Origin of the sequence: Paraburkholderia kururiensis JCM 10599 = LMG 19447 (assembly GCF_003986935.1) — a bacterium.
GTDB lineage: Bacteria > Pseudomonadota > Gammaproteobacteria > Burkholderiales > Burkholderiaceae > Paraburkholderia > Paraburkholderia kururiensis.
Window position 1 is genome coordinate 1 of the sequence record NZ_RJZE01000034.1, and the last position, 56881, is coordinate 56881.

The following is a 56881-nucleotide window of genomic DNA, read 5'->3' on the forward strand; positions in this document are numbered from 1 at the left end:
GCCGTTGCCCATACGCTCAATTGCCGGCCCAGAAAATCGCTTGGCTGGAAGACCCCAGCAGAATTCCTGGACGAGTATCTAAAATCTGTTCAACAATCTAGTGTTGCGACGACCGGTTGAATCCGCCCTGCGCGCGTTGATCCGGGTGGAACAGCAAGCCTTGCGGCCGACCACGCTGCTCATGAGCCATCTCCAACACCTGCACGAGCAGATCGGCATCAGGTGTGTCGAGAACGCCCAGTCAACCACCCGACGCGTGAACAGGTCGAATACGACGGCCGGATATAGAAAGAGCGCATCGCATCACGCCCGCGCTGCCACATCCGTCCGCTGCGTCAACTCCGACAGCACCGCTTCGATCGTCGTCGTACCAAAACGCCGTTCGGTCGCTCCGGCTTCGACGTCGATGCGGCCCAGGTTGTGCGCATCGTAGAGGTCGACAATCAACTGGGTGTGGCGAGCGCTGAGCCCGGCTCGCTGCAACACCGCCGCCCATTCTTCGCGCGGCAGGGCGTGCGCTTCGATTGTCCGGTCCAGCACGTCGCCGAGTGCGCTCGCGACATCCCACGCCGAAACGCGCCGCGGCCCCTCGATGCTGACGACTCGCGAGGTCGGTGTGGGCGCTTCGTCCTGTAGCAGCGCCGCGGCCGCCAGCCCGACGTCGCGCGCGGCGACGGTCGGAAAACGCTTCGTGAGCGGATGATGCAGGCTCGGCAGCACGCCGGCTGCGCGCGCCGCCGGCAGTACGCGCGCCCAGTTCTCCATATGCTCGGCCGAACGCAGCAGGATCAGGTTCGACGTGAGCGGCTTGACCTGCTGCTCGAGATAGTGAAACAACCGCGTGATGCCGGTGTTCTCATCGTGTTCCGCGCCGTAGTCCGACAACACCAGCACGCGCGTGGGCGGCCGCGCCCGCAACGCGGCGGCGCTCACGTCGATCATGTCGCGCATGGTGGCTGCGGGGTCGTGGGCGCCGTCCGGAACCGGACACAGCATCTGCACGGCCTGGGCGCCGCGGATGGCGCGCTCCACGGACTCGCGATCGTTCAGGTCTACCGTCATCACCTCGCAGCCCAACGCCTCGAGCGACGGCGCATGACGCCGGTCGCGTACCACGGCGCGCACGCGGCGGCCCGACTCGCGCAACGCGGTGACGGTTGCACGTCCTACATTGCCTGATGCCCCGAAGATGACGAACACGGTCGGCTCCTTGTCTGTACGTTGACGGTAGAGCCGCATGGTAGGGAAACGCGGTGCGCCGCGCGCTCAGGCAAAGAGGTCGATGAGCAGATCTGGATGACAGACTGAGCGATGCGATGGCCGGCATCCGCTGCAGCCTCTTGCGAGGCAACCCTCGAACCGAAGCCAGTCGCTGCAGCCGCCGCCAGGACGCAGCACAATGCAGGAATTCACCGTTTCGGAAGGCCCCCGCGATGAGTGCAATCCCCGCCGTTTTGAAGCAGAATCCCGCGCCGTTGCCAAGCTCGGCCGTGAGCGTGCAATCGAGCGCGGCGCTCGGCTGGCAGGGCTTCGGCGCCGAGCTATTGCAGATTCCGGCGGGCGTGCATCGCATTCCCGCCGCGGATCATCACCGCATTGGCGTGCACGTGGGCGCGGCGGTGAAGGCGAATTGCGTCTGCAACGGGCGGCGCAGGCCGCGCATCCAGGCACACGGCGATGCCGACGTGGTGCCGGCTGGCCTCGACGGCGAATGGGCCGACGAGGCCGACTGCACACTGCTGCGCATCTGGCTCGGCGAGGCGTTCGTGCAGGACGTCGTCGGACGGCTCGACCTGAAACCCTCGCAGGCGCAACTCCAGCCGCAGTTCCAGTTGCGCGACAAGCGTCTCGAGCACCTCGCGTGGGCGCTGAGGGCGGAACTCGACGCCGACGACGCATCGAACGCCCTCTATGCCGAGAGCCTGTGCACGGCCATCGTCGTGCGGCTGATCGAAGCCGTGCCCGTGGCCGGCGCGAAGCGCCGTACGCTTGCCCCGGCCATGGCCGTACGCGTGGCTGACTATATCGAGGCACATCTGGATCAACGCCTCACGCTCGCGGACCTCGCCGCGGTGACGCACCTCAGCGTGCCGCATTTCAAGGTGCTCTTTCGCGAGACCTTTGGGGCGCCGGTTCATCAATACGTGGTGCATCGGCGTGTGGACCGCGCGAAGGGATTGCTGCTGGAAGGCCGGTTGACGGTAGGGCAGATCGCGCTCGAGGTGGGATTCGCGCATCAGAGCCATCTTGCGTCGTGGATGAATCGCCTGTTGGGGGTGTCACCGAGCGAGGTATCGAGGCACACCACACGCTTCGGTAACGCAACGTTGCAGCAGGACGTTTGAACTGGCCGGCGCCCTTAAGGGACGTCGCCGCCAAAGGGCCCACAAAGATCTTGCTAAGGGCCCGTAAAGGCTTCTCCAGACGCACTCTTTTCCCTCTTGCTGGATGTGCAGGCAAACCGGAGCAAGGCCCGGGAAGACCGTGTCCGAACCCAATATCGCCGGCCAGTGCCACGGTTTTTCAATGCTTAACAAACCAGGCCTCAGGATTTGACAATCTCTGACAATGCCGTGACAGATTGCCGTCCACAATGATCACAAGTTTTGCGAATGACGCGGTTTAGCTACGGGGGCTCAGGCTGGTATCGACGGTAGCTGGGGCGACGGGGCAGGGAGAGAAGAAGAGCGAACGCCAGTTCGCCATGACAAGAAAAACAATAGAAAAGAACAACAGCCGGAATGGCGGCGGTCGTAAAAAGGGCGGCGGTAGTGGCAAACGGATGGGCCGTGCAGTTTGCGCTGCCGCCGCCGGTTTTTTCGGAGTGCGCCGAAAGGCGTCGAGGCATGACGAAAGACGAACAAATGAGCGAGGGAGGCCACGATGATCTGCATCAGCAGCAGTTTCGCAAGCGCATCCAGGCATGCGGCAAAGTGGGCGCATCGGTCCGCTGCTGGACGCGTGTACACGAGAGCGATCGCCACCATCCGCTGGAAGCGTCAGACGTTGCGCCGCTTGGCGTGAACGTGGCGACCGCGCGCCGATGCTTCGAACGCGGACGCGGATTGCCGCCGATTTTGACAATCTTTAAATTTTCGGTTTGCTGACTTCTTATACTGTGCGCCCTGTCGCGGATTAATGCGCGCCGCGAGGTGGTCATGGACAAGGCGAACGGGACGACGCCGCAACAGGCCTGCGACGAAGGTCAGAAGGCGGGCCTGATCGCATTAGCAAAACTCCGTTCCGAATGCGCGGGCGCTCTGCGATAAGAGGGTAGGGGTTTTCGATTATCATGAACGCCCCGATCGCAAGCATGAGCAGTCAAGCGTCGAGCGCGCCAATTCAAGGGGTTCACGGCAATGTCATCACGGCATTTCCTCGCCCCTTTTCATGATTGCATGATTGCGCCGCGCGGCCACGAGCGGCTGTGGCCCACGTTTTTAACCGTTAATGGGAGACGGTCGCGGACAAAATCGCGGCCAGAGCGCGAAGGAAGCGCTCAGGAAATGGGCGGATATTCGCCTCGCCATTCACCAACGATGGACAACGAATTTGCGTTGCGGGGTGTTATGAGAATTGCGGTTCTCGATGACGATCAGGCTCAGACAGAATTTGTGTGCCAGACGCTCTCGACGGTTGGACACATCTGCCACTCGTTCTCGGAAGGGCGCGAACTGGTCAAGCAACTGCGCCGGCAGACCTTCGATCTGCTGGTGCTCGACTGGAACGTGCCGGACATGTCCGGCGAAGAGGTGCTGCGCTGGGTGAGGCAAAGTCTCTCGGAACGGCTGCCGGTGCTGTTCATGACGAGCCGCAGCCGTGAGACGGACATCATGTCGATCCTCAACAGCGGGGCCGACGACTACGTGGTGAAGCCGGTCACGGCGGGCATGCTGCTCGCGCGAGTCGGGTCCCTGCTGCGGCGCGCCTATCAGATCAAGCCCATGGCGTTGAAGGAAACCTTCGACGACTTCGAATTCGACTTGAGCGCCAAGCAGGTCAGCGCGAGAGGCAAGGCGGTGTCCCTTACGAACAAGGAATTCGAGCTTGCACTGCTGCTGTTCCAGCACCTGAGCCGGCCGCTCTCTCGCGCGCATATTCTCGACATGATCTGGAAGCAGGACACGGACATTCCGTCACGCACCATGGACACGCACATCTCCATGCTGCGCGCCAAGCTTGGCTTGCGGCCCGAAAACGGCTACCGGCTGACGCCCATTTACGGTTATGGCTATCGGCTGGAGCGCGTAGAAAAGGGGGATGAGTGACGCCGGCCAGCCTCGCGCCGACGATGCCGAAGCATTCGCATACCGTTGGACAGCACGGCAACAGCGTGGTGGAGGGTTTTGCCGCGCAAGGACTGTCTGGTCGCCGTTGCGCGGGGAACTCGCGCGCGGTGATGCCGGGTGCGAGCGTTGCCGCGCTTGTCATGGCATTGAGCCTCGCGTGGGCGCTCCCGACCGAAGCCCGTGAGCCCCGGGCACAGCCCGCCGGGCAACAGACCACCCCTTACGTCACCCGCAAGGGCGACACGCTCTACGACATCGCCGCGCGCTATCTGCGCGACTCCGGCGACTGGCGCACGCTCGCACGCCTGAACCACGTCGGCACGCCGGGGCATCTGCAGCCGGGCGTCACGCTGCGACTGCCCGTCGCGCTGCTGCGCGAGGAGCGCGTCGCGGCGACGGTCGTGGCCACCAGCGGTCCCGTCGAACGGGCCTACGGCAACGGGGGCTACACGCCGCTGGCCATCGGCATGAAGCTTACCGAGGGCGACCGCATCCGCACCGGCCACAACGGCTTCGTCACGCTCGAACTCGAAGACGGCTCGCACGTGAGCGTGCCGCAGGACTCCTCGATCGGCCTCGACCGGTTGCGCCAGACGGTCTTTACAGGCTCCACCGATCGTCTCATCCGGCTCGAGCGTGGCGAGGTCGATAACGAAGTCACGCACGCCACGAAGAAGGACAGCCGCTTCCAGATCCGTTCGCCGTCAGTGGTGGCAGGCGTGCGCGGCACGCGCTTCCGGGTCAATTACGACGCCGGCACGCGGGTGAGCGCGGTGGAAGTGCTCGACGGGGCCGTAGGCGTCGACGCAGCGGGCGCTACGCCACCGCCTGCGGGCGCGCCGCTGGCCGCGTCGGCGCAACTCGTGAAGGCGAAGTTCGGCAGCGTGACGCGGGCGGGGGCGGCAGCGGGCGCGCCCCTGGCGCTGCTGGTCGAGCCGTCGCTGGTGCAGCCGGGCAAGATCCAGGACGCACCGGACGTGGCCTTCGACCTCGTGCCGCTCGACGGCGCGCGCAGCTACCGCGTGCAGGTGGGCCGCGACGCGGGCCTGCTCGACGTGATCCGCGACCAGCGCGTGGACACGCCGCACGCCGCGTTCGGCGATCTGTCCGACGGGACCTACTTCGTGCGCATCAGCGCAATCGATGCGAACGGTCTGGAAGGCCTGCCTCAAACCTATGCCTTCGAACGCCGGCAGTTCAGCCTGACCACCTCGGCCACGGCGCGCGCGGACTCGCACGACTACGTGTTCCGCTGGCTGACGGGCCGCCCGGACGTGGCCACGCGCTATCGCCTGGTGCTGGCGACGACGCCGGACCTGGCGCGGCCGCTGGTCGATCAGACCGACGTCACGGGGGCGGAGGTGGTGATCCAGAACCTGCCGCGCGGCGTCTACTACTGGACGGTGATCGCCGAGCAGTTCGAGCATGGCCGTTTCTACCAGCAGGCAAGCGCGGTGCAATCGTTTACGCTCACGTGGTGAGCCTGTCCGTCGCAAGCACTTTGCTGTGCGAGCGCGGCAGCGCGTGGCGCCCGAGCAGCGTCGCCGAACCCGGCGGCGCACGAATTGCGGGACGCCGGAACCCCTTGATGCGGAAGCCTCGATGAAATTCCCGCCTGTGACGGTCCGCCCATCGCTCATCGCGGCATTTGCGGCGCTCGCGACGGTCAGTCTCGCCGGCTGTGCCGACGTCAACACGCATGTGCGCGCCACCAGCATGCCGCGCCCGCCAGAGGGCGACACGACTTACCGTCTCGCGCGCACGGCTTCGCAGGAAACGAGCGACGTGCGTTTGCAGTACGAAGCGCAGGTACGCAGCGCGCTCGCGAGCTATGGTTTTCGCGACGCCGGCTCGGCGGGCGGCAATCCCCGCTATCTTGTCTCGATCGCTCACGCCACGCGCGCGGCGTCGATCGGCCTCGACGTGCCCGAATGCGGCGACGCGAGCGGTTCGTGCAGCATGCCGCCGTCGTCGGGATTCTGGTTCTTTCTGCGCAGCTACGTTCACGTGCTCACGTTGCGCTTCTTCGACCGCGAGGCTGCGCGCGAGGTCTACAAGGTCGTGGCCGTGAGCCGCGACCACGATGCCGACGCGGCTCACGCCGTGCCGTTCCTCGTGAAGAGCGCGTTCGCCGAGTTCCCCTACGCGGGCGCCGGCGCGTGGCGCGTGAAGCTGCATCCCGCGAAAGACGGCGCGCTGCCCGGCGTGGTGTCGATCAAGTCGCTGGCACGTTGAAGCACGGCGGCCGTGAACGGCCAGCCCGCGCACGGGCGGCCCGCCAGAAAGCCGAACGCTCGAAGCAATTTTCCCCAGGCGTCGCGCCCCGGTACGCCGTATGCTGGCATCGCGTTCGATAGCCAACGAGGAGAAAACGTATGTTCCATCACATCGGTTTGAGGGTGTCGGATCTGGCGCGCAGCGTGCGTTTCTACGAGCAGACGCTCGCGCCGCTCGGTTTCGAGCTATGCATGCATGAAGGCGACCTGGCGGGATTGGGCAAGCCTGGGCATCCGCAGCTGTGGCTGCATGCGACTCACGACGATGCCGCAACGCCGCGCGGTGTCCATCTTGCCTTCGAGGCGGTGAGCCGCGACGCCGTAGCGCGTTTCCACAGCGAAGGCCTGCGCGCGGGCGGCAAGGACAACGGCGGCCCCGGCTTGAGACCCGAGTACAGCCCAACGTACTACGGCGCGTTTCTCATCGATCCGGACGGCAACAACATCGAAGCGGTATGCATGCGCGACGGCGCATGAACCGCGCTCGCGCCGAATATCTGGGGCATTCGTAGCCTTTCACCCAACTGGGTCGCACGCTTCCATGTGTGCGGCCTGGCCGGTCCAGCGTGCGATCAGCCAGCCGTATCGGCGCTATCGCCGCTATCGCCACCATCGTCGTGCCACCGGTTTTCGAACACACAGGTGTCGAGCGCGCGGCGCTCGGCCCAGTGCTCCATTTCCAGCATCGGTTGCGGATAGAACGCTTCGACGTGGCCGAGGCACAGAATCGCCACCGGCTTTGCGCCCGCCGGCATGCGGAGCAGCGCGCGGACCGCATCGACGTCGAACAACGACACCCAGCCCATGCCGAGCCCTTCGACGCGCGCTGCGAGCCACATATTCTCGATCGCGCAGGCCACCGACGCCAGGTCCATCTCCGGCATCGTGCGGCGGCCGAACACGTGCGGCTCGCGCCGGTCCATCAGCGCCATCACGAGCAGTTCGCCGCATTCGAGCATGCCTTCCACTTTCAGCTTCATGAACTCGTCGCGGCGCTTGCCGAGCGCGTCGGCGGTGGCCATGCGTTCGCGCTCCACGATGGCGTGCAGCGCCGTGCGCACCGCGGTGTCGGTGATTCGCACGATGCGCCACGGCTGCATGAAGCCCACGCTCGGCGCGTGGTGCGCCGCGTCCAGCAGACGCGCAAGCACCTCGGGGGCGACCGGTCCGGGCGTGAAGTGGCGCATGTCGCGCCGCTCGTAGATGGCGCGATATACGGCTGCGCGTTCCGCGTCGTCGAAAGGCTGGGCCATGGATCAGGGCGGCAGAAAAGGCGTGTGGAAAGGCCCGTCACCTTATCACGGCAGCCCCGCCTCCGCGCCCTGGGAACTACGCGGGCGCGACGACGGGTTGGCTCAGGATGTGCCTCGGGTTTGTCGCAGGTCAGCTTCGGACCTCAGCGCATGTCGGCGTATGGCGTCAATGCACCTCGGCGTGCGACCCGCCGGCTTCCGTACGCGGCTGCGTGGCGGCGCTCACGAGCGCGAGCACCACGACGTTGAGCGCAAGCGCCAGCAAGCCGATGTTGATGTCCTTGAGCGCATCCGGCAGGAACGGCAGCAGTTGCGCGACGCTGATGTGCATGACGGTGGTGGTCACCACCACGGCCACGCCCGCCACGATGCCGCAGAACACGCCTTGTTTCGTGACGCGGTTGTGCGCGGCGAGGCTGCACACGAGTCCGGGGAACAACTGCGTGACGAAGTTGTAGCCCATCAGCAGCAGCGCCACGATGGTCTCGCCGCCGTGCAGCGTGAACAGCACCGCGACGAGCGCCACGATCGGCACGAAAAGCCGTGCGAGCCGGGCGATAACGCGGTCGTCGGCGCGCTTGTTGAAGAGGCCGCGATAGACGTCGTTGGCAAGCAGCGTGGACGCCGTGGTGAGGATCATCGATCCCGGCACGAGCGCGGTCAGCACACCGGCCGCGCCGATCACGCCGACGAACCACGGGTCGAACGTCATGAGCGAGAGCCTGAAGAGCGACAGGTCGATGTCGCCGCCCTTGAGGCCGGGCACCTTGAGCGACGCCGCGAAGCCGCAGAAGAACACGAACAGCAGGATCAGCTGATACAGCGGCAACACCATCGCGTTGCGCCGGAAGATGCGTTCGTCCTTCGCGGTGTAGACCGAACCGAACGTGTGCGGCCACATGAAGAAGCCGAGTGCCGTGAGCAGCACGGTGGACTGGAACCAGATCACGCTCGACCCCTTGGTCGGGAACGCGAGGAAGCCGGGCTTCGCGGCGTCGATGGCGCGGAACATTTCGCCCAGGCTGCCGTAGTGATGAATCGGCAGATAGATGCCGAGGAACAGCACGACCGCGAGAATCATCAGGTCCTTCACGACGGAGTTCCAGGCCGAGCCGCGCACGCCGGACACCATCACGTAGGCCGTCACGACCGCGGCGCCGATCCAGATGGCCGCCGTCGAAGGAATGGCGCCGTACGACGCCGTGGACACGATGATGCCGAGCCCCTTGAGCTGGAGCACGAGGTACGGCACGAGCGCCGCGACGCCGACTAGCGCGACCAGCACGCCGAGCGCCGGGCTCGCGTACTTGCGCGCGAAGAAATGCGGCTGGGAGACGAGCCGCTCCGCCTTCGCGTAGCGCCATACAGGCGGCAGCAGCCAGTACGAGAGCACGTAGGCGAGCGTTGCATACGCGAGGATGTAGTAGACAGGCGCGCCTTTGCCGTACGCAAAGCCGCTGCCGCCGAGGAACGTGAACGTCGTGTAGATCTCGCCCGCCATCAGCAGGAACACGAACGCGGTGCCGAAGCTGCGGCCACCCACGGTCCATTGTTCGAGATTCATGTCGTGGCCGCGGCGGGCCCGCATGCCAAGGTAGAGCGCAAGCAGCGTGACGGCGGCAATGATGACGAGAGCGCTGCTCATGAACGCACCTCCGGTGCCGTGCTTCGGACATCCGCGCCTTGCGGTTCCCGGTTGGCGGGGTCGAGTCGGTAGACGATCGCCATGATGACCGCCGTGAGCACCACCCACAGCACGATCCACGCGAGCACGAGCGGCATGCCGAGCACGAGCGGCTCGACGCGGTTCACGAACGGCACGCCGAGCAGGATGCCGATGAAGGGCAAGGCAGCAAGCAACCGGAAGGACATGAGCGACTCCTGGAACGGGGTGGATGCGTCGGAGACTGCGTGTTATCCGTTCGACTGTATGCCCGCCGGATCGGCCAGGTAAAGCAGATCAAAAATAGTGAAGGCGCTTTGAAAGGCGTCCGCGCATCGGGACACACAGGTCGTTCGATGCGTCCGGAACGTGTGCGTCGCAGCATGCTTCCGGTGCCCGGGCCGCCCATCCGGGCCTGCCGCGCAGCATCGCTTGCCCGTACCGGCATGCGTGATCCAGGTGCTTGCCGATGCGGTTACACTGCTCGCACTTTTAACCTGCGTTCACCCCGCGTTCAACCCACGTTTTCCGGACTCGACCACAGCATGATAGAAAGCCTGATCTCCGACATCCTGTTCGGCTTCACGGGGCTCATCAGCATCATCAATCCGCTCGGCGTGGCGTTCGTGTTTCTGGACCGCACGGCATCGCTTTCCGACGCGGAGCGGCGCTTCCTCGCGCGGCGCGTCGCGATCAATGCGTTCTTCGTGCTCATCGTCGTGTTCTTCGTCGGCACGCCCATGCTGCATTTCTTCGGTATCTCGATCGAGGCGCTGCGCATTGGCGGCGGCCTCGCCGTTGCGGTGGGCGGCTGGCAGATGCTCAACGCGCCGGACACGCGCGTGCGCATGAACGAGACCGCCTCGGCCTCCGCCGTGCCGCAGGTCGAACCGGAGTCGGCCACGGCGAAGACCTTCTTCCCGCTCACCGTGCCGCTCACCACGGGCCCCGGCACCATGGCGACGGTGATCGCGCTGAACGCGAACCGCACGCACAAGCTCTCCGAGTTCCTGCTGTCGGGCGTGGCGTCGTTCGTGATCTCGGGGCTCGTGATGCTCGTCATCTACTACACGTACAGCCGCGCCTCGGTGCTCGCGCGCTATCTGGGCGCGGAAGGCACGCGCGTCGCGCTGCGCGTGTCGGCGTTCCTGCTGCTGTGCATCGGCGTGCAGATCATCCTGACCGGCTTCGAAGGCTTCCTTGCGCCCATCGTCGATGCCCACATGGCGGCGAAGTAGGGCGAGATTCGCGCTTCACCGCAAAGGTGGCCGCGGCTGCCGCGCTGCCTGTCGTTTTGCCGCCTGCGAGAGCAGTTCGTCGAACAACTGCGGGTCCACGGGTTTTATGAGATGCATGTCGAAGCCGGCTTCGCGCGAGAGCGCGATGTCGCTTTGCTGGCCGAAGCCCGTCATCGCGGCGAAGTACGTGTCGGCCAGTTCGGGCCGCTGGCGTAGCACCCGCAGCGCGGCGTAGCCGTCCATCTTCGGCATCGCGATATCGATCAGCGCAACGTGCGGCACGAAGCGCTCTGCCTGGTCGAGCGCCGCGGCGCCGTCGTAGGCCACGCGCACGTCATGGCCCTTGAGTTCGAGCAGCATGGCGAGGCTGTCGGCGGAATCGCGGTTGTCGTCCACTACCAGCACCCGCAGGTGCGCGTCCGGCACGGCCTGCACGGGCAGCGGCGGCGGTGCCTCGTCGGGCTCGCGGAGCCCGAGCGGCAGCCGCACGATAAAGGTGCTGCCCGTGCCGTGCCCGTGGCTCATGGCCGAGATCGTGCCGCCGTGCAGCTCCACGAGCGAGCGGCACAATGTGAGGCCGATGCCGAGTCCTTCGTCGAGCGCGTCCTGCCCCGTGCGCTCCTGGGTGAAGAGGTCGAAGATCGATTCGAGCGCTTCCCGGCGGATGCCGCGGCCCAGGTCGCGAATGCGGATCTCCACGGTGCGCTCTTCCACCTCGACGTTGATGGCGATGCGGCTGTCGGTGGGTGAAAACTTCGCCGCGTTGTGCAGCAGGTTCTGGAACACCTGCACGAGCCGGGTCATGTCGCCCCTGAGCAGCACGGGGTCCGCAGGCAGGTGGACGTCCACGGTCTGGCCGCGTCGCGCCGTGAACGGCCGGGCGGCCTCGATGGCGTTGCCGATCACGTCGCCCAGATTCACGGACGCCTGGCGCAGCTCGATCTTGCCGGACGTGATGCGGCCCACGTCGAGCAGGTCGTCCACGAGGCGCGAGAGGTGCGCGATCTGCCGGTCGATCAAGTCGCGCGAGCGCGCCACCGCGGCCGGCACGTCGCGCTCGATCTGCATCGAGCTGATGGCGTTGCGCACGGGCGCGAGCGGATTGCGCAGTTCGTGCGCGAGCGTGGCGAGGAAGTCGCGCATGCGCTGGCCCGAGCGTTCCAGTTCGTCGCGGTGCCGGCTCTCGGTCATGTCGCGCGTGATCTTGGCAAAGCCGGTGAGGCGGCGGTCAGCGTCGTACACCGCCGTGAGCGTGACGTTGGCCCAGAACATCGAGCCGTCCTTGCGCATGCGCCAGCCTTCGTCCACGAAGCGGCCGCGCCGCTTCGCCGTTTCCAGATTGCGCCGGGGCTTGTCGGCGGCGATGTCCTCGGGCACGTAGAAGGTCGAGAAATGCCGGCCGATGATCTCCGTGGGCTGATAACCGTGGATGTTGGTCGCGCCTCTGTTCCAGCTCACCACCTGGCCGGTCGGATCCAGCATGAAGATGGCGTGGTCGTTCACGCTTTCGATCAAGAGGCGCAGGCGCTCCTCGCTTTGCCGCAGCGCGTCCATCTGGCGGCGCCGGTCGGTGAGGTCGCGCACGATCTTCGCAAAACCGGTGAGTTCGCCGCGGCGATTGCGGATCGCGGTGATCACCACGTTGGCCCAGAACGTCGTGCCGTCCTGGCGCACGCGCCAGCCTTCGTCTTCGAAACGGCCCGTGAGCGTGGCCTGCTCCAGTTCGTAGGTGGGCCAGTTGCGCGCCACGGCTTCGCGCGTATAGAAACGCGAAAAGTGCTTGCCGATAATGTCTTCTGCCTCGTATCCCTCGATGCGCGCCGCGCCCCGGTTCCAGCTCGTGACGAAGCCGTTGCTGTCGAGCAGGAAGACCGCGTAGTCCTCGATCGAATGGACCACCGCTTCGAAGCGGTCATCGGCATCTCCTCTGGGCGCCGCGCCGGACGATGGGGCGCTGTGGCCCGCGTGCGGGCGAGATGGGTGGTCGGTCATAACGTCCATCTAATGTAATTCTTGCCAGCCAGAGATACACGCCGGCAACCCCCGGCACGTGGGGCAGGCGGCGCCGTCTGGTCGCGTTTTCCACGCACGCGTTGCAGCGCGCCGCCCGCACCACTGCAACCCATTGGGGCATGGGATAAGCAGTTTGCATGCCGGAAAGCGGCATCTTGCGAGCGCAGTGGGCATCGAATGTGCTTGCACGCAAGAATTGCGCGGCCGGCCCGGGGATGCCCGGCGCCGGCCGTTGTCGCCCGATATCGGAGAAACGGGTGCCGGCGGCCCGGACCGCAGCCTGGAGAAGCGCAAATGGACACGCAGGCGGGAAAGACTTTCGCCGATCTTGCGAACTGGCTGGAACGCAAACGATGGCTGATCACACGCCGCTGGTTGCGGCTCGTGCGTTCCGATCCTGCCATCGAAAACACCGGACGGCTCACCAATGCGCAGCTCATCGACTATTTGCCGCAGGTCTTCGACGAAGTCTGCCAGGCGCTGCGCGCGGCCGTGCCGCAGGCGAGCTACGGCCAGGTGGAGCGCGACGCGCGCCAGCACGGCAAGCACCGCTGGCAGCACGGCTATCAGCTCGATGCGCTGTTTCGCGAACTCGACCTGCTGCAGAAATGCACGCAGCAGGCCACGCGCGAGTTTTTCGCGCATCGCGCGCACCGTGACGACACACAGCCGCGGGCGCACCAGCTTATCGAAGACCTGTTCAGCGCGATGATCTACGGCGCCATTCGCCAGTTGCTGGAAGAGCAGAACCAGCGCGTGAACGACTCGCTGCGCGCCCGCGACTTCGCGTTCGCGGCGCAGCAGGACAGCGAAGAGCGGCTGCGCATCGCGGCCGCGGCCGCCGGGCTCGGCATTTTCGAGTGGGACGTGGAGACGGGCGAAGCCGTCTGGGAAAACGCCCGCATGTACGAGATCACCGGGCAGCGTCCCGAAGACGGGCCGATGTCGAGCGAAGAGTTTTTCGGCTGCGTGCATTCCGAAGATCTGGAAGAACTCGTGTCCCAGGTGCGTGCCGACGACGTGCCGGGCCGCCAGGTGAACGCGCTCTTTCGCCTCTTTCGCCGCAACGACGGCGCGCTGCGCTTTCTCGAAATGTGCGGCAGCTTCCGCTATACGCCGGAGGGCGGCGCGAACGCGTTCATCGGCACGCTCGCCGACGTCACGGACCGCAAGAGCGTGGAAGACACGCTGCGCGAAGTGGACCGGCGCAAGGACGCGTTTCTCGCCACGCTTGCGCACGAGTTGCGCAATCCGCTTGCGCCCATCCGCAACGCCGCATGGGTGCTCAAGCGCAGCGAGGCCGAACTGCCGCCGCAGGCGCGCTGGGTGCCGGGCGTGGTGGACCGGCAGATTCGCCACCTTTCGAGCCTGATCGACGACCTGCTCGAAGTCTCGCGCATCACCACGGGCAAGATCACGCTCAAGCGCCGCGTGTTCGATCTGCGCGAAGCCGTGGCGGGCGCGCTCGAAATCAACGCGCCGCACGCGGAGGAACGGCATCACCGCATCGCTGTTTCGATGCCGGACGCGCCGGTGTATGTGGACGCCGACGTCACGCGGATCACGCAGATCGTCTCGAACCTCGTCGACAACGCGCTCAAGTACACGCCCGACGGCGGCGACATTCGCGTCGCCGTGCGCACCGAGGGTCGCGGCGCGGGCGAGCGTGCGCTGATCGAGGTGAGCGATACGGGCATCGGCATTTCGGCGACCGAGCTGCCGCACGTGTTCGAGCTGTTCGTGCAGGCCGAGGACCGGCCGGGCCGCGCGGTGGGCGGTCTCGGCATCGGTCTCTCGGTGGTGCGCACGCTCGCCGAGATGCATGGCGGCGAGGCGATTGCGTCGAGCGCGGGCATCAATCGCGGCAGCCACTTCAGGATCCGCCTGCCCGTGGCGCAGGCTGGCGCGGTGGCCGCCGTCACCGAGCCCGCCGCGCCGCAAGCCAGCGCGCGCCGACCTCTGCGCGTGGTGATCGTGGACGACAACCGCGACGCCGCGGAGTCGCTCGCCATGGTGCTCGACATGCACGAGGTGCGCACGGCCGCCGATGCCGACGAGGCGATCGAGCGGGTGAGCGCGCTCTCGCCGGTGGACGTCGTGCTGCTCGACATCGGCTTGCCGGGCATGGACGGCTACACGCTGGCGCGGCGTCTGCGCGAATTGCCCGGCACGGGCGGGACGGCGTTCGTCGCGCTCACGGGCTCGGGGCGTACCGAGGACATTGCGCGTTCGCGCAGCGAAGGTTTCGCCGAGCATCTCGTGAAGCCGGTTGACCCGCTGCGCGTGATCGAACTGCTCTACTCGCTTGCCGCTGCCACGCGAGAACGCGAGGGCAGCGAGGGCAGCGAGGGGCGGCTCGACGGGAGCCACGCGTAACGTTCGCCCGGGCACGTCAGGACACACTGTCCGCCCACACTTCAAGGCGCGCGCCCGAACGCTTCGCGCAGCTTCTTTTTGGCGCGCTCCAGCGTTGTGCGCCGGGTTTTGGGCAGATGCCTGCCGGCGCGATTGATGTAGAAATTGAGCATCGACATCGCCGACTGAAACGGCGTGCCCTTGCGTCGCTTGCTCGCAAGCGACGAGCGCTTCAGCGACTCGGCAATCTCGTCGGCGCTGCCGCTGCGGAAAACGCCTTTTTCGAGATCGAGCGCATCGCTCTTTTCCATGACTTCATGTGACCAGCGGCGCGTGCTGGTTTTGGCTTTGCCTGCGTCCGGTTGGGTGCGGGCGTGATGTTCCTTCGCCTGCGCGTGCCGCTGCCGGGGCGGACGGCCGCTGCGTGTGCGCGTGGAAGGATGAGCGGAGCGAGTGGTGCTCATGGCGAGGAGTCTCGGGACGATATGGGGGGATCCGGTTAGCGCTTTGATGTGGCCGGGTGAACGCTTGCGCTTTGCAGGCGGCTCATCGGTCAGCATAAAAGCATCGCTAATGCCGTTCAGCAGGCGTTCAGCAAGGGGTGTTCCAGAGACCGCGCAGAAGGGCCGGAGAAGCCGGCGCAGATGGAGCGTGAGCGAACGCGCCGAACGCGCCGAATGCGCCAACGCCATAACGGCGCCACAACATCAACGCGCCGGGTGCTGGTGATGCTCTTCGGCCATCGCGCGTGCGGCGCGTGCTTGTTCGAGGCGCTCGGCATCGAGCACTTTGCGGCGCATCGCGAGCACATTGGGCGGTGCCGGGCGGCGTCGTTTGAGCGCTGCACCGATGCCGGCGATCAACGGCCATGTGTCGCGCCACAACGCATGCTCCCGTGCGAGTACGCCGAAGGCCCGCAACGTGGCGCCCACGGCGCTCGCGAGCGGCAGCCTCTGCCACGCCACCCAGGCCGCATGGCGTGCGGCGATGCGCCGTCGCAGGCTGGCGTCGGGACCGTCGCGGCGATGGTTGGCGCGCCTGCTATTTTCGCCATCGTTGCCGCTGCCGTTTTCACTATCGCCGCCCGGATAGCGGCGCGCCACCACGCCTTCGCCGTAGACGATCGCGTGGCCCTGCGCGAGAAGGTCGAGCGCCACGCGTTCTTCGTCGCCGCTCGCAAAGCGCAGCGGCTCGTCGCCGTTCACGGCGAGCAGGGCTGAGCGCCGGAACACGCATGCGCCTGCCAGGTAGCTCGTGAGCGCGGGGCCGGGCAACCCGTTTCGATCCAGCGGACTCGCGCTCAGGCGCGTGCAGCGCGCATCCGTCTCGCCCTCGTCGCCAACCACCACGCGTGCGCTCAGCACCGCCACGCGCGGCGCGCTATCGAACACACGCACGGCCTCGGTGAGGGCGCCCGGTTCCCACCAGGTGTCGTCGTCGGTGAATGCCACGTAGTCGGTCTGCGCGAGGGCCACCGCGCGGCTGTGCGCCGATGCGCCAAGGTCGCTCAGACACTGGACGATGCGGACCGAAGGAAAGAGCGAACTGATCAGCTTCACGGTAGCGTCGCTGGAACCGTTGTCCGCCACGATCAGGCGCGGCGCGTCCGGCAGCGCGAGCAGGCGCGCCACTGTCTCCAGCACCACCCGCACGCGGTTATGCGTGAGCACGACCACCGTGATGCGCGGCACGGATTCGGGTGCGGCGAATGCGTTGGACGGGTTCATCGCTAGCCTTGCGCGGAATGGGAACAACGCCAAGGGAGAAGGCCGGAAAACAGGCAGCGCGACATGTCGTGATGTCCGCTGTGGTCTGCTGCGGTCCGCTGCCGCTGCCATGGTCACGAGCATACGCCGTTGCCGCACATCGTGTGGAAGGTGCGATGACGGCACTTTCCCTGGGGCGATGCAAGCCGGCGCAAGCGGGGCGGGAGGCATCCGTGTCTGCGTTCGTGGGGCTTACTGCGACCCCTCGCATACGGAGTGCCCAGGCGGCGAGCGGCGCCGCTGGAAGTCGCTCATTCGGGAACGGGGCGTGCTGTTTTCGCAGGGACGCAGCTTGTGCTCGTGGCGCGCGCCGCGTCGGTGCGTTGAAAAAACGCGCATCGGCCGGAGACTGTGCGCACAGACCGACCCGCAGACGGACCAACAGACCAACCACCAGACCGACCAACGCGCGCTACGCCAGCGTGCTGAAATACTTCCGATTCCTCAGGAGACTTCCATGGGTCACTCTGGACAATACGAGCTGCAACTGCACGAGCGGGATGTGCCGATGCTGCGCGCGCTGCCGACGAGCGGCAACGGCACGGAGGGTGCCAGCGGCACGATCGAGCTGACCGAAGCGAAGGCGCGTTCGGGCCGCACCTTCGCGGTGCTGCGCACCGACTCGCTCGCGCGGCTCGCGGAATGGCGCGGCGTGCTGGACGAGCACGAACGCCCGTACCGCGTCGTCAATCGCCGTGCCGGCCACGCGCTCGACGCGAACGCACCGGACTGGTGAGCGCTGCCGTGAGACGCCGCGCAATGGAGGGGTGCGGGTGTCGGGCAGATATCGGGCAGATATCGAGCACCGGGGCGATTCAAGGCCGCGCCGCAACCTCGTCGAGATGGTGCAGCAGATCGGCGGGATCGTCGTAGACGCGCAGCGCGCCTGCGCGCTCCAGTTCTTCCGCCCCGTATCCACCCGAGAGCAACCCAACGCCTAGCGCCCGGCAACGGCGTGCCGCGAGCATGTCCCAGATGCTGTCGCCCACCACGACCGTGTGTTCGATCGGCACGTTGAGCCGCGCGGCGGCTGCGATGAAGAGATCCGGGTCGGGCTTCGCGTATTTCACGTCGTCGCGCGTGACCACGGTGTTGAGTGCGGGATCCACGCCGAGCGCTTCCAGATTCACCGCCGCGGTTTCGAGCCGGCCGCTCGTCGCAATGGCCCAGCGCGTGCCGGCTTCGCTCAACGCATCGAGTAGTGCGCGCGCGCCCGGCAGGGGGCGCACCTGGGCACGCAGACGCTTGTAGGCATCGGCATGCAGTTGCCGCAACCGGTCCACGCGCGCGGGGCTGATGTCGCCACCCGTTTCGCGCAGCAGCTGGTTCGTGAACAGACCGCCGCTCATGCCGATCTTGCGGTGAATGCGCCAGACCGACAGTTCGATGCCTTCCTGGTCCAGCGCCTCTTTCCATGCGAGCACGTGTTGATAGACGCTGTCGACGAGCGTGCCGTCGAGATCGAACAGAAACGCGGTTTCAATGCGCATGAAGGGCTCCGGCGAGAGGCGTGCGGCGCCGCGAGACTACGCCCGGCGAGGCCGCCCGAGGGGAAGGAAAAAGCGAGCAGCCAGTGTACCCGCGTTGCCGCGACCGATGCGTGGCAGCCCGCATGGGCCGCGCAATGGCGATTCGCCTGGAGCGCTTGCATGGTTCGCACGCTCGATGACTTCATCCCGCGCTCGCACATTCAGCTATAACGCGCGCGCCGGGTCACGGCAGATGGGAACACCGCTTGCGGGTCGGTGAGCTCCAGGACTAGCAACAGAAGAGGGGCTCATGAAACCGGCTTTGAAACAGATGCTCGTCGTCTCGTCTATCGCATTGATCGCAATGGGCGGCACCGGCTGCAAGCGCGCCGACAACAGCAGCACCGACACCAACAGTTCCGCGGGCGCGAGCGGCACGGCGGCCGCCGGCGGCATGAACAGCGGCATGGGCGCAGCGCCGGCCTCGGCGGCTTCGGGCCTCGCGCCGGCGTCGGGCGCGAGCCAGTAATGGCGCGGTGGTTGGGCGGTGGGTGGGGCGGTGGGTTAGCCCGTGGGTTGGCCGACAGTTGTCGACGGACGGACGCGCAGCGGTAAGAGCCGATGCGAACGCGAGGCCTCGCGCGATGCCCCGTCCGGCTTCGTTCGCGTCGTCCACTCGGGTCGACCACCTTACCCGCCGCGCACGTGATGGTCGGACGCCATGCGGCATTGATCGATTCACGCCATCGCCGGTTAGGCCGCGCGGTTGCGCGCTTCGTCGTGCAGAGCGAAATTGCCGTCCACGCCAACGACGCCGACGACGCGTTCGCTGCCGTCCGGCGCGGCAATCACGGCCGTAGCGGCATCGCGCCCGTTTGTAGCAGTCGTGACGCCAGGGTGGATCGGGAAGGCACCGTGGCTGACGGTGGTGTGAGTGGAGAGAGTGGGGTGGGCGAGGCGAGCGGGCATTTCGGGTTCCTCCGTGGGTAGGACAACACACGCGGATACACCGTCGTGCTTTTATGCTATTGGCGCGGCAAGACAGAGGCGACCCGGCGGACACAGCATGGCGCGAACAGCGTCTCGCGGCCCCGACTGGGTAGCCCCCACAGGGCAGCACCCACCGTGCAGCACGTGCTGCACGGCCGCGTGCCACACACACCACACAGCACAGCACCACCGATTGCGCCGCCATTCCGCCCACCGGCGATCACCTGAAAGACGGACGGCGGGCAGCACGCAGTGGGGAGGCATCATGGAAGACAGATCATTTTCGGGGCCCGACAGCTGGGACGTTCACGCAACCCGTCTCGCCGACGCAGGCAGTGCACCCGGCGTGCCGAAGAGCGCGCACACGCACTACCAGGCGAACGTGTGCGGCGGCGACTTCAAGCACGTGAAGGAGCGTTTCAACGAGTGGAAGCAGCAACCGCTCGTGTTCCAGCACAACCGCCGCATGTTCGAAGGCAAGGACGAAGTGCGCCGCGTATCCGAGCGCGTATTCGGCAACAGCGAAGCAGCGCAGAGCCTGCTGCGCGAGATGTGCGATCCGCACGCGTCGTACGCGCTCGCGGCGCACGTGCAGACCAGCGAGCGCGACCTGTGGCTCGTCATGGCCGCCTACGACGAGTGAGCGCGAGGCGGCGAGGGCATCAAGGCGTCGAACGATACGACACCGCGACGCCGCGACGCCGCGATGCCTCGACGTTGCCACGTTGCCACGCAAAAGCGCGACGCTCGCCGCTACCGATACAACCGCGCCAGGGGCCGCAACGTGGCCTGCATCGCTTCGACCTCGTCGCGTTCGCCGCACGAAGCCTGGGCGCCATAGCGCGTGAGCGCGAGATGCGCAGCCGCCGCCGCGAAAAGCACGGCATCGAGGGGCCCGCGTTCTTCCGCGAGGGCAACGGCGAGGGCGCCGGCAAAGGCGTCGTCGGCGCCTGAGGTATCCACGATCGAGACCGGCTGCGGCGCGACGAACAGCGTGTTGCCGTCGAACACCGCCACGCAGCCGCCATGCGCCCGCCGCACGCAGGCGAGCGCGACGCCGCGTGCGTGCATCACCTGGGCAGCGCGCGCTGCGCTGTTGTCGTCGCTGACGCTCACGCCGCTCATCCGGCTGGCCGCGGTGTCGTCGGGCATGACGGCCGACACGTGCGCCCATAGCTTGCGCACGGCGCGCGTCGATACGCGGTCGCCCGGTACCGGATCGAGCACCACGCGAAGGCCGCGCCGCGCCGCGGCCTGCAGCGCGCAGGTCACCGCAGCCGCAGAGATGTCGCAGCTCACCACGAGCACGTCGTCGGGCGCGAGCGCGTCGATGGCCGTGCGCGCAGCGGTGAGGTCGTCGTCGCTCCAGGCCGCACTTGCGTTGGGGGCGAAGACCTTGTGCTGGCTGCCGTCGGGCATGACGAGATTGGTGGCCACCGCGGTGGCGTGACCGTGCGCCACCCGCACGTGCGAGACGTCCACGTTCGCGCGGCGCAGCGGGCCCAGCGCCTGGTCGGCCAGGTCGTCGTCGCCCACCATGCCGAGCACCTGCGTGCCGAAGCCGAGCAACTGCGCGGCGCGGGCCACGTTCGGACCCGTGCCGCCCGAGAGTCTCGCGAACTCCCGGCCCATCGCCATTTCGCCGTTGTGCGGCAACGCATCCACGCGCACCTGAAAGTCCGCGTTGATGCTGCCGACGCTCATGATCGTTGCCATTGCACCGCGTCTCTCGAGAATGCCGCAGGGGCGGGCCGCCCTTCATGACATGCGGGCTTGGCACTGCGGCGCCCGTATTGCTTCAAGCAACAGCCATGCCGGACGGCGCTCTCGGGCGCGTTGCATCGCATCGTTTTTCTGTCGTGCAGCGGCCGCGCCGAGACAGGGTTCGGGAATTCCTCGGGCAGGTCGTTCACGGCGATTTTTATTGGGATCATTTGGCGGCCCCGGCGGGCGCCGCCTGCAAGCGGTGCGAGGTCTTCGGCGCCTGCCTCGCCGCCGACGCCGCGGCCGAAACCCCCGACGGTCCTTCGGGCACGTCGGTGGGTCGTGTGTTGCGCGCCACGTCGGGGTAGAGCTTCATGAGCGCGCGCAGCACGCCGTTGGTCCAGCCAAAGCCGTCCTGCAACGGGTATTCGCCGCCGCCCGCCGCGCGGTTCGCCACGTCTACGTCGTACTTTTCCACGAGCTTGCCGGTGCGCTGGTAGTACGCAACGTTCGTACGGATCCAGCGCGTGGCGATCGTGCGTGCCAGTTCCGCTTCGCCATAACGGCGCAGCCCCATCACGGCGAGGTATTGCAGCGGCGCCCAGCCGTTCGGCTCGTCCCACTGCTGGCCGGTGTTCACGCGCGTGGTGGCGAGTCCGCCCGGACGCAGCAGCGCAGTCTTCAGCGTTTCGGCGACGCTACGTGCTTCCTCACGCGTCGCGACGCCGGCACAGAGCGGGTACACGGTCGCCGCGCTGAGCCGGTGCGTGAGCGTGCCGCGCGCGAAGTCGTAGTCGCCGAACGCGCGCAATTGCGGGTCCCAGAGCAGACGCCGGATCGCATCGGCGCGAATGCGTGCGTGCTGCTCCATGTTTTCGGCATGCGTGGCATCGCCCTGCACGCGATACGCCTTCGCGAGCGTGCGTTCGAGCAGGTAGAGCAGGCTGTTCAGATCGACGGGCACGAGCGACGTCACCTCGATGCTGGCAAGCGTCTTGCCGTCCGCGAACCAGCGCGAGCTGAAGTCCCAGCCTGTTTCGCCGCCCGCACGCAGGTCGCGCCACAGCGAAGCGGGCTCGCGCCCCTTCACGGCCTGCGCGGTGAGCACGTCTTCGCGATACGACTCGTCGCGCGGCGTATCGCGTTCGTCCCAGTAGCGGTTCAGCAGCGTACCGTCGGCCAGTCGCACGAGATGTCGCGACGCGTGGCCGGGCGAGAGGTTCGCGCTGCCTTCCATCCAGTACGCGTACTCCGCCTTGAGTTCGGGCAGATAGCGCAGGTAGACCGCGTCGCCGTCGCGCTGCGCGACGAGTTCGACCATCTGCGCGAAGAACGGCGGCTGCGAACGGCTCAGGTAGTAGGTGCGGTTGCCGTTTGGAATGTGGCCATAGCGGTCGATCAAGGCGGCGAAGTTGTCGAGTTCGTCGCGCGTGAGATCGTGGCGCCCGCTCGTTTCAAGGCCCAGCATGATGAAGTACGAGTCCCAGTAGTAGATCTCGTCGAAGCGGTCGCCCGGCACGATGTACGGCTTCGGCAGCGGCAGCAGCGACGACCACGCGTTCTTCACCCTGTCGGGATTGCGGCGCAGTACGTTCCAGAGCGTATCGATGTGGCTCGTCACGTCCTGGTTCGGATCGCTCGTCCAGTTCTTCGCCTGCCGCTCCGGCAGCGTGAAATAGCGCGCGACGAACTGCGCGAGCGGGGACGACGCGCCGTTGCCTTTCGCCGCGCTCGATGCAACGACGGCAGCGGCCGCAGCAGCGGCCCCCGACGCACCGGCTGCTTGCGATGCCGCTTCGTCTGGATGCTGGGCCCGGTATTGCGCGAACGCCGCCATGACCTGCTGCGGCGGCACGCTGGGCTCCATGTCCGCGAAGGTCTTGCTGTCGGGAAACACGCGTGCGAGTTCGACTTCGCGGTAGAGGTCGCCGTACAGCTCGGAGGGCGGCACTGGCACGACCGGCGATGGCTGCGCATGCGGATTCGGCGCCTGACCGGCCTTTCCCGCGGACGCCGCCACGGCGTGGGGCAACGGAACGAAGCCATGCGAGAGCCCGGCCGCGTGCGGCGCAAGCGGCCACAGACACGCGAGGCACACCGCTGCGTGGCGCAGGCCGCGCAAGGCCGTGCGCCATGCAGCGATTGCTCGTGGCCGCCAGGTGCGCGCGACGCACAGCGCGCGGCGACGCATGACGGGGGCCGGAGGCGGCGACACGGTCCGTAGGGGTAGTGGAGCATCGGCTACGTGCGGGGCTGCGGCGCGCGGGCCGGGTGCGGCAGTGTGCAAAGGCATCGGAGGCAAAATCGTGGCTCGCAGGCGGCCAGAAGTGCATGCGTGCCGGGCGAACAAAGGGAAAGCGGTGATGCGCAGCAAGTTTCGGTCCGCGCCGAAATACGCTGGAAAGCCGCCGGACACGCTGCATCGCAGCGAAACGGCCGCTTGCGAAAACACGATTCCTCAGAAGAGTGCGCAACTATTGCAAGCGTGCGGGCAAACATTTCAATCCGCGCACAGCGCTTTACGTCTGACTACACCGCATTCGGACTTGCTGGCGGGATGCTTCGCGTTGAGAGGGCCGCTCCGGGCGTTGCGCCGTGTACGGCGCCGCTCGCAGGAACGCACCATGCAGCGCGACGCCGTTGTCGGGCGGCAAGACGTCGGAGCATAAAAGACGGGAAGCAGGATGAGAAGCAGGACGAGAAGCAAGGCGCCGCCCTTCGTCACCACGGAGCCGCGATGAACATTCACGTACAGGCAGGCGAAATGAGAGAGGTGGCCGAGACGCTGGGCCGCTACTTCGAAGCGCGCGCGATCGGTTTTCATATCGACGAACGCCCGGACCACACGCTGCACATCGGCTTTGAAAACGGAGGGCACCGCGCGTCGGTGACGGTTTCCTTCGACGACGGTGCGTACGAAGACTTCACGCAGCGCGACCTGGAAGGCAAGCGGCATGCGTTGAAGCGCATCTCGAACGAGTTCGGCAGCCTCATGGAACAGCGCAGTCCCGGCGCGCTGGCAGGGGACTTCCGGGTCAATCGGCTCGATGGCGGGCAGTAGCGGCGCCGGGTATCGGACTCAGGACCTCGGGGCTTAGTACCTCAGGACTCGGTACCTCGGGGCTCAGTACCTCGCCGCGTTCACGCGTCCTTCGGTGTTGGCGGTGCCCGTTACGTCGTCCAGATTCTGCGGATACGGGTACGTGAGGCCGAGCAGTTGACGCATGGTGGGGCTCGCGCGTTTCACGAACGCTTCTCCCACCATTGCGCGCAGGTCTTCCATCGGCTTCACGAACTTCGGCAGGTACTGGATCAGGATGGCGCTGCGGTCGCGGCTGCTGCGGTTCGGCATGGCGCAGTGCCAGGTGGCGCCGAAGAACAGGATGGCGTCGCCGGGGTCCGCCTCCATGCGCTCGCAGCGTTCGAAGAACCGGTCGTCGGGGCCGGGGTAACGCAGGTCGCGCTGTGTGCCCGGCACGAACGCCGTGGCGCCGGTTTGCGCCGTGAACGGATCGAGCGGAATGGTCACCTGCGCGTTGAGCGGAAAGCTCGCGTTGATGCCCACGGGAAACGTCTGCGGCGCGTGCAGATCCCAATACGGGTAGTCGATGTGCGGTTCCTGGCCGGGGCCGTCGGGCAGGATGCGGTTTGCGGCAATCGATCCCATCACGAAATCCTCACCGAGAAACGCGCGCATGGCGGCAACGATCAGCGGTTGCTCGGCCATCTGCGAAAACACGTCCCCTTTTGCAAGCAGATTCCACACGCGGCGTTGCAGATGCAGCCGCGCCGCCTGCGCGGCCTCGCCCTGAAAGTGCGTGACGGTTTGTGCGCGGGCATCGGAATGGGCCATTACGACGCTGCGCGCTTCGCTCACTTGAGCTGGACTGAAGAGGCCGCGCACGCGGACTGCGCCCGGCCCGTGGAGCAGGGCGTCCACCACGGCTTCGGGCGTGCATTCGGCGGGACTGAAGCTTTGCATGGCGTGTCTCCTGATCGGCCGGTCTTGTGATCGTGTAATTGGCTGCTGCGGGACGACGCGATGTCGTCCATCCGCACGCATCGCGCGCCGCGCGGGCGCACGTATGACCTCAGCATAGACAAGACCGCATCGATGTACAACGGAAATTGCATCATCCAATGAAATGGAATTTTTGTTCCATTTTCGGAATATGCCTTAAAAAGCGCACCTCAAAAACGCGGCTCAAAAAAAGCCGTGAAACCGCACGACATGAATTTCCAACAGACTCCGCGCGAGCGTTCTTCTACATTGGCAGCCATCCGCAACCCGCCGCGTTTCCAGCGCTTGCCGATCGAGTTGATTGTGCCAATCGTGCCGATCTTCGCGTTCGAGACGCGGCCCACACACTGAAGGACGTTCCGTGAACTTCTCATCTCTCATCAACCGTATCGGTTTAGCAGGCAAGGCGCAGACCTCGAATCCGGCGATACGGACGACGCGCGTCTCGTACCACCTCTCGCGCCAGCTTGCATTCGCGGCGACGGCCGGCGTGCTCGCCATGACGAGCGTCTCGGCATGCGCCGCGACGTGGGTGCTGCGCGGCACCGCCGTGGTGGCCGCGCCTGTCATCGTGGCGCCTCCGCCCGTCGTCTACGCGGCGCCGGCACCGGTGGTCACCTACGTTCCGCCGGCGCCGCTGGTGGTGGCGCCGGCTCCCGCGAAGACTGCCTATGGCGTCGCGCCGACCACCGTCTACGTGGCGCCCGCGGTTCGGCCCGCCGTCTGGGTACCGGGCCACTGGGTGGGCGGCGTGTGGATTCCGCCGCACTGGGCCTGAGCGGTACGCGGTGCGCAACTGGCGGTACGCGCATGCACAGCTTGCAGTACGTGGTGCACAGATAGCGGCACGCGACGAACAACTGGCAGTACGCGATGTACAGCTGGCAGTACGCGATGCACGATTGAACCACCGCGTGGACCACTGCGCGCCTCGCCGGCGTCGCCGTCACGGTAGTCGCACCGGCCTCTCCCTGTCTTTCGCCTTCGACGGGAACAGGCCGGCTATTTCAGCGTGAACGAGGGCAGGTGGAACGAGATGCCGATGTCATTTTCATCAGGATGGGCCGTGCGATGCGCGCGGCGTTGGGCGAGTGCGACGCTCGTGGCCGCGTGTCTCGCGTTCGGCGGCTGCGCCTCGGGCATCAGCGGCGTGCAGGCCTATGCCGCGCCCGCACCCGTGCGGCCCGACGTGATCTACGTCTACCCGTTCGACGACGCCACGGCGACCGTCCAGTTCGACAACAGCCTGAGCCGGCAGTTGAAGGCGTCGTTCAGCGGGACGTCCGCGGTGCAGCAGCAATACAACGAGGCGCTCGCGGTGCGCGGCCAGGTGGCGAGCGAACTCGTGCGGCAGTTGCGGGCGAAGGGGCTCGATGCCGTGCTCGCGCCGGTGCCGCCCTCGACGCTTTCGACGCCGCCCGGCAAGAGCGTGCTCGTGATCGAAGGCAGCCTCGACACGCTCGATGCCGGCCGGCGCAGCCGTCGCATGCTGATCGGCTTTGGCGCCGGCAAGAGCGAGGTGGAGGCGTCGGTGCAACTGCTGTATCAGCCGCGAGGCGGCGTGCTGTCGCCGTTGCAGCGCTTCGATGCCACCGCGGACAGCGGCAAGGCGCCGGGCATGGTCGCCATGGGCGGCGTGGGCGCGGCGGCGGGGAGCCTGGCGACGTCGGTGGCGACGAGCGGCGGGCTGCACGCAGTCTCCGAAGCGAAGCACGACACGTTCGAAGCCGAAGCGAAACGGCTGGCCGATTCGATCGCGAAGCAGGTCGTGGCGGCGGTTGGTGTGAAGGGCAAGAACGCGAATGCGGCGCCGGTGGTGCAGGGCACTCAGGCGCAGCCTGTGGCGCAGGCGGACTGAACGCGGGGCGATGCTCATTCGGTTTAGCGCTCAGCGCTTGGGATCAACCGCCCGCATCGTGACGGTCGCCGATACAGGCGCGGCACGATTCGCCATGCGATCGCGCGGGATATACGGATTGCCGCTCAAGGCTCGGGTTTGGGTTCCCACGGCGCGGCGTTGACCGCCGCATCGTTCGTAACGGCCGCCGGTACAGACGCGGCACGATTCGCCGTCCTGCCCGCGCCAGTCGCGGATGGTGGCCACCCCATTTGCTACGCGCCGGGCGAACCCGAGCGCGCCGGGTTTTGCCCACCGCCCGAACCCGGCGCCGTCGCACGCGCACCTGCCTTGCCCGTTGCACGATTGCCGGCGGCATGACCCGGCCGCGCCGTTGCGCCGCGCACTTCGAAGTGCACGGCGTCGACGCTCGTGCCGTTCGCATCCACGAGTTCCAGCACGTGCCGCCCCGGCCACGGCAACCAGGTTACGCGGTCGTCGTGGCCGAGCGGCTTGCCGTCGAGCCGCCACGCGCTGCGCGAGGACGACCCGCTCTCGCGCTCGAAGACGATGCGCTGGCGCGTGGCGGGAATGTCCGGGTCGAGCGCGAAGAGCGTGCCATCCGTGGGCGAGCCGATGCGCGGCGCGCCCTTTCCTGATTGCGCCGATTGCGCCGATTGCACCGATTGCGCTGCATGCACCCCTCGCGCCGCGCCAGCCGACGACGTTCCACGCGCTCCAGCCGGCGCGCCCGCCGCATCCGCTGCAAGTCCCACTACCGGCGTTTGCGTGCCGCTCAGGAACCACTCGTTGCGCGCGGGCTCCACGTTCTGCTCGAACGCGATGCGCGTCTCCACGACGCCCGCGGGCATGCGCGGCGCGTCGCTCGGCACGTGACGGTGCAGGTAGCCGGCCACGGCGGCCCAGATGGGCGCTGCGCCCGTCACGCCGGAGACGTCCCACATCGGTTCGCCGTCCGCATTGCCTACCCACACGCCGATCGTGTAGCGCGAGGTGAAGCCCACCGTCCAGTTGTCGCGCATGTCCTTGCTCGTGCCCGTTTTCACGGCCGAGAAGAAGCGCGTGGCGAGCGGGCTGTCGAAACCGAAGGTGCGGGTGCGTGCGTTGTTGTCCGCGAGCACCGTGGTCACGATGTAGCTCGCGCCCGCGCTGAACACGCGTCGCGGCGTGGCGGGCGCCGTCGCGTACGGCACAGTGGGATGACGCGGCAGGTCATACGTGGGCGACGCCACGCCGCCGTTGGCCAACGCGCGGTACGCGTTGGCGAGCGAAAGCAGCGTGATGTCCGCGCTGCCGAGCGCGAGCGAATAGCCGTAGTAGTCGCCGCTCTGCGTGAGCGGCAGGCCGAGCGCCGTGAGCGTGGTGGCGAAGCGGTGCGGCGTGACCATCACGAGCGTGCGCACGGCGGGCACGTTCAGCGACGACCCGAGCGCCGTGCGCACGCTCACCCAGCCCTTGAAGTCCTTGTCGTAGTTCTGCGGAATGTAGAGTCCGCCGCCCGCGGCGAGGTCGAGCGGCGCGTCGTCGAGCAGCGAGGCCGTGGTGAGCCGTCGTTCGTCGATGGCTTTGGCATAGAGGAAGGGCTTGAGCGTGGAGCCGGCCTGGCGGCTCGCGAGCACCGCATCCACGTCGCGCGCGCCCGAGAGTCCGCCCGACGAACCCACCCACGCCAGCACGTCGCCCGTCGCGTTGTCGAGCACGACCACGGCGCCGTCGTGCACGTTGCGCCGATGCGCCGGCGCATTGAGTTCGACGAGCGTGCGCGTGAGCGTGTCCGAGGCGAAGCGCTGAAGGCGGGCGTCGAGCGTCGTCGTGATGCGTGCGCCGGCCGCCGGACGCGTTTCGGCCGCGATGCGCCGCGCGAAATGCGGCGCGAGCGTGTCGGCTTCGGGCGAAACCGCGAGCACGGCGGGTGCGGGCCGCGCGAACGCGAGCTGCACGAAGCTCGCCAGATTCGCGCAGCGTTCGGGCGCCTTCATGTCGCGCAGAATCCGGCAGGCCCGCGCGCTCACGCGGGCGTAGGGCGCGTTGGGCGCGCGGATCAAGGCAGCGGCCACGGCGGCCTCGCGCTCGTCGAGGCCCGAGGGCGCCTTGCCGAACAGCGTGAGCGAAAGCGCCGAGAGCCCGATCGTCTCGCCGCGAAACGGCACGAGATTCAGATACGCCTCGAGAATCTGGTCCTTGCGCCAGCTGCGTTCGAGCCACAGCGCGCTCACCGCCTGACCCGCCTTCTGCGCGACGGACCGCTGCCCGGAATGCTGGGGATCGTCGCCGAGCAGGCCCGTGAGCTGCATCGTCACGGTGGACGCGCCGCGCGTGCGCGTGTTCCAGAGATTCGCCCAGGCCGCGGCGGCGGCGCCGTGCCAGTCGACGCCGCTGTGCTCGTAAAAGCGCTTGTCTTCGGAAACGACGATCGCTTCGCGCAGCGCCGGCGAGACGTCCGCGAGCGCGACCCAGTCGCCGCGCCGCTCGGTCTTGTCGATGCGCGTGCGTTGCAGCGGCGTGCCGTCGCGTGCGAGCAGCAGCCAGTCCGAGCTGCGCCACTGCGCGCGCACGTCGTTGAACGAGGGCAGGGCGTGCGCGACAGGCGCCGCGATGACGAGCAGCGCGCAGAGAGCGGCGCGGGCAATGCGCCGGGCCATGGCCCGCCCGTCGCCCATCGCGCATTTCCCCTTCACTGCGTCACCGGCCGCACGACCACCGACGCATTCGGCAGCACCCCGAACGTGGAGGGTGCGTAGAGCGCCTCGACGCGCGTGGGCGGCAGTCTGAACGTGCCGACGTTGTTGAGCCGCATGGTGTACTCCACGGAGAATTTCCCCTTCGGCAGGTAATCGTAGTAGGCGCGATAGCCGTCGAAGCTGCGTTCGACGAACGCCGGCCACGCGTCGCCCTGTTGCCGTTCGCCCTGCGTGGCGGCCTCCGAATCGCGGCCGAGGCCGGAACCGAGAAGGGTCGCGCCCGCGGGCACCGGATCGTTGACGACCACCCAGGTCATGTCGGTCTGGGCATCGATGTCGAGGTGCACGCGCACGATGTCGCCGCGCGTGTATGTCCCTCTGGCCATGCCCTTCACCGCGGGGTCCACCGCCGTCACCGTCTTCGTGATGCGATAGCCCGCGGCGAACGGCGCCTTGAGCGCCACCGCCGCGAGGCTTTCGATGGTGGCCCACGGCTTGCCGGTGCCGTCCTGCGTGAGCGTCAACGAAAGCGCGCCGGGCACTGTGGCGGGCGCGCCGCGCACCTCGGCCGGCCACGGCAGCAACACGCTGCGCGTGTTCGCGGTCTTCGTGATCGCGGTGGCGGACGCGAAATTCGCCGCCGCCGATGCCGGCTGGCTCCACGCGATCGTCTTCGTGGTCGCGCCCAGTTGAAGCCGCGTCTGGCCGGTCACGGGCACGCTTTCGAAGGCGCGCGAGAAACGCTGCACGGCGAGCAGACCCCACAGGTTCGCCGTCGTGGTCTGCCACGCGCCGTTCTTCTGCATGCCGAGCAGGCCCGCGACGAGGCGCGGCATCTCGTCCTTCCACGCCGGTGCATCGACGAACGTGAGCGCTGTACGCGCCGCGTTCGTTTCGGTGCCCGTCATGAGCCACCAGAGGTCGTCGCCGTCCGCGGTGGAGAAGGTGAGGCGCGTGCCCTGATATGTAAGGCGGGCGCGGATGATCTGCTCGGCCTGCGCGAGCTTGTCGTCGCGTTGCGGGATGTCCTTCACGCGCGAGAGGACCGCGTAGTAGTCGAGCACCGCGGAGGTGGGCCACTGGTTCGGCGCAACCTCGATCGAATCGAGCATGCTGGCGCGCGCCGCGCCGTGACGCGAGAGCGCCTCGATGGCGGCGAGCTTGCGCAGATCCAGGTCCTTGCGCGGCGCCCAGAACTTGCGCTCCAGACGGCCTTCCACGAAGGCGGCAAGCCCGCTCTCCATCCTGGCGCGCAAGTCATCGGGCAGGGCGAAGCGCGGGTCGAGCTTCGCGGCTTCGTCCGTGACCGAGAGCAGGTACGCCGTGAGCGCGGTGCTGCCCGTGTTGCCGCTGTCGTCCGAGGGCGGGAAGTAGTTCGCCAGCCCATCACGGTCCAGATACACCGGCATGCGCGCCACCACGGCCTGCCACTGCGCCACGTCGTTCAGGCCCAGCGCACGCGAAGTCTGCTGCTCGATGCAACTGTACGGATAGCGCTCGAACCAGCGGCGCACGCCCGGCAGCCCTTCGGAGAGCTTCGGCTGCAACGAGACCGCGATGCCGCCGCGCGGCACGCCGGCCTGCGTGGTGGTCGCATTCGGCGGCGCGGCCACGGGCAGCGAGAACGAGCCGTCCACCTGCGTGAGCGTGGCCTGCTGCACGGTGACGGGCACAGCCGCCGTGACGCGTTGCGTGACCTTCAGCGCATCGCTGGCGTGCGGTCCGCCCTGTTCGGCGGCGGCCACGTTCCAGGCGAGCGCGGCGGGCGACGCTTCGGACAAACCATCCGGCGGCGTGACGGTCCACGCCACTTCGCGCGCGGAGTCGGCGGCAACATCGACCGTTTGCGGCGCGAGCGTGAGGCCTGGCACGTTCGGCGTAACCACCACCTTCATCGCGCGCGCCGTCGTGTTGCGCACGGTGAATTGCGCGCGGAACTGGTCGCCTTCGCGCACGAGCGGCGGCAGGCCCGAGATCAGTTGCAGGTCCTGCGTGCTGCGAATCGAAACGCTGCCCGTGCCGAACGTGCCGTCGCCCACGGCGGCGATGGCGACGATGCGAAAGCTCGTCAACGAATCGTTGAGCGGCACGACGAGCGACGCTTCGCCGTTCGCGTCCAGCGTCACGCGCGGGTTCCAGAGGAGCAGCGTGTCGAACAGTTCGCGCGTGGCGCCGTGTCCGCCGCCACCGCCCGCGGGCACGGCCTTGCGTCCGAAGTGCCGGCGCCCGACGATCTCCATCTGCGCCGTCGACGTCTCCACGCCGTAGGCGCGCCGCTGGAGCATGGCGTCGAGCACGTCCCAGCTGTCGTTCGGCATGAGTTCGAGCAGGGCTTCGTCCACGGCGGCCACCGCGATCTGCGTGCCTGCGGGCGCGGGCTTGCCGCCCGGCATCTGCACGTGCAGCTTGACGTGAGCCTTGCCACGCACGGTGTAGGTCTTCGCATCGGGCGTGACGGTGACGGCCAGGCGATGCGCGGCCGTGCCTACCTTGATCTCCGCAAGGCCATAGCGATACGCGGGTTTGGAGAGGTCCACGAGCGGCGTGGGCGCCTCGTACTGGCGCCCTTCGTACCAGAACGCCCGGGCCCATTCGATGGGCGCCTTCCAGCCCCACGTGAAGAACGAGTACCACGGCACCTCGTGAATGCGCCCTCGCAGCGCGAGCACGGAGACGTACACGTTCGGCCCCCACGCCTCGTTCACCTTGAGGTCGATGGTGGGGTCTTTGCCGTCCAGCTTCACGACGTGCGTTTCGATCACGCCTTCGCGTTCCACGGCAACGAGCGCCGTCGCGAACCGGAACGGCATGCGCACCTGGAAGCGTGCGGTTTCGCCGGGCTCGTAGGCGGTCTTTTCGGGCAGCACGTCGATGCGGTCGGTGTTCTCGCCGCCGAACCAGAGGTCTTCCTCGCGCGTGACCCACACGGAAGTGGTCGCGGTGGACGCATTGCCGTCCCCGTCTTTCGCCGTCACGACAAGGTCGACGTTGCCCGCTTCCTTGAGCTTCGCGTCGCAGGCGAGCAGGCCGTGGTCATCGCTCTTGCCGCTGCACAGCGTGCCGAGGTCTTTCGTTTCGGTGTGGTTGTCGTACGCGTAGAAGCCGCCCACCATGCGTTTGCGCGACGTGATGGTGATGCGCGCGATACCGTGCACGTCGAGCGGCACGCCCGCGCGCGGCTTGCCTTGCAGGTCGAGCGCGAGCGCCTTCACGGGCACCGTGTTGCCCACCGACACCCATTGCCCCGACTTCACGCCCGCCACCACCGCGGCGGGCCACAGCGTGGCGCTGCCGCTGATGGTCTGCACTTCGCCGTTCGGGTCCGCGAAGGTGCTTTCGAGCGCGAGACGCTTCGGCGCATCCACGGCCGGCAGGTTCTTCAGCGTGAGACGGCCTGCGCCGTTGCGGTCCAGCGTGACGGGTTCCTTGTCGGCGATGAGCTTCGAGCCGTCGTCGGTGGATTGCTGCGATGCGCTGTCTTCGTCGTCGCTCGTGTCGGACGACGCGTTGTCGTTGCGCTTCACGTAGGGCGCGAAGCTGTAGTCGGGATACGTGTCCGCGAACGCGGGCGAGGTGCTCTTCATGAGCGCCGAGACCTGCACGGGCAGGCCCGACGCGCCGCCGCCCGAGGTGTACTCGATCTGCAGCGTGAGTGGCGCTTCCTTCGCGGCCACAAGCGGGTGCGCTTTCTCGTCGCGCACGGCGATCGTGCCTTTGAACACGGGCAGACGGAATTCTTCGACGCGGAAGCTGCCCGACGTGTAGCTGTGGCGCACGGCGTCGCCTTCGCCGCTGTCGTTGTTGTTGTCGTTGTTATCGTCGGCGTTGCTCGATGCCTGGTCCGATGCCTCGCCCGATGCGGCGTTCACGTTGCCGTCGTCGAGCGAGACTTCGTACTCGCCCAGCTTGGCCGCGGCCGGAATAACGAAGGTTGAGTCGGCGGTGTGGTCCGCGGCCCATTTGAGCGGCAGGTGCCAGGTCTGGCCGCTGCCCGTATGACGGATCGTGACGCGCGTCGGGTAGGTCTGCGGGAAGGCGAGACCGTGCATGGTTTCCACGCGGATCAGGTGCTTCATCGACACCGTTTCGCCCGCCCGCAGCAGCGTGCGATCGAACACGGTATGGGCGCGCACGGTCTGATCGAGGCTTGTGTCGGTCGGTACGTTGAAGCGCCACGACTCGATGCCGCGGTTCCAGTCCGAGCGCACGAATGCCATGTCGTGGCCCGTCTTCGGGTCGTCGATGCGCGCCGAGACGAAGAAGCCGCCAAAGGCGTCGTTGCCGCATTCGGCGCGTGGCGCGAGCGGCCCGGCGATCATCAGCACGCCCTGCGCATTGGTCTTGCCCGAAGCCACTTCGTCGCCGTTACAGTCGCTCACGTGGACGTCGGCGTTCGGCACGGGCTGGCCCTTGTCGAGCGTCGTCACCCACACCGCGCTGTTTTCGCGGCCCTGCTTGAAGTGCACGCCGAGATTCGTGACGAGCACCGCGGTGCGCACATACATGGGCGCCTGTTTGCCCAGCAGCGACGCACCGAGCGCGGGCGACGCCAGTTCGATCACGTAGAAGCCGGGCTTCGTCACCGGCACGCCCACCACTTCGAACGGACGCAGCGCCTTGGGATCGGCCTTCGGCAGCGAAAGCGTTTCGATGTTGGCGCGGCCCGCGAGCAGCGAGAGCGAGCGCACGTCGATGCGGGGATTCTTCGGGTCGTCCTCGCTGGAGCCGTCCGCTTCGCTGCGCGGCTTCACGATCACGGGATGCGGATTGTGATCGAGCAGATTCGGCATCGCCTCGGCAATTTCCTTGCGCGTCATCGTGTAGTTGTCGAAGCGCTCGACGTTGCGCATCCAGCTGCGAATGTCGCTGTCGGCTTCCACGCGCAGCTTCGAGAACTGCGCGTTGCCGGCGTTAAGGCCGGCAATGTGGATATCCGCCTCGACGTTGCGCAGCGTGACGGGCACGAGCGCGGGCATGTTGGGCTCGGCAAAGCGTTCGATGATACCGAACGTGCCCGACGAGAATTTCGCGAGCGGCGGCAGCGGGCCGGTCGTGGTCTTGAGCGGGAACAGATCGGCATTGGTGAGCGCGCGTCCGCTCGCGTCCTTGAGGCCGACGGGCAGCACGACGCTCAACTGGGCGCGTTCGGGCAATGGCGCCGCGAATTCGACGGTGCTGGTTTGCGGGTCTTTGTCGTCGGGCGAGAACGTCGGCTTGATATCGCCGTCGGGTCCCTTGAGGCGGACGCGTTCGACGTCGCTGCGCGCAATGGGCGCGTTGAACTGCACGCGCACGGGACGCAGCGGCGTGCAGGGCGCCCTGGCGTTTTCGCGTTCGCAACTGAAGCTCGCGGCGAAGGGCTCGCGCACCTTGAAGTCGAAGCGGCGTTCCACGTCGTTGGCAATGCCGCTCGGGCTCGCCACGCCCTTGCCGTAGACCAGTTGCGCCTTCGTGCCCGAAGGCAGGGCCTGCTGGCATTGCAGCGTGAGCACGCGCGCGGCTTCCTTTTGCAGACGGAAGCGCTTCAAAAGCGCCGTGCGCGTGGCGGCGTCCACGTTGGTGACGGGAATGCGGTTGCCGAGTCCGCTCGACTCGCACCATACGTGCTGCTTAACCGAGGCATCCGTTGCCGGTCCGTTGAGCTTCAGCACGAAGGCCTGGTTTTCTTCGATCTCGTCGCCGGAGGGCTCGACGTCCTGCACGAACGGACCGCCTGTCTGAAACGCGTAGTGCCGTGGGCCCGTGAGCGCGTTGCCCGCCGACGACTTCAGCCCGTCCTTCAGGTCCACGGAGCAGGCCACGCCGGGCGGCAGGTCGGCGGAGAAGTCCCAGGCCCAGGTGCGTTCGTCGATCCAGCGCGACTGGCCCGCGCTCGCGGAGGCGTCGTTGCACTTCACGCCGGCCGGTGCCGCGAGGTCGGGCGCGCCGAACGGCACCATCGCTTCGTCGAACTTGACGACGATCTGCCTGACCTGCGCCACGGTGCCTTGCGGCGACACGTGCGTGATGCGCGCCGCATCGGCCCGCCACGTCGTGGCGCCGAGAAGACCCAGCGCCACGATGGTCGCAGCGGTCGCGGTGGCCCAGAAGGCAGGTTGTTTGAGTTTGTTCGTGCCGCGTCGCATGCGTCGCGCTCCCAGGTTTCATTTTTCTTTCGGAATGACGGGCCGATTCTAACTGACGAAAGAGACGTTTCCAGCACGCGTATCGGCGCGTGTCGATGCGCACGCGAAGGCGCCGCGCAAAGCCATTCCGTTGGCCAATTCTTTCCATTGCTTGACGCTCCAGGAAGGCGGCCCGTACACTCGCCCGCGAGTTTGCCGGGGCTCGCTGCAACCCATGCGGCGCCCGCCGTGAGTGTTCCCGTTGTGCCCCCGTTGTGTCGCCGTTGTATTGCCGTCAAGCGCCGCGTACCGCCGCACGCTTATGCCGCCTTGAATTCCAACCGCAGGGAGTTGCCGTGCTCGAACGAGCGTTCCAGTTGTTCAACGATCGACCCGCCACGTCGCGCCGCCGCGTGGCCGGCATCTACGCCTTCCTGCTGGCGTTCAATGTCGCCGCCTGGGGCTGGGCCTTCGCGGCGTTTCACGACAAACCGGTGCTGCTCGGCACCGCACTGCTCGCCTACACGTTCGGCCTGCGCCACGCCGTGGACGCGGACCACATCGCCGCCATCGACAACGTGACGCGCAAGCTTGTCGGCGCACGTCGCAATCCGCTTTGCGTGGGGCTGTTCTTTTCGCTGGGGCATTCCACCGTGGTGGTGCTGATGTCGGTGGCCGTGGCCTGCGCGACCACGCGCATCGCCGCGCAGTTTCCGCAGTTCAGGGCCGTGGGGGGCATGATTTCGACGGTGGTGTCGGCGTCGTTTCTGTTTCTGCTCGCGGCGGCCAATTTCGCGATTCTCAAGTCGGTGTATCGCACGTTTCGCGCGGTGCGGCGCGGCGAGGTGCTGGTGGAGGAGGACCTTGACCTGCTGCTCGCGCAGCGTGGCTTGCTGGCGCGCATCTTCCGGCCGCTCTTCGGGCTCGCGTCGCGCAGCTGGCATCTGTATCCCATCGGATTCTTGTTCGGGCTCGGCTTCGATACCGCCACGGAGGTCGCGCTCTTCGGTATCTCCGCGGCCCAGGCCTCGGACGGTCTGTCGTTCTGGTCGGTCATGGTCATGCCGGTGCTTTTCACGGCGGGCATGTCGCTGGTCGATACGACCGACGGCATCCTCATGACGGGCGCCTATCGCTGGGCGTTCGTGCGGCCTATCCGCAAGCTCTACTACAACCTGACGGTGACGTTCGTTTCGGTGGTGGTGGCGGTGGCGATTGGCGGCGTGGAGGTGCTTGCGCTGGCCGCCGACAAGCTCGCGCTCAAGGGGCCGTTCTGGGACACGCTCGCGCTGGCCTCCGAAAACTTCGGCCTTGTCGGCTACTTCGTGATCGGCCTGTTCGTGCTGTGCTGGCTGGTGTCGGCGCTCGTGTACCGCGTGAAGCGCTACGACGAGATCGAGGTGAAGGTAGCGGGGTGAGCCCGAGCGGGGCGGTCATGCCAGACCTCCGCTCGTGCCGGGTGTTGCCGGGTGTTGCCAGATGTTGCCGGGTGATGCCAGATGAGCGATGCCACATGAGCGACGCCAGATGGGGGACGCCCGGCGAGGGAAATACGGCGGGAAGGCGGCAGCCTACGGCTGTTGCCGGCTTTCGTCGCGCTGCTTGCGCACGGCGTCTTCGAGCATGCGCGTGATGTCCTTGAACGCGTCGCGCAACGCGACGTAAATGTCTTCGTTGCGCTCGTTGTTCGAGACGAGTTCGCGGCCCGGAATCGTGAGGTCGATGCGCACGTTGAACTGCTTGCCCTGGCTCTTGTGCTTCTCCTCCAGGATCAAACTGACGCGGCAGCGCATGATGTCCGGATAGATGCCGTCGAGCTTTTCGGCATGCCGGGTCACGGCGTCTTCCACGGCATCGGAGCGGTCCACGCCCTGAAACGAAATGTCCAAAGGTAGTTTCATTGTTTCGGTCACTCGAAGGTTGTCGTTGCTGGTCGCCGCTCGACCGTCGACGTCAGTCGCAGCGTGCGTGACCAATACGCTAAACGCCGCCGCCGCGGCCGGATTGATGTGCGTCAATTCCTCGAAGAACCGTGCCGATAGGTTTACGGAAAGGGTGGTCCGGGCGGTTGTCCGCGGTCGTGGCTGCGTTGCCGGTCCGGACGCAATGATCGGGATCACATGGGCGAGCCACCCCGGCAGCCTGTTTGCATGACGATGACGACGCGCACCACAGCGCGCGTGACAACGAGGAGCGAATCATGACCGCATTGGACCCACGCCAGATCGACACCCTGCGCGCGTTGCTGGTGGAGCGCGAGCGAACGGTTCGCGCGGATATCGGGTCGCGCGAGGCGCATCGCGCGGACGAACCCTACGCGGACATGGCCGGCAGCGCGCCCGACGAGGGCGACGAGTCCTCAGCGGATCTGTTCGCCGACATCGACCACGCGGTGATCGACCTGCATCTGGCGGAGCTTCGCGAAATCAAGGCGGCGCTGGCGCGCATGGACGACGGCAGCTATGGCACGTGCAGCGGCTGTGGCGAGCCGGTGGGTGAGGAGCGGCTTCTTGCTTGCCCGACAGCCACGCGATGCGCGCACTGCCAGGCCGTGCACGAAAAGACCTTCGGGCCGCAGGTGACGCGCGGTTTTTGAGACCGGCTTTTGAGACCGGCCGGTGAGCCGACCTGGTGAAGCGAACGTTTGAACCAACACGGCGACCGCCCGGTGCTCGATGCGCCGACACATCACCTTTCGCGTGGGGGCGTTGCGAAGCGGGCAATCGAAGTTGGCATCGAGCGGCCTGCCGGAATGAACGCATGGACGAAGAAACCATGGACGAAGAAACTACACGGCCTGCGTTGCAGGGCCCCACGATAGGGGCGGGCCGCCCAGACGCCACAGCGCCCGCGCAGCCCGCCGCCATGCTGCCACGTTGCTACTGACCGCTCTGGTTCGGGCTATTCATATCGTTGCTCTCGCCGCCATAGTTGTCGCTGTTCGAGCGGCCCATGCGGGAATGGTTCGATGGTGTGGCTCCGGTTCCCGTGCCCATGCCGCCGCCCGTGCCGGTCACGCCCGGCGAGCCGTAGCCGCTGTCGGTCGGGCTGGTGCCTGAGCGGCCCATCGTCCCCACACCCGGCGACGTGCCCGGTGTAGCCACACCGCCCGCACCGCCGGTCGTGCCGCCGCCCGCGCCCACCCCTGCGCTGCCGCCTGATCCACCGCCACCCGCGCCCGCGCTGCCGGCACCGCCTGCACCACCTGCGCCGGCACCGCCGCCCGCCTGGGCGAATGCGCCGCCCGCGAACGTGGCCACCGCGATCGATACGAGCATTCTCTTCACTGAAGTCTTCATGATCGAATTCCTCCCGAAAGTCGTAGACGAATTGCGCGTCCCAATCGAGGACATGCATGCAGAGAGTCCGCAAGGCCCGTGCCGCGACGAAGTGGCCGGGCGCTGCGCGGCGGGGCTGCAGGCTTGTGCGAGGCCGCTTGAAAGAGGCGCGCGAGCAATAGAGGAATCGACACGGGGGACGTTCGAAGCTAACGGGGTACGGACCGGTCTCCCCGCCGCGATCTGTTCCGATCACCGATCGTCGATGGCGTGGCGCAACGCCTCCGCCTATGCCGCGCTGTCCGCCTGTTCGCCGCGCGACCGCTGCAGGGCGTGGAGCGCTTGGAGCGCTCGCGTGCGTGCATGCTGATGATCGACCATCGGCCCCGGATAGCTCTCGCCGAGCCGCACCGACGCCGCCTCTAGTTGCGCCCGCTGCGCGAGCCACGGTGCCTGGATCGATGCATCGGGTAACCGCGCCAGTTCCGGCACCCAGCGCCGCACGTAGTCGCCTTCGGGATCGAACTTCTGCCCCTGCAGGACGGGATTGAAAATCCGGAAGTACGGCGCGGCGTCGGCGCCGGTGCCCGCGACCCATTGCCAGCTCGCGGGGTTGCTGGCTTCGTCGGCGTCCACGAGCGTGTCCCAGAACCAGGCTTCGCCCGCCCGCCAGTCCATGAGCAGGTGCTTGACGAGAAACGACGCGGCCACCATGCGCACGCGGTTGTGCATCCAGCCCGTGTGCCACAGCTCACGCATGCCGGCATCGACGAGCGGATAGCCGGTCGTGCCGCGCTGCCAGGCGTCCAGCGATTCAGGGTCGTCGCGCCACGGCATGGCATCGAACTGACGCCGGAAGTTCACGCGATTGAGCGGCGCGAAATGGTAGAGCAGGTGGTACGAAAACTCGCGCCAGCCCAGCTCGTCGAGAAACTTGTCGACGCTTGCCGCAATAGGGCCGGCGCGACTGGCCTCCAGCGCCGCGTACCACACCTGCCGCACCGAGAGATTGCCGAAGCGAAGATACGGCGACAGCCGGCTCGTGGCCTGCGCGCCCGGCGTGTCGCGGCCGATGGCGTAACCGGCGAGCGTGTCGGCGAGAAATTGCTGGAGCCGGCGCTGTCCTGCTTCTTCGCCGCATTGCCAGGTGTCGCGCAATCCGCCCGCCCAGTCGGGCGCGCACGGCTGAAGTTTCAGGTCCGGGAGCGCCTTCACGCGCGAGGTGACGTGCTCCGGCACGCGAAAGAACTCGATACGCCCGGGGGCTGGGCGGGGCAACTCCGGCGCATAGTCGTGCCGCGCCGCGCGCCAGTACGCCCCGAATACCTGGAACGGCTGACCGCCGCGGGTGGTGACGGTCCATGGCTCGCGCAGCAGGTGTCCGTTGAAGGTGAACACCTCGATGCCGCGCGCTTTCAGCGCCGACTTGACGGCGGCGTCCGTCTTTCGCTGCGCGGCTGAATAGCGGCGGTTCCAGCACACCTTGGCCGCGCCGGTCTGCGCGACGAACGTTTCGATGACCTCCTGTTCGGGGCCGTACAGCACGGTCAGTCCGCCACCGCGCGCTGCCAGCGCGGCATCGAGTTCGCGCAGCGATTCGTGCAGCCACCAGCGCACGGCGCCGCCTGGCGCACGCGCATCCTGCGGCTCAGGATCGTAGACATAGACGCAGACAACGGGGTGGCCGCTCGCCGCGGCGTATTCCAGCGCGGGATGGTCCGCGAGACGCTGATCGTCGCGAAACCAGACGACAACGGGCGGTTGCGAAGGGCGAGGCGAGCGGGACGGCATCGGCGGGTGAGGAGGTGAAGATGTGTGACAGTTTATCCGATTGCGTGACGAGTATCGGGTATATCAATAGGAGTGAATCGGAAGATACTCGATATAGTCTTGTAATGTCACGAGAATGCGTTTCAAAGGAGGTTCGTGCGCTATCATCCCTTTCCACGGGCATGAAGCTCACCCACGTCCTTAACGAATCAGGAGACCGCGCATGAAGACAAAGGCCAAGCCGGCGGCGGCCACATCCCGTAGCAATAAGGAACGCGTGAGCCCAACGGAAAGCGGGCACCGCTACCGCAGCGGCGAAGCGGCGCGGCTTGCGAACATGCCGCCTACGACGCTGCGCATGTGGGAACGGCGCTACGGCGTGATCGGTCCGTTGAAGAGCGAGTCGGGGCAGCGTCTGTATTCGGAGGACGACGTGCGCCGGCTCGTGCTGCTGAAGGCGCTCGTGCGGCAAGGGCATGCCATCGGTTCGGTGGCGCGCCTCGCTCGCAATCAGCTGGAAGCGCTCTTGCAGACGCGGCCGGGCGGCGCCGTGGCGTCCGCTCAGGCTGTGCACGACGAGTCGGGACAGCGCGTGCGCATTGCAACGGTAGGCGCTGCGGTCTCGCGTCGGCTGCGGGCCGCGCTCGAACAGACGCAGCGCGCCGACGCCGTGGAACGGCTCGACTTCTCAGACCTGACCGAGGTCGGCGCGGCCGCGGGAAAGGGTGCGTCGGCGGATGCACTCGTCATCGACGTGCTTTCGCTCACCCGCGAACTGGCTGCACAAGTGCTGGAGATGCGCGACCGCCTGCATGCGCGGATGGCTGCCGTCAGCTACGCATACGGCAACGCGCAGGCGACTGAAACGCTGCGCATGGGCGGCGTGCGGTTGTACCGCGCACCGATGAGTGCCGTGGAAATGCGCCAGCTCGCGGGCGACCTCTACGCGGGCGGCAAGGGCGAAGCGCCCCTGGGTCTGGAGAGCAACGGCGTGCGTGCGCCGCGCCGTTTCGATGACGAAACGCTGGAACGCGTGATGGCTCAGTCGTCGGTGGTGCGCTGCGAATGTCCGCAGCACCTGGGCGAACTGATCATGCGTCTGGACGCCTTCGAGCGCTATAGCGACGACTGCACCTCGCGATCGGTGGACGACGCTGTGCTGCATCGGCACCTGGGCAACGTGGCGAACCAGGCGAGAGTCATGCTCGAAGCCGCGCTCGAGCGGGTCGTGGCTGCCGAGGAAACACGAGGCGGACCGCAGGCGTCATGAGTCGTACTCGCCTGCAAGCGCATCGGCATTGCGCTGCAGCCCCTTGAAAATGGTCTCGGCCACGCGCGGCGGGAAGCCTGACGGTAACGCCGCGCCCACTTCGGCGATGACCGCCGGTGTTCTCTCGATAATCGGCGCGATGAGCGACGCCGCGTTCTCGCCGTAGAAGCAGCGCCGGGCCATCTCGTCCAGATGTGCGCGGCGGATCTCCTGCATGCGGTAGCGGGGGTGATTGCCGGGAACGGCCATGGCGAGGCGCGCCTTGTACCAGGACCACTGGCTGCCGCCGTCGCCTTCGACCGGCCAGATCGACATCACGTCGTAGAGCGGCGTGAGCGCGAAGGCGCCGCGCGCCAGCAGGTGGAGGCTGAAATTCTTCGCGTGACCGTCCGGTGCGGCCAGCATCCAGAACAGAATCTGCGCGCCAAGCAGCGTTTCGATGTCCTTCAGCCCATTCGCGGACTGCCGAAGCCGGTCGGCAATCTGCACGAGTCCCGGCCCGCCGTCGCGCTGGTATTTCAGATGAGGCGGCAGGCCCAGCGCCTGGCAGAAATCCTCCTGCGGAAGACGCAGCAACGTCTTGCCGTCCGGCGTGAAGCGCCGGTCGAAGCGCGCCACGGCGAGCACCTTCTGGCTGCCGAACTGAAGCATCTCCGTGGATGCAACGGGCAGCCCGTAGGCGCCCAGAATGCGCATGCAGAGCCACTCGTTTTCAACCGATGCCTGCATGTCCACCTTGCGGCCGCCAATCAGCCCGAGCGGCAGCTTGAAGATATGAGTGGTGGGCGTAGCGCCGTGCGGGAGCATCCATTTGCCCTCGTAGCGCAGAAAGGCCGTCTTCTCCTGTGCGCCGGCAAGCGAAATGCGGAAGTCGTCCGGGTCCTGATCCGCCGTTGCGCGGCCGGGGTTGGGCGATACCGTGTCGAGCAGGTGACGCTCGATGGCGGCCTCGTCCACCACGCGCCCGCTGACGGTGTCCCAACCGTCGGATGTCGCGTTCGCGGGAAGAATCTGCAACGCGCCGATACAGTCGCGGCCGATGGCCTCCAGCAGGTCGAACGCGTCGAGCGACGGCGTCTTGAAGCGCGCGCCGATGCGCTGGCGAATGGCTTCGTTGTCCGGCAGCAGATTCTCGAAGAAGTTGCGCACGCGGTCGCCGCGCAGCGGCGTGGTGTCGACGCCGAACGGCAGCGAGAGCGAGAGCGGACGGCCGAGCGGCGAGGACATCCAGCCGGCGTCGTACTGGAACTCCATGGCGCCGCTGGCCGGGTTGCGCCATTCGCCGATGCGCGCGCCGTTGGCCCAGACCGAGAGTGCGCGGGTATGGGTAGGACGGCCCATGGTCACCACGCCGTCGCGCCTGGCTCGCCGCGGCTCGCCACTTCGAGCTGGAGGTCGTAGAGCGCGGTCATGGCGAGCAGTTGCGCGACGGTGACGGTGGCCGCCCCCTTCTCGAGTTCGGACACGCGGTTCTGGCTGAGCCCGAGCCGAATGCCGGCCTGAGCCTGCGAGAGCCCCTTCGCCCGCCGCGCGCTGCGCAGGATCTGCCCGACTTGCTCTGGTGTGGTGATGAGTTGCCGCATGGGAGGAAATATCGCTAATGTCGATAAACGAAGTATATCGGGAATAGCGATAAATTCAAGATATCGGCATTGGCGATATTTCTGGAATATCGGAATGACCGATAGCCGCCATCCGGTGTATCCGCTCAATCCGACGGTGCGTGCCAGTACACGTCCAGTCCCATCAGCGTGGTCAGCATGTTCGCGGCTTCCTTCATTTTTTCGCCGACCTCGGCAATCGACGGCACGGGCGCGTTGTCGATGCGCTCGATATAAGGCGTCGTCAACGACGCGATGGCGTGTCCGTCGCGGCCGAATACCGGGTAGGCGAGGTTGCGCACGCCCTTCACCTGGCGGCTCGGCATGCGCGCGAAACCGCGCTGCCGGATGAGGTCGAGTTCATGCGCAAGCGCCGGCGCATCGACTTCGAGTTCGCCATCCACGGGTACGTGCAGGGCGAGCATGCGCTCGCGCTCCGTCGGGTCCTGGAACGCCATCAGCACCTGGCCCGATGCCGTGTCCGTCATGCCGATGAGCGTGCCCACCTTCAGCGAGAAACCCCAGCGCTCGGGGCTTTCCACTCCCGCCACGATGATTACGCGCCCCGCCTGATAGACGCACAGATGAAACGACTGCCGCACGTCGTTCGCGAGTTGCGTCAGCAGCGGCAACGCCGTGGACACGAGCGAACGCACGGGTTGATGCCGGTGCGCGAGCCGAAACAGCAGCAGTGAGAGCGCGTAGCGTTCGCCGTTCGCAATCAGGTAGCCGCGGGTCTCCAGCGTCACGACCATCCGGAAGATTTCGTTCGTCGTGCGGCCAAGCGCGCGGCCAAGCTCGACGAGCGACAGGCCCTCGGGATGGTTGGCCAGCAGTTCGATGATGTCGAGGCCCTTTTCGAGAGCCGGTGCCGAGTAGCGCGTCGTGTCCAACGTAGTGTCCTTCGCAGATGCCGGGGAAAGGTTCGGATGTCGCCCGGGGTCGATTGTAGTGCCGCACCGCGGGCCGCCGGAGCCGATACACCGATGCGCAAGCACGCCGAGGGGGCGGGAAAACACCGACCATCATTTTATGTATGAAAGAGAATTTTATAAATAAAATATCGTACAGGGGATCAGGCACAGTGCAGGGTCAAGATGCAGGGCCAAAGCGCAGGGGCGCAGCCGGGGTCGCGACGCATCGTGCGCCCGGTCCGTTGCAGACGCAGTTCCGCTGGAGGAGACGCACGCATGGCCGAGGTGGTGTTCGAGCAGGTTCAGAAGTCGTTCGGCGCGGTGCCGGTGCTCAAGCGCATCGACCTGACCGTGCGCAATGGCGAGTTCCTCGTACTGGTGGGCCCGAGCGGATGCGGCAAGTCCACGCTGCTGCGGGCGCTGGCGGGCCTGGATGGCGTGACGCACGGGCGCATCCTGATCGACGGCCGCGTGGTCAACAGCTTGCCGCCCAAGGAACGCGACATCGCGATGGTGTTCCAGAACTACGCGCTCTATCCGCATATGAGCGTGCTGGAAAACCTCACCTTCGCGCTGAAGCTGCGCGACCTGAAACCGCAAGAGATCGATGCGCGCGCCCGCGAAGCCGTGGCGATTCTCGGGCTGGAAGGTGTGCTGGACCGTTATCCGCGCCATCTGTCGGGCGGGCAGCGGCAGCGCGTGGCGATGGGCCGGGCGATCGTGCGCGACCCGAAGGTCTTTCTGTTCGACGAACCGTTGTCGAATCTGGATGCGAAGCTGCGCGTGCAGATGCGTGCCGAAATCCGCGCGCTGCACCAGCGGCTCAAGGCGACCACCGTGTACGTGACGCACGATCAGATCGAGGCGATGACCATGGCCGACCGCATCGTCGTGCTGAACGGCGGGGCCATTGAACAGATCGGCGCTCCGCTCGACCTGTACGACGATCCCGACAACCTGTTCGTCGCGGGCTTCATTGGCTCGCCTGCCATGAACCGCTTCAGCGGCATCTATGAGCGCACCGGTGAGGGCGCGCGGGTGCGTATCGGCGACAGCGCACTGGCCGCGCCGGTGGTGGCAGCGGCCTCGGGGCAGCGTGTGACCGTGGGCGTGCGGCCCGAGCATCTGGCGCCGCATCGGGAGCCCGACACGGCCGGCAGTCTGCCGTTCTGCGTCGACGTGGTGGAACCCACGGGCGCGGCAACCGAACTGTTCGGCACGATCGCGAGCGAGCGGTGCTGCGTGCTGGTGAACGGCCGCGCTGCGTTGAAGCCTGGCAATGTCACGACGCTGCACGCGGCGCCGGAGCACGTGTATCTGTTTGACGAGGAAAGCGGCCGACGTCTTCGTTGAAGGGGCCGCCCTGCGTGCCGGCGCGAGTCGCAAGGGCAACGCAGAGCGACAGGAACACCCGGAACAGCGAAGCGGTACGACGCATGGCATGACAACCCGCAACAGCAAAGCCGTCGCGGCACGACGGCCAACACAAGGAGACGCAACATGTCGGGCTGCAACAGGAGGAAGGCTGCGCACGGTGCGATCGTGCGGGCGGTGGTGTCGGTACTGGCGTTGGCGGGCATTGTCGCTGCCGGCGCGGCGCATGCCGACAACGAATACAAGGGCTACACGCTGCGCGTAAAGCTGATAGGCGGCGTGCAGTACGAGGCGCTCTATACGCGTATTCCGCTGTGGGAAAAGCAGACCGGCGCGAAGGTGGAGATCGTGTCGCGCAAGAGCCATTTCGAGCTCGATCGCGAACTGAAACAGGACATCGCGTCGAATCACATCGACTACTGCGTGTCGTCGAATCACACCAACTTCGCCGCGCAGTATCCGATCTTCCGTGACCTGAAGGGCCTTTTCCCCGCGGACTATCTCGCGCAATTTGCGCCGAGCCTGCTCAAGCAGTCGGAAGTGAAGGGGCATCTCGTGCAGATTCCGCGCTCGACGGACATCGAGGCGCTCTACTACGACAAGACCGTCTTCGACGATCCCGCCACCCAGGCCGCTTACCGCAAGCAGTTCAACGAAGCGCTGGCGCCGCCGAAGAATTTCGTTGAATTCGCGCAGCAGGCGAAGTTCTTCACGAAGGCGCCTGGCTTCTACGGCACGCAATTCCCCGGCAAGGACGAGGCGCTGACCGGCACGTTCTATTCGCTGCTCGTCGCGAACGGCGGCCAGTTGCTCGACGCGAAAATGCGGCCCGTGTTCAACTCGCCCGAGGGCGTGAAGACGCTCGACTGGTTCGTCGACCTCTACAAGACCGGCGCCGTGCCGAAGGGTGCGCCGAACTACGTGTGGGACGACCTGGGCAACAACTTCGCCGCGGGCAAAGTGGCGCTGGACATGGACTGGCCCGGCTTCGCGTCGTTCTACAACGACCCGAAGACCTCGAAGCTTTCGGGCAACGTCGGCGTGGTGCGCGCACCGCTTGGTGCGGCCGGCAAGCGCCCGGGCTGGTCGGGCTCGCACAGTTTCTCGATCACGAAGACATGCAACCGGCCCGACATCGCGGCGAGCTTCATCGAGTTCCTGACAAGCCATGATTCGCAGATGGTGGAGGCGCGCCTCGGCACCATTCCGTCGCGGCTCGACGCGCAGCGCGACGCCGTGAAGGAGTTTCAGGCGAAGCACGACGACTACATGGCGAACGCGATCGCCGTGTTCAGTGCCGCGGCGAAGGACGATTCGTTCACGCCGCCGCGCATCGCGCAATGGAACGAGATCTCCAACGCCCTGTGGCCCGAACTGCAGAAGGCGATTATCGGCGACAAGAGTTCGAAAGCGGCGCTCGACGATGCCGCGAAAAAAGTCTCGGACATCATGCAGGACGCGGCCCAGGACGAGTGACCGATCTCACCTGCCGACAAATGGCGAACCTCGAACGACAGGACGGCGACGACATGCACCCCGGCAATTCACCGCTCACACGGCGCGCGCTTTACGCGCCACAGGTCGTGCGCGAGCGCTTCTCGCTGCCCGCGAAGCTGCTGTTGCCGGCGTTTCTTTCGGTCGCGATCGTCGTCGTGCTGCCGCTGCTGTTTTCGCTGTACACGAGCTTCACGTCGTACCGGCTCACGGATCCGGCCACGCTCACGCACTTCATCGGCTGGCGCAATTACGCGCGTGCGCTCGCCAACGGCGACTTCTGGTCGGCGTTCGGCCGCACGGTGCTGTTTCTCACGGTCGCGTTGAACCTGGAGATGCTGCTGGGCCTCGGCATCGCGTTGCTGCTGAACCGCGTAACGGCAGGGCAGCGCGCGCTGCGCACCGTGATGATGTTCCCGATGATGTTTTCGCCGGTGCTGGTGGGGTTCCAGTTCAAGTTCATGCTGAACGACAGCACCGGCGTGATCAATCATCTGCTTCAGTCGGTGTTCGGCATAGAGACGTCGGTGCCGTTTCTCGTCAATGAACACCTGGCGCTCGCCTCGCTGATCGTCGCGGAAGTGTGGAACTCGACGCCTGTGTTCGCCGTGATCCTGCTCGCGGGGCTCATGGCGCTGCCGAAAGATCCCGTCGAGGCGTCGAAGGTGGATGGCTGCACGCCGTGGCAGACCTTCCGCTACGTGACGCTGCCGTACCTCATGCCGTTCATCTATATCGCGATGACCATCCGCTCGCTCGACGTGGGCCGCGCCTACGACATCGTGCGGATCATGACGAACGGCGGCCCCGGAGGCCGCACCGAACTGCTGTGGACCATGGTGGGCCGCATCGCCTACGACGACTCGCACATGGGCTACGCGAACGCGATCGGCTACGTGTCGGTGCTCGTGTCGATTCTCTTCACGCTGTACTTCTTTCGCAAACTCAATGCCGCTCGGCGGCACATGGGACCGGCATAGATGAACGAGCCACAAGCTGCCCAACCCTTGCTCCTCGCATCGGCCCCGTTTCCGTGGGGCGCGGCCTTGAAGCGCTGCGCGCTGTGGGTGGGCGTATTCGCCGTGATGTGCGTGATCTGCCTGCCCGGGCTCTGGGTCGTGCTCAATGCGTTTCGCCCTAACGTGGCGATTCTCTCCAACGAGTCGCCGTTTGTGGCGAGCAGCTACACGCTCGACAACTTCCGTGCGATGTTCGGCTTCGGCGCCATGGCGTCACTGCCCATCGCGAAGTACTTCGTGAATTCGCTGATCATTTCGAGCGTCAGCACGGCCGCGGCGCTCGTGATCGGCGTGCTGGGCGGCTATGCGTTCGCGCGCTTCGAGTTCCGCCGCAAGAACGTGCTGTTCGTGCTGCTCATGTTGACGCGGGCCATTCCCGGCATCGCGCTCTCGCTGCCTATCTTCATGCTGTGGGCCTGGACCGGGCTGCTCGACACGCGCCTCGGCGTGATCGTGGTCTACCTCGCGATGAACGTGCCGTTCACGGTGTGGCTCATCGACGGGTTCTTTCGCGAAGTGCCGATCGAACTCTCGCAGGCCGCGCTGATCGACGGCTGCACGCGCTGGCAGGCGTTCTGGCGCGTGGAGTTGCCGCTTGCGCGTTCGGGTATCGCGTCGGCCGGCATCTTTTCGTTCCTCACGAGCTGGAACGAATTCGCGCTCGCCACCCAGCTGTGCCGCAGCCCCGAAACCAAGACGCTGCCCGTGGGGCTGATGGACTACACCGCGCAGTTTTCGGTGGACTGGGCGGGCATGTGCGCGATGGCGGTGGTCATCATCGTGCCCGCCATCGTGCTGACGTTCATCGTGCAGAAACATCTGATCGCCGGGCTCACGCTGGGCGGCGTGAAAGGCTGAGACGCTGAGGCGCTGAGATGTTGCAGCGCCGGGCGACGCGGCGTGACCATTCCCGTTCGGAGACGAATGTCCATGACAAGAATCGATGCGGTCGAAATCCGCCAGGTAGATCTGCAGCCGAAGGTCAAGCGCACCGACGCGATCCAGTCGTTCGTCGTGCAGGAAACCGTGCTCGTGACGATTCGCTGCGACGACGGCAGCAGCGGAACCGGCTATACGTACACCATCGGCACCGGCGGGTCGTCGGTGGTCGCGCTGCTGCGCGATCACCTGGCGCCGCGCATCATCGGCCGTGACCCGGCTGCGTTCGAGGCGATCTGGCGCGACCTGCTGTTTCATACGCACGCAACCGCGGTGGGCGCGATCACGAGCCTCGCGCTGGCCGCCATCGATACCGCGCTGTGGGACCGCAACACGCGCGTCGCAGGTGTGCCGCTGTGGGTTGCGGCAGGCGGTGCGAAACCGCGCACGAAAACGTATTCGACCGAGGGCGGCTGGCTTCATCTGTCTACGCAAGAACTCGTCGAGCAGACATTGCAGGCGCGCGCGGACGGTTTTCGCGGCGCGAAGCTGAAAGTGGGGCGGCCGCACGTTTCGGAGGACGTGCGTCGCCTCGAAGCCGTGCGCGAAGCCGTGGGCGAGGGCTTCGAGCTCATGACCGACGCCAATCAGGGCTTCACGTTTCAGGAAGCGCTGCGGCGCGCGCACGCATTCGAGCCGTTTCGCCCTGGCTGGCTCGAGGAGCCGATGCCCGCGGAGAACGTGGATGCGCATCGCCGGCTCTCGCTTGCGACGAGCGTGCCGGTCGCCGTGGGCGAGTCGCTGTATCACCTGGGCCAGTTCGGCGAATACGTGAAGGCCGATGCCTGCGCGATCGTGCAGGCCGACGTCGCCCGCGTGGGCGGCATTACACCGTGGCTGAAGGTTGCGCATATGGCCGAGGCGCTCAACCTCGACATCTGTCCGCACTTTCTGATGGAACTGCACGTGAGCCTGTGCGCGGCGGTGCCGAACGCGAGCTGGCTGGAGTACATTCCGCAACTGGATTCGTTGACGACGAACCGCGTGCGTATCGAAGACGGTCACGCCTATGCTCCGGACGAACCGGGCCTTGGCATCGAGTGGGACTGGGACGCGGTTCGCGCGGCCGCGCACGTGGAATTCACCGTCGACGCATCGAACCTGCAAACCGCATAGAGAGGACGTATGCGAAAGATGGCGATGGTGGTGGGAATCCGGCCGGAACAGATCGCGGAGTACCGGCGGCTGCACGCGCAAGTGTGGCCCGCGGTGCTCGAACGGATCCGGCAAAGCAACATACGCAACTACTCGATCTTCCTGCGCGAGCCGGAAAACATGTTGTTCGGCTACTGGGAATACCATGGCGACGACTTCGCCGCCGACATGGCCGCAATGGCCGCCGACCCCGAGACCCAGCGCTGGTGGACGCTGACCGACCCGTGCCAGATGCGCCTTGCCGGAACGCCCGAAGGCGAGCAGTGGGCGATGATGGAACAGGTTTTCGACCTCGATCCGCAAGACTGAAACGCCCGCGCGGGGCATGTCGAAGCGCGTCGAATCCACTAACCCGATCTCACCGCGCTTGCGCATGCCGGCAAGCGCCTTCTGCCTCCTCCCTTCCTGAGACGCGATGTCTCATAGCCGGCAGACCGCCCGATGCGCGGTCTGCCGGCTCCAGCTCGCCCATTTCTTCCCGCGGCCGACAAGTTTGAGCCATATCAACAGGTACGAGCCGTGAAATCCACAGCATGAACGGATACCGGCACGACCGTTTTCGCCACGCCGCGCAGGGTGCGTGCGCGCGTTTGCGGGGCGAGCAAGGGCGGTACGGGGCAACGCAGCACAACGCGAAACAACGTGGAGTGACGTCATGAAAGCCAGGCTTCATGGCCGGCGGCATCGCCGCGCGACCCGGTGGTTCCATGCGCTCGTCTTGAGCTTCGCCTTTGCGACCGCCGTGACGTGGCTGGGCGCTACCTACGATCATCCCGTGGATGCCGCGATCGTGGCCGGCATGAACGCGCCCGAATGCGCGAGCGTGCAAGCGATACCGGCCGGCTCGCTGTTCGCGTCCCGCGAACCGGAGAGCGCCGTTTGCCGGTCCTTTTTCCGCTATCGCGTGTCGTTTGCGGACGCGGCACACGACGCGCCGTCCTACCAGGCGCGCGTGCTCCAGCAGCGCGTCGAAGAGTTCTGGCTCCTGATCGGCTACGTCCTTGCCCTGTGGTTCGTGGTCGTCTGCCTGATCGCGGCCGCCGCGCTGGTCCTGAGGAAGATCGTGCGGCACACGAACCTCCATCATCCATAACGAAAGGGCTCGTTCTCCATGTCCCTCACCCTGCCTGTCTCCGCAGACCGCCTGCGCCGTGTCTGCGACCCGCAACAATTCAGCTTTGCAACCACGGCCGATCTGCCCGATCCGCCGGATATCGTCGGTCAGCAACGTGCCGTGGACGCCATTCGCTTCGGCATCGAAATGGCCCACGACGGCTATAACCTCATCGTGCTGGGGCCGTCGGGCTCGGGCAAGCACACGGTGCTCGAGCAGTTTCTGAAGCAGCGCGCGAGGACGCAGCCCGCGCCGGACGGCTGGTGCTACGTCAACAACTTCGCCCAGCCGCACAAGCCGCGTGCGCTTCGTATGCCGCCTGGCCGCGCGAGCAAATTGCAGCGGGACATGTACCAGCTCGTGGAAGAGCTGCGGCTCGCCATTCCCGCATCGTTCGAAAGCGACGCGTATCGCGCGCGGGCCGAACAGATCGACTCCGAATTCGCCACGCTCCAGGAGAAGGCCTTCACCACGCTGGGCGACGATGCGGCCGAACAGAACGTGGCGCTCGTGCGCACGCCGCTCGGTTTTTCGCTTGCGCCCATGCACGACGGGGAAACGTTCAGCGAAAAGGAATATCAGGAGCTTGCGCAGGAACGGCGAAGCGCCTTCGACACGGCGCTTGCCGCGTTGCAGGAGCGGCTCGAGCGGCTGCTGCGCCAGGTGCCCGTCTGGCAGAAGGAGCGGCGTGAACGGCTGCGCGCGCTGAACCGCGAGGTCGCCATGGCCGCGGTGGCGCATCTCGTGGACGAGGTCCGGCAACGCTATGCCGATCTGCCGCACGTGCTGACGTATCTCGATGCCGTGCAACTGGACGTGCTCGACAGCGTCGACGAATTCCGCAAAGGCCCGGACGGCGATGCGGCGCCGGGCAACGAATCGTTCTCGCGCTATCAGGTCAACGTGCTGCTCGACCACGAGGGCGACGCCGGCGCGCCGGTCGTGTTCCAGGACTTCCCGTCCTACCAGAACCTGATTGGCCGGGCGGAGCATCGGGCGCTGCTCGGCACGCTCGTCACCGACTTCACGCTCATCAAGCCAGGCGACCTGCATCGCGCGAACGGCGGCTATCTGCTGCTCGAAGTCGACAAGGTGCTGCGTCAGCCCTTTTCCTGGGAAGGGCTGAAGCGCGCGCTCTTCAAGCACGAGATCCGCATCGAATCGCTCGCGGAAATGTACAGCATGGTCAGCACCGTTTCGCTGGAGCCCGAGCCGGTGCCGCTCGACGTGAAGGTGATCCTGTTTGGTGAGCGCTGGCTCTATTACCTGCTTTACGAACTGGACCCCGACTTTTGCGAGCTGTTCAAGGTGCCCGCCGATTTCGAAGACGACCTGCAGCGCGACGGCCCAAGCCAGATGCTTTACGCGCGGCTCATTGCTTCGGTGGCGCGGCGCCAGCAACTGCTGCCGCTCGATGCCGGTGCCGTGGCGCGCGTGATCGAACAGCAGGCGCGCCACGCGGGCGACGCCGAAAAGCTCTCGCTGCACATGCGCACGCTCGTCGACCTGCTGCGCGAATCGGACTACCGGGCGCGCGAGCGGGGCGCCGCGGTGGTGGCGCGCGAAGACGTGCAGCGTGCGCTCGACACGCAGGTGGCACGCTGCGACCGCGTCCGCTCGCGCCTCGCGGAAGAGACGTTGCGCGGCACGCTGCTCATCGACAGCAGCGGGGAGCGGCCGGGCCAGGTCAACGGTCTGTGGGTGGCCGAAATGGGCGGCTTCACCTTCGGGCACCCCGCGCGCATCACGGCGCGCACGCACGCGGGCGAGGGGCAGGTCATCGACATCCAGCGCGAGGCGAAGCTGGCGGGCGCGGTGCACTCGAAAGCGGTGCTCATCCTGTCGTCGTTTCTCACGGCACGTTATTGCGGCGACCAGCCCGTCCCGCTCGCCGCGAGCCTCACGTTCGAGCAGACCTACGGCCAGGTGGAGGGCGACAGTGCATCCGTGGCGGAGCTATGCGCGCTGCTTTCCTCGCTCGCGGATGTGCCCGTGAAGCAGTCGCTGGCCGTGACGGGATCGGTGAACCAGCATGGCGAGGTGCAGGCGATCGGCGGGGTCAACGAGAAGATCGAAGGGTTCTTCGATCTGTGCCGCGCGCGCGGACTGACCGGCGAGCAGGGCGTGATCATCCCGCAGGCCAACGTGAAGCACCTGATGCTGCGCGAGGACGTGGTGGAAGCCGCGGCCGCGGGGCAGTTCCACATCTACGCGATTGCAACGGTGGATGAAGCGATCGGCCTGCTGACGGGCTTACCGGCAGGCGAAGCCGACGCGCAGGGCAATTTCCCGGCGCAAAGCGTGAATGCGCGCGTGTGCGCCAAGCTGGCCGCCTTCGCCGAGGGCCGGCGTGCTCTCGTCCTGCATCCGTCCTACGCCTTCACCACGCGAAAACGCTGGAGGTCGTTGCCGGTTGGCCATACGCTCGCGGCGGCCAAGCCGCGCGGGGAGGGCGGCAGGGGGAGCGGAGGGCGCTGATAGCGTGGAAAGCGCACAAGCGAGCGTCACACCACGGCGAAACAGGGTTTGTCAGGATGCGGCCGGTCGTTCTATTTGACGATAAAAAAGCAGAGAGGCTGAGATTGGCGGCGCAAGCAGCGCTCGCACGAAGCCTGGAACGACCTGCAAGGAACCGCATGATGGCCTGGGGTGGCCGGCGATGAAAGGGCTCAACGAAATTTTCGCGACGGTGCAGTCGCATCTGCTGACGCAAGGGGCCATTTCCGAGGACGAAAGCGGCAGTTGCCGACTTCGGGGACGCTACGGACACCGATGCGCCATCGGGGTGCTCATCAACGACGAGTACTACAGCTACGCGTTGGAAGGTCTTGGGATCGGCTACTACACGGCGGGGCAGGACGGCCCGTTGCTGCACGCGTTGACGAGGTCGGGCGTGGACGCGTACGAACCGCGAGTCGCCGCGCTGCTGCACGATCTTGAAGATTTGCACGATGCCGGGCAGGTGGCCGAGTGGCGGGCGCAACTCGACGAGATCGCGCGGCGGCACGCCATCGGCTGCGCAGGGCCGCTCAGCTGACCGCCGAACCTGACGAACCTCACGGAACCTGACGAACCACCGCGGCATGCCGGCGTGATTCCGGCATGCATCTCCTGTTGCGCGCGCAACCCGCGCAACCAGCCAGACGGCGGCCGGGCGCCGCCGCGCGCATGCCGAAAATAGCCTCAGCCCAGGGAAAACCACGGCGCGCAAGGCAAGGATTTCCGCCTGCCGCGTAAGAAGTCAGTCAGCATCCGTGGCGAGAATGAGGCGTCCCATGCAGAACAATCGAGGAGACCTCAAATGGACGATCCCCTGATCGCAAAGATCCAGGCGCACCCCGGGTACGCCGAACTGAAACGAAGGCGTAACGGCCTCGGGCTGCTGCTGATCACCCTGATGCTGCTCGTCTACTACGGCTACATCGCCCTTATCGCGTTCGACAAGTCGTTCCTCGCACGCCCCATCGGCACCGGCGTCACGACGGTTGGCATCCCCGTCGGCGTGGCACTGATCGTCTTTACGGTCGTCATCACCGGCATCTACGTGCGCCGGGCCAACAGCGAATACGACCGCATGACGCAGGACATTCTCAGGGACGTTGCGAAATGAACAGGAAACATCTCATCAGCCTTGCCGCGTTCGCGGCCCTTTCGTGGACGGGCGTGGCGCTGGCTGCAGGCGGCGACGTCGGACAAACCACGCGGCAGGCCACCAACACCACGGCCATCGTTCTCTTTGCGCTCTTCGTATCCGGCACGCTCTGGATCACGAAGTGGGCCGCTTCACGCACGCGCTCGGCCGCCGACTTTTATACGGCGGGCGGCGGCATCACCGGCTTCCAGAACGGCCTCGCCATTGCGGGCGACTACATGTCCGCGGCCTCCTTTCTGGGCATTTCCGCCGCGGTGATGACGAGCGGCTACGACGGGCTCATCTACTCGATCGGCTTCCTGGTGGGCTGGCCCGTCATCACGTTTCTGATGGCCGAACGCCTGCGCAACCTGGGGCGATTCACCTTCGCCGACGTGGCCGGCTACCGCTTCGCGCAGGGCCCCATCCGCACGTTCGCCGCTATCGGCACGCTCGTGGTGGTCGCGTTCTACCTGATCGCGCAGATGGTTGGCGCGGGGCAGCTCATCAAGCTGCTGTTCGGGCTCGACTACTGGGTGGCGGTCGTGATCGTCGGCGGTCTCATGATGGTCTATGTGCTGTTCGGCGGCATGACGGCGACCACGTGGGTGCAGATCATCAAGGCCTGTCTGCTGCTGGCCGGCGTCACGTTCATGGCCATCATGGTCATGTCGCAGTACGGCTTCAGCCCCGAAGCGCTGTTCGCCAAGGGCGTGGAAGTGAAGACGGCCATCGCCGCGGCGGCGGGCAAGTCGCCTGAAGAAGCGGCGAAGATCGGACGCTCCGTGATGGGCCCCGGCGGCTTCATCAAAGACCCCATCTCGGCCATCTCGTTCGGCATGGCGCTGATGTTCGGCACGGCAGGTCTGCCGCACATCCTGATGCGCTTCTTCACCGTGCCGGACGCGAAGGAGGCACGCAAGTCGGTGCTGTGGGCCACCACGTGGATCGGCTACTTCTACATCCTCATCTTCATCATCGGCTTCGGTGCGATCACGCTGGTGCTCACCAATCCGGAACTGGCGGACGTCGCGAAGGGCGTGATCAAGGGCGGGGCCGGTACGGCCAACATGGCGGCCGTGCTCGTGGCGAAGTCCGTGGGCGGCAACGTCTTCTACGGGTTCATCTCCGCTGTGGCGTTCGCGACCATCCTCGCGGTCGTCGCGGGTCTCACGCTTTCGGGTGCGTCTGCGGTTTCGCATGACCTGTACGCCACCGTCTTCCGCGGCGGCAAGGCGGACAGCGCCGACGAACTGCGCGTGTCGCGCGTAACGACCGTGGTGCTCGGCATCGTGGCCGTGGTGCTCGGCATCGCGTTCGAGAAGCAGAACATCGCGTTCATGGTGTCGCTTGCTTTCGCTGTCGCGGCCTCGGCCAATTTCCCCGTGCTGTTCCTCTCCATGCTCTGGAAGGGCTGCACCACGCGCGGCGCGGTGATCGGCGGGTTCCTCGGGCTGATTTCGTCGGTGGGTCTGACCATCGTGTCGCCTTCGGTGTGGGAAGCCACGCTGGGTTATCCGAAGGGTTCGGCGTGGTTCCCGTACACGTCTCCGGCACTCTTCTCGATGACCATCGGCTTCGTGGGCGTGTGGCTCTTCTCCGTGCTCGACCGCAGCGAGCGGGCAAAGCGTGAGCGCGAGTC

49 protein-coding genes and 1 pseudogene (1 of these 50 cut by a window edge) are annotated in these 56881 nt (G+C 66.6%); 29 read left to right on the top strand and 21 right to left on the bottom strand.

The features are described from left to right. Positions 1 to 103: 103 nt before the first annotated feature. Positions 104 to 285: pseudogene (locus PKKP23_RS34680) on the bottom strand (IS3 family transposase); the annotation flags it as partial. Positions 286 to 303: 18 nt separating this feature from the next. Further along, entirely contained in the window at positions 304 to 1200 is an 897-nt protein-coding gene (locus tag PKKP23_RS30145; protein ID WP_126879585.1) for an NmrA family NAD(P)-binding protein, read from the bottom strand. A 233-nt stretch (positions 1201 to 1433) separates the two neighbouring features. Here PKKP23_RS30145 and PKKP23_RS30150 point away from each other — a divergent pair, with 233 nt between their 5' ends. The 6 genes from PKKP23_RS30150 (at position 1434) to PKKP23_RS30175 (ending at position 7042) form a co-directional block, all read left to right on the top strand. After that, positions 1434 to 2345, top strand: coding sequence for a helix-turn-helix transcriptional regulator (locus tag PKKP23_RS30150; protein WP_017776054.1), 912 nt, complete (start codon positions 1434 to 1436; stop codon positions 2343 to 2345). A 501-nt stretch (positions 2346 to 2846) separates the two neighbouring features. Then, complete coding sequence (locus tag PKKP23_RS30155) at positions 2847 to 3107, top strand: hypothetical protein (RefSeq protein WP_126879586.1); 261 nt, start codon at positions 2847 to 2849, stop codon at positions 3105 to 3107. 462 nt (positions 3108 to 3569) lie between these two features. Beyond that, the gene (locus PKKP23_RS30160; protein WP_017776056.1) at positions 3570 to 4268 is read left to right on the top strand and encodes a response regulator transcription factor; all 699 of its coding nucleotides are present in this window, start codon (positions 3570 to 3572) and stop codon (positions 4266 to 4268) included. 131 nt (positions 4269 to 4399) lie between these two features. Further along, positions 4400 to 5770, top strand: coding sequence for a FecR family protein (locus PKKP23_RS30165; protein ID WP_126879617.1), 1371 nt, complete (start codon positions 4400 to 4402; stop codon positions 5768 to 5770). A 121-nt stretch (positions 5771 to 5891) separates the two neighbouring features. Continuing rightward, entirely contained in the window at positions 5892 to 6524 is a 633-nt protein-coding gene (locus tag PKKP23_RS30170; protein ID WP_161978166.1) for a DUF4136 domain-containing protein, read from the top strand. Between the two features lie 140 nt (positions 6525 to 6664). Then, positions 6665 to 7042, top strand: coding sequence for a VOC family protein (locus tag PKKP23_RS30175; protein ID WP_126879588.1), 378 nt, complete (start codon positions 6665 to 6667; stop codon positions 7040 to 7042). A gap of 95 nt (positions 7043 to 7137) precedes the next feature. Here the strand turns inward: PKKP23_RS30175 and bluB are convergent, their stop codons facing one another. The 3 genes from bluB to PKKP23_RS30190 form a co-directional block, all read right to left on the bottom strand. Further along, positions 7138 to 7818: a 5,6-dimethylbenzimidazole synthase gene (bluB, locus tag PKKP23_RS30180; RefSeq protein WP_126879589.1), complete on the bottom strand. Its 681-nt coding sequence runs from the start codon at positions 7816 to 7818 to the stop codon at positions 7138 to 7140. 166 nt (positions 7819 to 7984) lie between these two features. Continuing rightward, a complete protein-coding gene (locus PKKP23_RS30185; RefSeq protein ID WP_126879590.1) occupies positions 7985 to 9463 on the bottom strand; it encodes a sodium:solute symporter family protein in 1479 nt (492 codons plus the stop codon). Next, complete coding sequence (locus PKKP23_RS30190) at positions 9460 to 9690, bottom strand: DUF3311 domain-containing protein (RefSeq protein ID WP_017776062.1); 231 nt, start codon at positions 9688 to 9690, stop codon at positions 9460 to 9462. The genes PKKP23_RS30185 and PKKP23_RS30190 overlap by 4 nt, the downstream gene beginning before the upstream one ends. A 336-nt stretch (positions 9691 to 10026) precedes the next feature. Between PKKP23_RS30190 and PKKP23_RS30195 the strand changes: the two genes are divergently transcribed. Further along, positions 10027 to 10719, top strand: coding sequence for a MarC family protein (locus PKKP23_RS30195; protein WP_017776063.1), 693 nt, complete (start codon positions 10027 to 10029; stop codon positions 10717 to 10719). Between the two features lie 15 nt (positions 10720 to 10734). Here the strand turns inward: PKKP23_RS30195 and PKKP23_RS30200 are convergent, their stop codons facing one another. Continuing rightward, positions 10735 to 12711 carry a PAS domain-containing hybrid sensor histidine kinase/response regulator gene (locus PKKP23_RS30200; RefSeq protein WP_420873259.1) on the bottom strand — a complete coding sequence of 659 codons (1977 nt, stop codon included), beginning with the start codon at positions 12709 to 12711 and terminating at the stop codon, positions 10735 to 10737. A gap of 315 nt (positions 12712 to 13026) precedes the next feature. Here PKKP23_RS30200 and PKKP23_RS30205 point away from each other — a divergent pair, with 315 nt between their 5' ends. Continuing rightward, entirely contained in the window at positions 13027 to 15108 is a 2082-nt protein-coding gene (locus PKKP23_RS30205) for a hybrid sensor histidine kinase/response regulator (RefSeq protein ID WP_126879591.1), read from the top strand. Positions 15109 to 15149: 41 nt separating this feature from the next. Here PKKP23_RS30205 and PKKP23_RS30210 read toward each other — a convergent pair whose 3' ends face one another. Continuing rightward, positions 15150 to 15551: a DUF3175 domain-containing protein gene (locus PKKP23_RS30210; protein ID WP_033350932.1), complete on the bottom strand. Its 402-nt coding sequence runs from the start codon at positions 15549 to 15551 to the stop codon at positions 15150 to 15152. 243 nt (positions 15552 to 15794) lie between these two features. Then, positions 15795 to 16814 carry a glycosyltransferase family 2 protein gene (locus tag PKKP23_RS30215; protein ID WP_126879592.1) on the bottom strand — a complete coding sequence of 340 codons (1020 nt, stop codon included), beginning with the start codon at positions 16812 to 16814 and terminating at the stop codon, positions 15795 to 15797. A gap of 496 nt (positions 16815 to 17310) precedes the next feature. Here PKKP23_RS30215 and PKKP23_RS30220 point away from each other — a divergent pair, with 496 nt between their 5' ends. Continuing rightward, complete coding sequence (locus PKKP23_RS30220) at positions 17311 to 17589, top strand: hypothetical protein (RefSeq protein WP_126879593.1); 279 nt, start codon at positions 17311 to 17313, stop codon at positions 17587 to 17589. A 79-nt stretch (positions 17590 to 17668) separates the two neighbouring features. Here PKKP23_RS30220 and PKKP23_RS30225 read toward each other — a convergent pair whose 3' ends face one another. Next, positions 17669 to 18343: an HAD family hydrolase gene (locus PKKP23_RS30225; protein WP_017776069.1), complete on the bottom strand. Its 675-nt coding sequence runs from the start codon at positions 18341 to 18343 to the stop codon at positions 17669 to 17671. Positions 18344 to 18632: 289 nt separating this feature from the next. On the opposite strand from PKKP23_RS30225, the gene PKKP23_RS30230 reads away from it, so the two are divergent. After that, positions 18633 to 18851: a hypothetical protein gene (locus PKKP23_RS30230; RefSeq protein ID WP_233411619.1), complete on the top strand. Its 219-nt coding sequence runs from the start codon at positions 18633 to 18635 to the stop codon at positions 18849 to 18851. Between the two features lie 224 nt (positions 18852 to 19075). Here PKKP23_RS30230 and PKKP23_RS30235 read toward each other — a convergent pair whose 3' ends face one another. Beyond that, complete coding sequence (locus PKKP23_RS30235; protein WP_126879594.1) at positions 19076 to 19291, bottom strand: hypothetical protein; 216 nt, start codon at positions 19289 to 19291, stop codon at positions 19076 to 19078. A gap of 286 nt (positions 19292 to 19577) precedes the next feature. On the opposite strand from PKKP23_RS30235, the gene PKKP23_RS30240 reads away from it, so the two are divergent. Then, positions 19578 to 19955: a hypothetical protein gene (locus tag PKKP23_RS30240; protein WP_126879595.1), complete on the top strand. Its 378-nt coding sequence runs from the start codon at positions 19578 to 19580 to the stop codon at positions 19953 to 19955. Between the two features lie 110 nt (positions 19956 to 20065). On the opposite strand, the gene PKKP23_RS30245 is transcribed toward PKKP23_RS30240, so the two are convergent. After that, complete coding sequence (locus PKKP23_RS30245) at positions 20066 to 21016, bottom strand: PfkB family carbohydrate kinase (RefSeq protein ID WP_161978167.1); 951 nt, start codon at positions 21014 to 21016, stop codon at positions 20066 to 20068. 226 nt (positions 21017 to 21242) lie between these two features. Further along, positions 21243 to 23207 (bottom strand): alpha,alpha-trehalase TreF, encoded by a 1965-nt coding sequence (gene treF, locus PKKP23_RS30250; RefSeq protein WP_126879597.1) that lies wholly within the window; start codon positions 23205 to 23207, stop codon positions 21243 to 21245. A 546-nt stretch (positions 23208 to 23753) separates the two neighbouring features. On the opposite strand from treF, the gene PKKP23_RS30255 reads away from it, so the two are divergent. Beyond that, complete coding sequence (locus tag PKKP23_RS30255) at positions 23754 to 24077, top strand: hypothetical protein (protein WP_126879598.1); 324 nt, start codon at positions 23754 to 23756, stop codon at positions 24075 to 24077. A gap of 63 nt (positions 24078 to 24140) precedes the next feature. On the opposite strand, the gene PKKP23_RS30260 is transcribed toward PKKP23_RS30255, so the two are convergent. Further along, complete coding sequence (locus PKKP23_RS30260) at positions 24141 to 24998, bottom strand: phytanoyl-CoA dioxygenase family protein (protein WP_126879599.1); 858 nt, start codon at positions 24996 to 24998, stop codon at positions 24141 to 24143. 234 nt (positions 24999 to 25232) lie between these two features. On the opposite strand from PKKP23_RS30260, the gene PKKP23_RS33850 reads away from it, so the two are divergent. The 3 genes from PKKP23_RS33850 (at position 25233) to PKKP23_RS30270 (ending at position 26895) form a co-directional block, all read left to right on the top strand. Further along, positions 25233 to 25388 (top strand): hypothetical protein, encoded by a 156-nt coding sequence (locus PKKP23_RS33850; protein WP_161978168.1) that lies wholly within the window; start codon positions 25233 to 25235, stop codon positions 25386 to 25388. A 10-nt stretch (positions 25389 to 25398) separates the two neighbouring features. Continuing rightward, entirely contained in the window at positions 25399 to 25815 is a 417-nt protein-coding gene (locus PKKP23_RS35010) for a hypothetical protein (RefSeq protein ID WP_420873258.1), read from the top strand. A gap of 264 nt (positions 25816 to 26079) precedes the next feature. Beyond that, positions 26080 to 26895, top strand: a complete 816-nt coding sequence (locus PKKP23_RS30270; protein WP_126879600.1) for a DUF4410 domain-containing protein — start codon at positions 26080 to 26082, stop codon at positions 26893 to 26895. A 254-nt stretch (positions 26896 to 27149) separates the two neighbouring features. Here the strand turns inward: PKKP23_RS30270 and pbpC are convergent, their stop codons facing one another. Together pbpC and PKKP23_RS30280 are read right to left on the bottom strand one after the other, a co-directional pair. After that, a complete protein-coding gene (gene pbpC / locus PKKP23_RS30275) occupies positions 27150 to 29537 on the bottom strand; it encodes a penicillin-binding protein 1C (RefSeq protein ID WP_240659198.1) in 2388 nt (795 codons plus the stop codon). A gap of 32 nt (positions 29538 to 29569) precedes the next feature. After that, positions 29570 to 35701, bottom strand: a complete 6132-nt coding sequence (locus PKKP23_RS30280) for an Ig-like domain-containing alpha-2-macroglobulin family protein (RefSeq protein ID WP_126879602.1) — start codon at positions 35699 to 35701, stop codon at positions 29570 to 29572. A 335-nt stretch (positions 35702 to 36036) separates the two neighbouring features. On the opposite strand from PKKP23_RS30280, the gene PKKP23_RS30285 reads away from it, so the two are divergent. Then, positions 36037 to 37098 (top strand): HoxN/HupN/NixA family nickel/cobalt transporter, encoded by a 1062-nt coding sequence (locus PKKP23_RS30285; protein ID WP_126879603.1) that lies wholly within the window; start codon positions 36037 to 36039, stop codon positions 37096 to 37098. Between the two features lie 153 nt (positions 37099 to 37251). Here PKKP23_RS30285 and PKKP23_RS30290 read toward each other — a convergent pair whose 3' ends face one another. Next, positions 37252 to 37581 carry an HPF/RaiA family ribosome-associated protein gene (locus PKKP23_RS30290; RefSeq protein WP_026121713.1) on the bottom strand — a complete coding sequence of 110 codons (330 nt, stop codon included), beginning with the start codon at positions 37579 to 37581 and terminating at the stop codon, positions 37252 to 37254. A gap of 299 nt (positions 37582 to 37880) precedes the next feature. On the opposite strand from PKKP23_RS30290, the gene PKKP23_RS30295 reads away from it, so the two are divergent. After that, positions 37881 to 38276 carry a TraR/DksA family transcriptional regulator gene (locus PKKP23_RS30295; RefSeq protein WP_161978169.1) on the top strand — a complete coding sequence of 132 codons (396 nt, stop codon included), beginning with the start codon at positions 37881 to 37883 and terminating at the stop codon, positions 38274 to 38276. Positions 38277 to 38559: 283 nt separating this feature from the next. Here PKKP23_RS30295 and PKKP23_RS30300 read toward each other — a convergent pair whose 3' ends face one another. Further along, positions 38560 to 38979: a hypothetical protein gene (locus PKKP23_RS30300; RefSeq protein WP_240659199.1), complete on the bottom strand. Its 420-nt coding sequence runs from the start codon at positions 38977 to 38979 to the stop codon at positions 38560 to 38562. A gap of 267 nt (positions 38980 to 39246) precedes the next feature. Further along, positions 39247 to 40749 (bottom strand): cryptochrome/photolyase family protein, encoded by a 1503-nt coding sequence (locus PKKP23_RS30305; protein ID WP_126879604.1) that lies wholly within the window; start codon positions 40747 to 40749, stop codon positions 39247 to 39249. Positions 40750 to 40951: 202 nt separating this feature from the next. Here PKKP23_RS30305 and PKKP23_RS30310 point away from each other — a divergent pair, with 202 nt between their 5' ends. Continuing rightward, positions 40952 to 41998: a MerR family transcriptional regulator gene (locus PKKP23_RS30310; protein ID WP_126879605.1), complete on the top strand. Its 1047-nt coding sequence runs from the start codon at positions 40952 to 40954 to the stop codon at positions 41996 to 41998. Here PKKP23_RS30310 and PKKP23_RS30315 read toward each other — a convergent pair. The 3 genes from PKKP23_RS30315 to PKKP23_RS30325 form a co-directional block, all read right to left on the bottom strand. Then, a complete protein-coding gene (locus PKKP23_RS30315) occupies positions 41993 to 43339 on the bottom strand; it encodes a type II toxin-antitoxin system HipA family toxin (RefSeq protein WP_126879606.1) in 1347 nt (448 codons plus the stop codon). The two genes, PKKP23_RS30310 and PKKP23_RS30315, sit on opposite strands and share 6 nt — an antisense overlap. Before the next feature lie 2 nt (positions 43340 to 43341). After that, positions 43342 to 43581, bottom strand: a complete 240-nt coding sequence (locus PKKP23_RS30320; protein WP_017776088.1) for a helix-turn-helix domain-containing protein — start codon at positions 43579 to 43581, stop codon at positions 43342 to 43344. A 125-nt stretch (positions 43582 to 43706) separates the two neighbouring features. Further along, entirely contained in the window at positions 43707 to 44492 is a 786-nt protein-coding gene (locus PKKP23_RS30325) for an IclR family transcriptional regulator (RefSeq protein WP_126879607.1), read from the bottom strand. Between the two features lie 297 nt (positions 44493 to 44789). On the opposite strand from PKKP23_RS30325, the gene PKKP23_RS30330 reads away from it, so the two are divergent. The 11 genes from PKKP23_RS30330 to PKKP23_RS30380 all read left to right on the top strand — a co-directional run. After that, the gene (locus tag PKKP23_RS30330; RefSeq protein ID WP_126879608.1) at positions 44790 to 45866 is read left to right on the top strand and encodes an ABC transporter ATP-binding protein; all 1077 of its coding nucleotides are present in this window, start codon (positions 44790 to 44792) and stop codon (positions 45864 to 45866) included. Positions 45867 to 46013: 147 nt separating this feature from the next. Next, positions 46014 to 47363: an ABC transporter substrate-binding protein gene (locus tag PKKP23_RS30335; protein WP_126879609.1), complete on the top strand. Its 1350-nt coding sequence runs from the start codon at positions 46014 to 46016 to the stop codon at positions 47361 to 47363. 20 nt (positions 47364 to 47383) lie between these two features. Further along, the gene (locus PKKP23_RS30340) at positions 47384 to 48361 is read left to right on the top strand and encodes a carbohydrate ABC transporter permease (RefSeq protein WP_126879622.1); all 978 of its coding nucleotides are present in this window, start codon (positions 47384 to 47386) and stop codon (positions 48359 to 48361) included. A 66-nt stretch (positions 48362 to 48427) separates the two neighbouring features. Further along, complete coding sequence (locus PKKP23_RS30345) at positions 48428 to 49258, top strand: ABC transporter permease subunit (RefSeq protein WP_026121720.1); 831 nt, start codon at positions 48428 to 48430, stop codon at positions 49256 to 49258. Positions 49259 to 49330: 72 nt separating this feature from the next. Beyond that, the gene (locus PKKP23_RS30350) at positions 49331 to 50455 is read left to right on the top strand and encodes a mandelate racemase/muconate lactonizing enzyme family protein (protein ID WP_126879610.1); all 1125 of its coding nucleotides are present in this window, start codon (positions 49331 to 49333) and stop codon (positions 50453 to 50455) included. Positions 50456 to 50473: 18 nt separating this feature from the next. Then, positions 50474 to 50803, top strand: a complete 330-nt coding sequence (locus tag PKKP23_RS30355) for an L-rhamnose mutarotase (protein ID WP_240659202.1) — start codon at positions 50474 to 50476, stop codon at positions 50801 to 50803. A gap of 346 nt (positions 50804 to 51149) precedes the next feature. Further along, positions 51150 to 51587, top strand: coding sequence for a hypothetical protein (locus PKKP23_RS30360; RefSeq protein ID WP_126879612.1), 438 nt, complete (start codon positions 51150 to 51152; stop codon positions 51585 to 51587). Between the two features lie 18 nt (positions 51588 to 51605). Beyond that, positions 51606 to 54086 carry a Lon protease family protein gene (locus PKKP23_RS30365; protein WP_126879613.1) on the top strand — a complete coding sequence of 827 codons (2481 nt, stop codon included), beginning with the start codon at positions 51606 to 51608 and terminating at the stop codon, positions 54084 to 54086. Positions 54087 to 54267: 181 nt separating this feature from the next. Continuing rightward, the gene (locus tag PKKP23_RS30370; RefSeq protein WP_126879614.1) at positions 54268 to 54645 is read left to right on the top strand and encodes a hypothetical protein; all 378 of its coding nucleotides are present in this window, start codon (positions 54268 to 54270) and stop codon (positions 54643 to 54645) included. Positions 54646 to 54909: 264 nt separating this feature from the next. Continuing rightward, the gene (locus PKKP23_RS30375; RefSeq protein WP_017776099.1) at positions 54910 to 55218 is read left to right on the top strand and encodes a DUF485 domain-containing protein; all 309 of its coding nucleotides are present in this window, start codon (positions 54910 to 54912) and stop codon (positions 55216 to 55218) included. After that, positions 55215 to 56881 carry the 5' portion of a cation acetate symporter gene (locus PKKP23_RS30380; RefSeq protein WP_017776100.1) on the top strand. 64 nt of this gene lie beyond the right edge of the window, so only the first 1667 of its 1731 coding nucleotides appear in the window; it begins with the start codon at positions 55215 to 55217; its stop codon lies off the right edge, out of view. Before PKKP23_RS30375 ends, PKKP23_RS30380 begins: the two co-directional genes overlap by 4 nt.

Bases quoted from the DNA above. Each gene is read 5' to 3' on its own strand.
- PKKP23_RS30150 (WP_017776054.1), top strand. From the start codon at position 1,434: ATGAGTGCAATCCCCGCCGTTTTGAAGCAGAATCCCGCGCCGTTGCCA.
- PKKP23_RS30155 (WP_126879586.1), top strand. From the start codon at position 2,847: ATGACGAAAGACGAACAAATGAGCGAGGGAGGCCACGATGATCTGCAT.
- PKKP23_RS30160 (WP_017776056.1), top strand. From the start codon at position 3,570: ATGAGAATTGCGGTTCTCGATGACGATCAGGCTCAGACAGAATTTGTG.
- PKKP23_RS30165 (WP_126879617.1), top strand. From the start codon at position 4,400: ATGCCGGGTGCGAGCGTTGCCGCGCTTGTCATGGCATTGAGCCTCGCG.
- PKKP23_RS30170 (WP_161978166.1), top strand. From the start codon at position 5,892: ATGAAATTCCCGCCTGTGACGGTCCGCCCATCGCTCATCGCGGCATTT.
- PKKP23_RS30175 (WP_126879588.1), top strand. From the start codon at position 6,665: ATGTTCCATCACATCGGTTTGAGGGTGTCGGATCTGGCGCGCAGCGTG.
- bluB (WP_126879589.1), bottom strand. From the start codon at position 7,818: ATGGCCCAGCCTTTCGACGACGCGGAACGCGCAGCCGTATATCGCGCC.
- PKKP23_RS30185 (WP_126879590.1), bottom strand. From the start codon at position 9,463: ATGAGCAGCGCTCTCGTCATCATTGCCGCCGTCACGCTGCTTGCGCTC.
- PKKP23_RS30190 (WP_017776062.1), bottom strand. From the start codon at position 9,690: ATGTCCTTCCGGTTGCTTGCTGCCTTGCCCTTCATCGGCATCCTGCTC.
- PKKP23_RS30195 (WP_017776063.1), top strand. From the start codon at position 10,027: ATGATAGAAAGCCTGATCTCCGACATCCTGTTCGGCTTCACGGGGCTC.
- PKKP23_RS30200 (WP_420873259.1), bottom strand. From the start codon at position 12,711: ATGACCGACCACCCATCTCGCCCGCACGCGGGCCACAGCGCCCCATCG.
- PKKP23_RS30205 (WP_126879591.1), top strand. From the start codon at position 13,027: ATGGACACGCAGGCGGGAAAGACTTTCGCCGATCTTGCGAACTGGCTG.
- PKKP23_RS30210 (WP_033350932.1), bottom strand. From the start codon at position 15,551: ATGAGCACCACTCGCTCCGCTCATCCTTCCACGCGCACACGCAGCGGC.
- PKKP23_RS30215 (WP_126879592.1), bottom strand. From the start codon at position 16,814: ATGAACCCGTCCAACGCATTCGCCGCACCCGAATCCGTGCCGCGCATC.
- PKKP23_RS30220 (WP_126879593.1), top strand. From the start codon at position 17,311: ATGGGTCACTCTGGACAATACGAGCTGCAACTGCACGAGCGGGATGTG.
- PKKP23_RS30225 (WP_017776069.1), bottom strand. From the start codon at position 18,343: ATGCGCATTGAAACCGCGTTTCTGTTCGATCTCGACGGCACGCTCGTC.
- PKKP23_RS30230 (WP_233411619.1), top strand. From the start codon at position 18,633: ATGAAACCGGCTTTGAAACAGATGCTCGTCGTCTCGTCTATCGCATTG.
- PKKP23_RS30235 (WP_126879594.1), bottom strand. From the start codon at position 19,291: ATGCCCGCTCGCCTCGCCCACCCCACTCTCTCCACTCACACCACCGTC.
- PKKP23_RS30240 (WP_126879595.1), top strand. From the start codon at position 19,578: ATGGAAGACAGATCATTTTCGGGGCCCGACAGCTGGGACGTTCACGCA.
- PKKP23_RS30245 (WP_161978167.1), bottom strand. From the start codon at position 21,016: ATGAGCGTCGGCAGCATCAACGCGGACTTTCAGGTGCGCGTGGATGCG.
- treF (WP_126879597.1), bottom strand. From the start codon at position 23,207: ATGCGTCGCCGCGCGCTGTGCGTCGCGCGCACCTGGCGGCCACGAGCA.
- PKKP23_RS30255 (WP_126879598.1), top strand. From the start codon at position 23,754: ATGAACATTCACGTACAGGCAGGCGAAATGAGAGAGGTGGCCGAGACG.
- PKKP23_RS30260 (WP_126879599.1), bottom strand. From the start codon at position 24,998: ATGCAAAGCTTCAGTCCCGCCGAATGCACGCCCGAAGCCGTGGTGGAC.
- PKKP23_RS30270 (WP_126879600.1), top strand. From the start codon at position 26,080: ATGTCATTTTCATCAGGATGGGCCGTGCGATGCGCGCGGCGTTGGGCG.
- pbpC (WP_240659198.1), bottom strand. From the start codon at position 29,537: ATGGCCCGGCGCATTGCCCGCGCCGCTCTCTGCGCGCTGCTCGTCATC.
- PKKP23_RS30280 (WP_126879602.1), bottom strand. From the start codon at position 35,701: ATGCGACGCGGCACGAACAAACTCAAACAACCTGCCTTCTGGGCCACC.
- PKKP23_RS30290 (WP_026121713.1), bottom strand. From the start codon at position 37,581: ATGAAACTACCTTTGGACATTTCGTTTCAGGGCGTGGACCGCTCCGAT.
- PKKP23_RS30295 (WP_161978169.1), top strand. From the start codon at position 37,881: ATGACCGCATTGGACCCACGCCAGATCGACACCCTGCGCGCGTTGCTG.
- PKKP23_RS30300 (WP_240659199.1), bottom strand. From the start codon at position 38,979: ATGAAGACTTCAGTGAAGAGAATGCTCGTATCGATCGCGGTGGCCACG.
- PKKP23_RS30305 (WP_126879604.1), bottom strand. From the start codon at position 40,749: ATGCCGTCCCGCTCGCCTCGCCCTTCGCAACCGCCCGTTGTCGTCTGG.
- PKKP23_RS30310 (WP_126879605.1), top strand. From the start codon at position 40,952: ATGAAGACAAAGGCCAAGCCGGCGGCGGCCACATCCCGTAGCAATAAG.
- PKKP23_RS30315 (WP_126879606.1), bottom strand. From the start codon at position 43,339: ATGGGCCGTCCTACCCATACCCGCGCACTCTCGGTCTGGGCCAACGGC.
- PKKP23_RS30320 (WP_017776088.1), bottom strand. From the start codon at position 43,581: ATGCGGCAACTCATCACCACACCAGAGCAAGTCGGGCAGATCCTGCGC.
- PKKP23_RS30330 (WP_126879608.1), top strand. From the start codon at position 44,790: ATGGCCGAGGTGGTGTTCGAGCAGGTTCAGAAGTCGTTCGGCGCGGTG.
- PKKP23_RS30335 (WP_126879609.1), top strand. From the start codon at position 46,014: ATGTCGGGCTGCAACAGGAGGAAGGCTGCGCACGGTGCGATCGTGCGG.
- PKKP23_RS30340 (WP_126879622.1), top strand. From the start codon at position 47,384: ATGGCGAACCTCGAACGACAGGACGGCGACGACATGCACCCCGGCAAT.
- PKKP23_RS30350 (WP_126879610.1), top strand. From the start codon at position 49,331: ATGACAAGAATCGATGCGGTCGAAATCCGCCAGGTAGATCTGCAGCCG.
- PKKP23_RS30355 (WP_240659202.1), top strand. From the start codon at position 50,474: ATGGCGATGGTGGTGGGAATCCGGCCGGAACAGATCGCGGAGTACCGG.
- PKKP23_RS30360 (WP_126879612.1), top strand. From the start codon at position 51,150: ATGAAAGCCAGGCTTCATGGCCGGCGGCATCGCCGCGCGACCCGGTGG.
- PKKP23_RS30365 (WP_126879613.1), top strand. From the start codon at position 51,606: ATGTCCCTCACCCTGCCTGTCTCCGCAGACCGCCTGCGCCGTGTCTGC.
- PKKP23_RS30370 (WP_126879614.1), top strand. From the start codon at position 54,268: ATGAAAGGGCTCAACGAAATTTTCGCGACGGTGCAGTCGCATCTGCTG.
- PKKP23_RS30375 (WP_017776099.1), top strand. From the start codon at position 54,910: ATGGACGATCCCCTGATCGCAAAGATCCAGGCGCACCCCGGGTACGCC.